This is a genomic window from Rhodococcus sp. FH8, assembly GCF_019266085.1.
Classification (GTDB): Bacteria; Actinomycetota; Actinomycetes; order Mycobacteriales; family Mycobacteriaceae; genus Rhodococcus_F; species Rhodococcus_F qingshengii.
Window position 1 is genome coordinate 620,544 of record NZ_LPNQ01000065.1, and the last position, 57,671, is coordinate 678,214.

39 protein-coding genes (2 of these 39 cut by a window edge) are annotated in these 57,671 nt (G+C 62.2%); 34 read left to right on the plus strand and 5 right to left on the minus strand.

All coding sequences use genetic code 11. The annotated features are described in order from the left end of the window. The 22 genes from mftC to ATN38_RS17495 all read left to right on the plus strand — a co-directional run. A protein-coding gene (gene mftC / locus ATN38_RS17390; RefSeq protein ID WP_003942089.1) for a mycofactocin radical SAM maturase crosses the window boundary here: on the plus strand, positions 1-908 show its 3' portion. 310 nt of this gene lie to the left of the window's left edge; the window shows 908 of its 1,218 coding nt (coding positions 311-1,218); its start codon lies beyond the left edge, outside the window; it ends in the stop codon at positions 906-908. A 55-nt stretch (positions 909-963) separates the two neighbouring features. Continuing rightward, positions 964-2,142 carry a pre-mycofactocin synthase MftD gene (gene mftD, locus ATN38_RS17395; protein WP_003942047.1) on the plus strand — a complete coding sequence of 393 codons (1,179 nt, stop codon included), beginning with the start codon at positions 964-966 and terminating at the stop codon, positions 2,140-2,142. A gap of 26 nt (positions 2,143-2,168) precedes the next feature. Then, positions 2,169-4,100 carry a mycofactocin system FadH/OYE family oxidoreductase 1 gene (locus ATN38_RS17400; protein ID WP_073512119.1) on the plus strand — a complete coding sequence of 644 codons (1,932 nt, stop codon included), beginning with the start codon at positions 2,169-2,171 and terminating at the stop codon, positions 4,098-4,100. Next, positions 4,097-4,924, plus strand: a complete 828-nt coding sequence (locus ATN38_RS17405; RefSeq protein WP_003941966.1) for a mycofactocin-coupled SDR family oxidoreductase — start codon at positions 4,097-4,099, stop codon at positions 4,922-4,924. The genes ATN38_RS17400 and ATN38_RS17405 overlap by 4 nt, the downstream gene beginning before the upstream one ends. Then, a complete protein-coding gene (locus tag ATN38_RS17410) occupies positions 4,924-6,873 on the plus strand; it encodes a mycofactocin system FadH/OYE family oxidoreductase 2 (protein ID WP_073512118.1) in 1,950 nt (649 codons plus the stop codon). Before ATN38_RS17405 ends, ATN38_RS17410 begins: the two co-directional genes overlap by 1 nt. Before the next feature lie 41 nt (positions 6,874-6,914). Further along, positions 6,915-8,153, plus strand: a complete 1,239-nt coding sequence (locus ATN38_RS17415; protein WP_218748282.1) for an HNH endonuclease signature motif containing protein — start codon at positions 6,915-6,917, stop codon at positions 8,151-8,153. Between the two features lie 100 nt (positions 8,154-8,253). Then, positions 8,254-8,946 (plus strand): mycofactocin biosynthesis peptidyl-dipeptidase MftE, encoded by a 693-nt coding sequence (mftE, locus tag ATN38_RS17420; RefSeq protein WP_054186896.1) that lies wholly within the window; start codon positions 8,254-8,256, stop codon positions 8,944-8,946. Between the two features lie 97 nt (positions 8,947-9,043). Beyond that, positions 9,044-10,441 carry a mycofactocin biosynthesis glycosyltransferase MftF gene (gene mftF, locus ATN38_RS17425; RefSeq protein ID WP_007730153.1) on the plus strand — a complete coding sequence of 466 codons (1,398 nt, stop codon included), beginning with the start codon at positions 9,044-9,046 and terminating at the stop codon, positions 10,439-10,441. Beyond that, entirely contained in the window at positions 10,438-11,919 is a 1,482-nt protein-coding gene (mftG, locus tag ATN38_RS17430) for a mycofactocin system GMC family oxidoreductase MftG (protein ID WP_007730154.1), read from the plus strand. Before mftF ends, mftG begins: the two co-directional genes overlap by 4 nt. A gap of 105 nt (positions 11,920-12,024) precedes the next feature. Continuing rightward, the gene (locus tag ATN38_RS17435) at positions 12,025-13,338 is read left to right on the plus strand and encodes a helix-turn-helix domain-containing protein (RefSeq protein ID WP_007730155.1); all 1,314 of its coding nucleotides are present in this window, start codon (positions 12,025-12,027) and stop codon (positions 13,336-13,338) included. A 143-nt stretch (positions 13,339-13,481) separates the two neighbouring features. After that, positions 13,482-15,005, plus strand: coding sequence for an aldehyde dehydrogenase (adh, locus tag ATN38_RS17440; protein ID WP_007730158.1), 1,524 nt, complete (start codon positions 13,482-13,484; stop codon positions 15,003-15,005). 91 nt (positions 15,006-15,096) lie between these two features. Next, positions 15,097-15,657, plus strand: a complete 561-nt coding sequence (locus ATN38_RS17445; protein WP_003942021.1) for a DUF779 domain-containing protein — start codon at positions 15,097-15,099, stop codon at positions 15,655-15,657. A 165-nt stretch (positions 15,658-15,822) separates the two neighbouring features. Beyond that, positions 15,823-17,295, plus strand: coding sequence for an ethanolamine permease (gene eat / locus ATN38_RS17450; protein WP_085998902.1), 1,473 nt, complete (start codon positions 15,823-15,825; stop codon positions 17,293-17,295). An 8-nt stretch (positions 17,296-17,303) separates the two neighbouring features. Next, complete coding sequence (locus ATN38_RS17455) at positions 17,304-18,716, plus strand: ethanolamine ammonia-lyase subunit EutB (RefSeq protein ID WP_039973142.1); 1,413 nt, start codon at positions 17,304-17,306, stop codon at positions 18,714-18,716. Then, the gene (eutC, locus tag ATN38_RS17460; protein ID WP_007730164.1) at positions 18,713-19,486 is read left to right on the plus strand and encodes an ethanolamine ammonia-lyase subunit EutC; all 774 of its coding nucleotides are present in this window, start codon (positions 18,713-18,715) and stop codon (positions 19,484-19,486) included. The genes ATN38_RS17455 and eutC overlap by 4 nt, the downstream gene beginning before the upstream one ends. A gap of 214 nt (positions 19,487-19,700) precedes the next feature. Beyond that, positions 19,701-20,864: an HAD family phosphatase gene (locus ATN38_RS17465; protein WP_256931890.1), complete on the plus strand. Its 1,164-nt coding sequence runs from the start codon at positions 19,701-19,703 to the stop codon at positions 20,862-20,864. 142 nt (positions 20,865-21,006) lie between these two features. Then, the gene (locus ATN38_RS17470) at positions 21,007-21,546 is read left to right on the plus strand and encodes a hypothetical protein (protein ID WP_073512114.1); all 540 of its coding nucleotides are present in this window, start codon (positions 21,007-21,009) and stop codon (positions 21,544-21,546) included. A gap of 331 nt (positions 21,547-21,877) precedes the next feature. After that, entirely contained in the window at positions 21,878-23,155 is a 1,278-nt protein-coding gene (locus ATN38_RS17475) for an MFS transporter (protein ID WP_085998903.1), read from the plus strand. 207 nt (positions 23,156-23,362) lie between these two features. After that, complete coding sequence (locus ATN38_RS17480) at positions 23,363-25,000, plus strand: AMP-binding protein (RefSeq protein ID WP_073512113.1); 1,638 nt, start codon at positions 23,363-23,365, stop codon at positions 24,998-25,000. A gap of 4 nt (positions 25,001-25,004) precedes the next feature. Next, positions 25,005-26,672: a sigma-54-dependent Fis family transcriptional regulator gene (locus ATN38_RS17485; protein WP_058038111.1), complete on the plus strand. Its 1,668-nt coding sequence runs from the start codon at positions 25,005-25,007 to the stop codon at positions 26,670-26,672. Between the two features lie 108 nt (positions 26,673-26,780). After that, a complete protein-coding gene (locus tag ATN38_RS17490) occupies positions 26,781-28,280 on the plus strand; it encodes an aldehyde dehydrogenase family protein (RefSeq protein ID WP_218748284.1) in 1,500 nt (499 codons plus the stop codon). 47 nt (positions 28,281-28,327) lie between these two features. Next, on the plus strand, positions 28,328-29,440 hold the full coding sequence (locus tag ATN38_RS17495) for an NDMA-dependent alcohol dehydrogenase (RefSeq protein ID WP_003942086.1): 1,113 nt from the start codon (positions 28,328-28,330) through the stop codon (positions 29,438-29,440). 55 nt (positions 29,441-29,495) lie between these two features. On the opposite strand, the gene ATN38_RS17500 is transcribed toward ATN38_RS17495, so the two are convergent. Then, on the minus strand, positions 29,496-30,944 hold the full coding sequence (locus ATN38_RS17500) for a hypothetical protein (protein WP_218748286.1): 1,449 nt from the start codon (positions 30,942-30,944) through the stop codon (positions 29,496-29,498). A gap of 224 nt (positions 30,945-31,168) precedes the next feature. Here ATN38_RS17500 and ATN38_RS17505 point away from each other — a divergent pair, with 224 nt between their 5' ends. The 3 genes from ATN38_RS17505 (at position 31,169) to ATN38_RS17515 (ending at position 36,399) form a co-directional block, all read left to right on the plus strand. Next, entirely contained in the window at positions 31,169-33,415 is a 2,247-nt protein-coding gene (locus ATN38_RS17505) for an MMPL family transporter (protein WP_218748302.1), read from the plus strand. A 183-nt stretch (positions 33,416-33,598) separates the two neighbouring features. Beyond that, entirely contained in the window at positions 33,599-35,038 is a 1,440-nt protein-coding gene (locus ATN38_RS17510; protein ID WP_065455889.1) for a hypothetical protein, read from the plus strand. Further along, on the plus strand, positions 35,035-36,399 hold the full coding sequence (locus tag ATN38_RS17515) for a PQQ-binding-like beta-propeller repeat protein (protein ID WP_065455888.1): 1,365 nt from the start codon (positions 35,035-35,037) through the stop codon (positions 36,397-36,399). The genes ATN38_RS17510 and ATN38_RS17515 overlap by 4 nt, the downstream gene beginning before the upstream one ends. A gap of 45 nt (positions 36,400-36,444) precedes the next feature. Here the strand turns inward: ATN38_RS17515 and ATN38_RS17520 are convergent, their stop codons facing one another. Together ATN38_RS17520 and dctA are read right to left on the minus strand one after the other, a co-directional pair. Beyond that, on the minus strand, positions 36,445-37,317 hold the full coding sequence (locus tag ATN38_RS17520) for a glycosyltransferase family 2 protein (protein ID WP_037129871.1): 873 nt from the start codon (positions 37,315-37,317) through the stop codon (positions 36,445-36,447). 532 nt (positions 37,318-37,849) lie between these two features. Continuing rightward, positions 37,850-39,247 (minus strand): C4-dicarboxylate transporter DctA, encoded by a 1,398-nt coding sequence (gene dctA / locus ATN38_RS17525; protein WP_073512110.1) that lies wholly within the window; start codon positions 39,245-39,247, stop codon positions 37,850-37,852. Positions 39,248-39,435: 188 nt separating this feature from the next. On the opposite strand from dctA, the gene ATN38_RS17530 reads away from it, so the two are divergent. Beyond that, complete coding sequence (locus ATN38_RS17530) at positions 39,436-39,696, plus strand: GlsB/YeaQ/YmgE family stress response membrane protein (protein ID WP_003942027.1); 261 nt, start codon at positions 39,436-39,438, stop codon at positions 39,694-39,696. A gap of 157 nt (positions 39,697-39,853) precedes the next feature. On the opposite strand, the gene ATN38_RS17535 is transcribed toward ATN38_RS17530, so the two are convergent. After that, complete coding sequence (locus tag ATN38_RS17535; RefSeq protein WP_024487832.1) at positions 39,854-40,600, minus strand: GTP pyrophosphokinase family protein; 747 nt, start codon at positions 40,598-40,600, stop codon at positions 39,854-39,856. A 48-nt stretch (positions 40,601-40,648) separates the two neighbouring features. Next, a complete protein-coding gene (locus ATN38_RS17540) occupies positions 40,649-41,248 on the minus strand; it encodes a TetR/AcrR family transcriptional regulator (RefSeq protein WP_003941968.1) in 600 nt (199 codons plus the stop codon). A 98-nt stretch (positions 41,249-41,346) separates the two neighbouring features. Here ATN38_RS17540 and ATN38_RS17545 point away from each other — a divergent pair, with 98 nt between their 5' ends. The 8 genes from ATN38_RS17545 to ATN38_RS17580 all read left to right on the plus strand — a co-directional run. After that, the gene (locus ATN38_RS17545; protein WP_042453308.1) at positions 41,347-42,936 is read left to right on the plus strand and encodes a carboxyl transferase domain-containing protein; all 1,590 of its coding nucleotides are present in this window, start codon (positions 41,347-41,349) and stop codon (positions 42,934-42,936) included. A gap of 5 nt (positions 42,937-42,941) precedes the next feature. Further along, positions 42,942-44,981 (plus strand): acetyl/propionyl/methylcrotonyl-CoA carboxylase subunit alpha, encoded by a 2,040-nt coding sequence (locus ATN38_RS17550; RefSeq protein ID WP_042453639.1) that lies wholly within the window; start codon positions 42,942-42,944, stop codon positions 44,979-44,981. Continuing rightward, positions 44,981-46,144, plus strand: a complete 1,164-nt coding sequence (locus tag ATN38_RS17555; RefSeq protein ID WP_007730190.1) for an acyl-CoA dehydrogenase family protein — start codon at positions 44,981-44,983, stop codon at positions 46,142-46,144. Before ATN38_RS17550 ends, ATN38_RS17555 begins: the two co-directional genes overlap by 1 nt. After that, the gene (locus tag ATN38_RS17560) at positions 46,141-46,629 is read left to right on the plus strand and encodes a MaoC family dehydratase (RefSeq protein WP_003942078.1); all 489 of its coding nucleotides are present in this window, start codon (positions 46,141-46,143) and stop codon (positions 46,627-46,629) included. The genes ATN38_RS17555 and ATN38_RS17560 overlap by 4 nt, the downstream gene beginning before the upstream one ends. After that, positions 46,626-47,453, plus strand: coding sequence for a CoA ester lyase (locus tag ATN38_RS17565; RefSeq protein WP_003942031.1), 828 nt, complete (start codon positions 46,626-46,628; stop codon positions 47,451-47,453). The genes ATN38_RS17560 and ATN38_RS17565 overlap by 4 nt, the downstream gene beginning before the upstream one ends. A 3-nt stretch (positions 47,454-47,456) precedes the next feature. After that, on the plus strand, positions 47,457-48,212 hold the full coding sequence (locus ATN38_RS17570; protein ID WP_007730192.1) for a CoA transferase subunit A: 756 nt from the start codon (positions 47,457-47,459) through the stop codon (positions 48,210-48,212). A 41-nt stretch (positions 48,213-48,253) separates the two neighbouring features. Then, a complete protein-coding gene (locus ATN38_RS17575) occupies positions 48,254-48,859 on the plus strand; it encodes a 3-oxoacid CoA-transferase subunit B (RefSeq protein WP_178377296.1) in 606 nt (201 codons plus the stop codon). Between the two features lie 457 nt (positions 48,860-49,316). After that, on the plus strand, positions 49,317-57,671 hold part of the coding region annotated (locus ATN38_RS17580) for a non-ribosomal peptide synthetase (protein WP_308256256.1) (this coding region is incomplete at its 3' end). Its footprint extends 2,779 nt past the window's final position; 8,355 of 11,134 annotated nt are visible.

A 57,671-nucleotide genomic window follows, 5' to 3' on the forward strand; every position in this document is an offset into this window, starting at 1 on the left:
GTGTGAAGTTCTCCACCAACGGCGTGAAGATCGACAAGAAGGTCGCGGCGCGCCTCGCAGCCAGTGACTACGTCGACGTGCAGATTTCCATCGACGGTGCCACCGCTGAGGTCAATGACGCTGTGCGCGGGCCTGGTTCGTTCGCGATGGCCGAGCGCGCTCTCGCGAACCTGAAGGAAGCCGGCTTCAAGGACGCCAAGATTTCGGTGGTCGTCACGCGGCACAACGTCAGTCAGCTCGACGAGTTCAAGGCTCTCGCGGACAAGTACGACGCGACCCTGCGCATCACTCGACTGCGTCCTTCGGGCCGCGGCGCCGACGTGTGGGACGACCTGCACCCGCGTCCGGAGCAGCAGCGTGAGCTCTACAACTGGCTGGTCGCCAATGGCGAAGGCGTCCTGACGGGCGACTCGTTCTTCCACCTCTCCGCCTTCGGCGATGCACTGCCCGGTCTCAATCTCTGTGGCGCGGGCCGCGTCGTGTGCCTGATCGACCCGGTTGGTGACGTGTACGCATGCCCCTTCGCGATTCACGAGCAGTTCCTCGCCGGAAACATCGTGAAAGACGGTGGATTCCAGGAAGTCTGGCAGCACTCGGACCTGTTCGAGGAGCTGCGATCGCCCCAAACCGGTGGCGCCTGCAGCAAGTGCAACCACTACGACTCCTGCCGCGGCGGCTGCATGGCGGCCAAGTTCTTCACCGGACTGCCGATGGACGGACCTGACCCCGAGTGCGTCATCGGCAACGGTGAAATGGCACTGGCGTCGGCGGGCGAGGTCCCGAAGTCCAGTGTCGACCACTCCCGTTCCGGTCAACGTAAGACCCCACGCGCATCGGTGCCACTGACACTGATGATGCGTCCGCCCGCCAAGATTTGTGACGAAAACCCGCTTGCGGGAATGCAGTAACTACTGCGCGATACCGACAGTGCGGCGAAAGCTGCACCCCAGAGAGGTCAGTTCAATGGCTAAGAATGCTTTCTTCGAGACGGTGGCAGAAGCACAGCGCCGTGCGAAGAAGAGGTTGCCCAAGTCCGTGTACGCGGCGTTGGTAGCGGGATCCGAGAAAGGGCTGACGGTCGACGACAACGTCGCGGCATTCAGCGAATTGGGTTTCGCTCCCCACGCTGCCGGGCTGTCGGACAAGCGCGAGATGTCCACCACCATTATGGGCCAGGACATTTCGTTGCCCGTCATGATTTCACCGACCGGTGTGCAGGCAGTGCACCCCGACGGTGAAGTAGCGGTAGCCCGTGCGGCTGCAGCACGGGGAACAGCCATCGGACTGAGTTCTTTTGCCAGCAAGTCCATCGAAGAAGTTGCCGCGGCCAACCCGCAGGTCTTCTTCCAGATGTATTGGGTCGGTAGCCGCGACGTGCTCCTGCAGCGTATGGAGCGCGCTCGCGCTGCCGGTGCCAAGGGCCTGATCATCACCACCGACTGGTCCTTCTCGTACGGTCGCGACTGGGGCAGCCCGTCCATCCCCGAAAAGATGGACCTCAAGGCGATGTTCCAGTTCGCACCCGAGGGAATCATGCGCCCGAAGTGGTTGCTCGAGTTCGCCAAGACCGGCAAGATCCCGGACCTGACCACCCCCAACCTCGCGGCTCCCGGCCAGCCTGCACCGACGTTCTTCGGCGCATACGGCGAGTGGATGCAGACTCCGCTTCCGACGTGGGAAGACATCGCCTGGCTTCGTGAGCAGTGGGGTGGACCGTTCATGCTCAAGGGCATCATGCGCATCGACGACGCCAAGCGAGCTGTCGACGCCGGTGTCTCCGCTATCTCGGTCTCCAACCACGGTGGTAACAACCTCGACGGCACCCCGGCGCCGATCCGTGTGCTCCCGGGCATTGCCGAGGCCGTGGGCGATCAGGTGGAAGTTGTTCTCGACGGCGGCATTCGACGCGGCGGCGACGTCGTCAAGGCGCTCGCACTCGGAGCCAAGGCCGTCATGCTCGGGCGCGCCTACCTGTGGGGCCTCTCGGCCAACGGCCAGGCCGGTGTCGAGAACGTGCTCGACCTCATGCGGATGGGCATCGACTCGGGGCTGATGGGCCTCGGCCACTCGTCCATCACCGAACTGAGCCCGGCGGACCTGGTGATACCGGAAGGGTTCACACGCACATTGGGTGCCAGCTGAGATTACGGCTCCGATAGAGCTGTGAGTTGACACTCGACGAACACACGACCCTGGCCGGACGCCTCGTCCGGTCCAGGGTTGTTTTCGGTCCGCACGAGACCAACCTTGCTGTGGGACGCTCGCTTTCCGATCGGCACCGTGCGTACTACCAGCGCCGCGCCGAGGGCGGAACCGGGATCGTCGTCACCGAAGTGGCCTCGGTATCGGAGAACGACTGGCCGTACGAGCGGGCGCCGTTGGCGTCGCAATGTGGCCCGGGGTGGCAGTCGATCGCGGCTGCATGTGCTCCGTACGGAACGCTGGTTCTGGCCGGGCTCGGTCATACCGGCATGCAGGGATCGAGCGCATACTCCCAGTCGGTGCTGTGGGGACCGTCAAGAGTGGCCGACCCGGCGACGCGTGAGTTGCCGATGGCAATGGGGCAGCCGGAAATCGACCAGCTGATAGTCGGCTTCCGTGAGGCGTCGGCGCTGGCCGTCGCTTCGGGAATGGACGGAGTGGAACTCGATGCCGGTCCTCGAAGCATTCTGCGACAATTCCTTTCGGGTCTGACCAACACTCGGCAAGACCGATACGGTAGCGATCGCGTTGCTCTTGTTCGCGAGGTCATCTCGGCAGTGCGCGAGGAAGTCGGGTCGGATCACGTTGTCTCCCTGCGGTTGTCCTGTGACGAGGAAGCTCCATGGGCGGGCCTGACGCCCGATCTTGCCATCGGTATCGCGCGTGAAGTGTCTCCGTTCCTCGATCTCCTTGTCGTCGTTCGTGGCGGACTCTATTCGTCTGAGGGGTACCGCCCCGATTTTCACTGCCCGCCGAACTTCAACCTCGATCTGTGCCGTGAGATCAAGGCCGCTCTGTCGATTCCTGTTGTCGTGCAGGGGAGCGTCGTGGACATCGCCGACGCTCACGCGGCGCTGGAAGTAGGTGAGTTCGTCGAGATGACCCGGGCCCAGATCGCAGACCCGGACCTGGTTGTGAAAGCCGCGCGCGGCGATCGTCCCCGGCCGTGTGTGCTCTGCAATCAGACGTGCCTCGTGCGTGATCCTCGCAATCCTGTCGTGACATGCGTCGGGAATCCGAGCGCGGGTTTCGAGACGGTGGACCCCGATGAGCGAGAGCAGATTTCGACACCGGGAGCCGTGCTGGTCGTGGGGGGTGGCCCCGCTGGGATGGAAGCCGCACGGATCTCGGCGGTGGCGGGGCACTCGGTCACACTCGTCGAGAGTTCATCGCAGTTCGGCGGCATGATCCGAACTTTTGCGCGAGGTGACGGCCGTAGCCGGTTCGCACTCCTCGCGCAGTGGTTGGAGGACGAATGCCGTCGTAGCGGCGTGACGATGCGGACCGGGGCGGCGCTCGACGCCCAAGACCTGGGTGACGCACGCAGCCGGGGCGAGTTTGTTGTCGTTGCCACCGGTAGTGCTGCGAGGCCGCCGACGTATCCGGTCGACGATTCGGTTCGATGGTTGGATGCGTCGGAAGCCTTCGAGAAGTTGAGCACCGTGGGGCCGGGTCCGGTCGCGCTGATCGATCCCCTCGGTGGACCGATCGCGGTGGCGCTCGCAGAAGCACTCGCGGCCCATGGCATCTCCGTCTCGATTGTGACTCCCGACAGCATCGTCGGTTCGAGGCTCGGTGCGAGTGGGGATCTGGTCGGCGCCAACACGCGCATCCAGCAGGCCGGGGTCACCAGGGTGCTCGCGTCACGTGTCACCGAAATCGCTCGAGGGGCCGTCTGCGTCGAACACGTCCATACCGGCGAGCGGTCACAGCTCGAGTGCGAAGTGGTGATCGACTGCTCGCCTCGTCTGCCGAACGAAACGCTGAAGGAAGAGGCCGACATTCAGGTGGGCGACTCGGTTGCCCCGAGAACTGTTCTCGAATCCATCCGCGAAGGGCGCTTTGCAGGGTTTACTACTAGAACGAGTTTCAATTCTGCAGAGAGGGCTATCTCATGACACAGGGTTCAGTTCGTTCGCTCGAAGGTCGCGTTGCTTTCATCACCGGCGCAGCGCGCGGTCAAGGACGTGCGCACGCGGTCAAGATGGCGCGCGAGGGAGCAGCGATCATCGCGGTCGACGTATGCGCGTCGGTGGCGTCGGACAATTCCTACGACGCAGCAACTTCCGAGGACTTTGCCGAGACGATACGTCTGGTGGAAGCGGAGGGCGGGAAGATCCTCGCCCGCGAGGTCGATGTCCGTGACGGCGCAGCGCTCACCGCGGTGGTCAAGGACGGCGTCGAACAGTTCGGACGACTCGACATCGTGGTCGCCAACGCCGGGGTCTGCAACTGGAATCGATTCTGGGAAATGTCGGACGAGCAGTGGGAAACTCTGATCGACATCAACCTGACCGGAGTCTGGAAAACCCTCAAGGCCTCGGTGCCGGCGATCATCGAGGGTGGGCGCGGTGGATCGATCATCGTGGTCAGTTCGGTGGCCGGACTCAAGGCGCTGCCCGGACAGGCGCACTACGCGAGCGCCAAGTTCGGTCTCGTCGGTCTGACGCAGGCCGCAGCAAAGGAACTGGGGGAGTACAAGATCAGGGTCAATTCGATCCATCCTTACGGAGTGAATACGCCGATGGGGGTCGACCAGGGAGCTCTCGAGGTATTTGCAAAGTTTCCGCAGTACCTTCCCAACTTCACTCCGATCCTCTCGGACATCGCTTTCGCCGAACCTGACGAGATCGCCGATACCGTCCTGTGGCTCGCCGGTGACGGTTCCCGCACCGTCACGGCAAGTCATATCGCGCTCGATCAAGGAAACTCCAAGGTCTGATGACGCCGTACCCGCGCCTCTTCGCGCCACTGCGCCTGGGCAACCTGACACTCCGCAATCGGGTGGTGTTCTCCGCACACCTGACCAATTACGCGGAGAACGGGTTGCCGACGGAGCAGCACGCGAGCTATTACGAGGCGCGGGCACGCGGCGGTGCGGGTCTGATCATCACCGAGGAACACTCGACGCATCCTTGGGATCGACCGTACGAGAAGATGATTGCGGGCTATCGGCCCGAAGCGATCGAGGGATACCGGCGGATCACCGACGCCGTTCATGCACATGGTTCGTCGATTCTCGCGCAGATCAACCACAATGGGGGCCAGGGCGCTGGAACCTATTCGCGATCGCCGCTGTTGGCGCCGAGCGCCGTCGCCGATCCGTTGTTCCGCGAGGTGCCCAAAGCTGTCGACGACGCGGACATCGCCGAGATTCTCGCAGGGTTCGCCCTTGTTGCCCGCAATTGCGTCGCCGGTGGCTTCGACGGGGTGGAATTGCAGGCGTCGCAGTCGTCCATAGTGCGCGCGTTTCTCGCCCCCTCGACCAACGTGCGCACCGATCGCTACGGCGGGGGCGTGGCACATCGTGCACGGTTCCTTCTCGAAGTGCTCGGGGTACTGCGTAAGGCCATCGGCCCGGATCGTGTCCTCGGTGTGCGCCTGAGTGGATACGAAGGAACGCGGGGTGGCATCGAACTGTCCGACGCAGTAGCCACCGCTCAACTCATCGAAGCTGACGGTTACGTCGACTACATCAACACCACCGTCGGAATGGCCACGGAAACACTGCATCTGGTCGAAGCATCGATGGCTGTACCCACCGGCTACGCCAACTTCGTCCCGTCTGCGATCAGGGAGGTCGTCGATCTTCCAGTCGTCGGAGTCGGCCGTTTCAAGACGCCGGAGCAAGCCGAAGCTGCACTCGAGGACGGTGTATGCGATCTGGTGGGCGTAGTTCGCGGGCAGATCGCCGATCCGGATTTTGTGAACAAGGCGCGTGCTGGTCAATCGGTACAGGTGCGAACCTGCCTGTCCTGCAACCAGGAATGCGTCGGGCGGATGGGTCTGGGACGTTGGTTGGGGTGCACCGCAAATCCGCGCGCTGGTCGGGAATCGGTACCGCTGCCGATGCCGCGGCGACGGGGCCGCACGGTGGTGGTGGTCGGTGGCGGCCCCGCCGGCCTGCAAGCTGCGGCTACAGCGGCCCAGCGAGGTCATGCGGTGACGCTGTTCGAGCGTGAACGAAGACTTGGGGGACAGATTCTTACCGCCTCGGTGGTACCGGCTCGCCGTGAGCTCGCCGACCTCGTCCGGAATCTCGAATCTGAGTGTCGCCGAAGTGGTGTGACGATCGAGTTGGATGCTGGAGCTGATCTCGCGATCGTGGAGGAGCGCGCGCCCGAGGTGGTCGTGATTGCAACCGGAGCGCGGCCTTTACGCCCAGCGTGGGCGGGTAGATCAGAGCGTGTGGTGGGTGTTCGAGACGTTCTCGACGGCAAGATTCTGCCGAGTGGAACGGTGCTCGTCTACGACGAACTGGGATTCCATCAAGGTACGTCGGTGGCGGAGTTCCTCGCTGATCGAGGCTGTGCCGTCACGATCGCGACCAACGGTATGGTGGTCGCGCAGGACCTGAGCATCACCCTGGATTTCGAGGGGTGGAACCGCCGAGCGTTCGAGAAGTCGATCGGTCAACGGACAGATCTGATGGTGACTTCGGTGAGCGCTGGGGCCTCGCCGCTCGTGAGCTTGGTTCACCTTCCGACGGGTGTGACCGAGGAAGTTGCAGTCGACTGGGTGGTCTTCGCGACACAGCAGGAACCTGTCGACGAGTTGTGGAACACCTTGCAGGGAAGCTGTTTCGAGAAATTTCGCATCGGTGACGCCTTGTCTCCGAGGCGTTCGCACGCGGCCGTCATCGAGGGGCATCGGGCCGCGTTGGCGATATAGTCGTCCGTTTTGTCCCTGGTTCTCGAAAGTATGTTTTGAGCATGGACAGTCGGGAAGCGTGGCAACTGGATGGCGTGGGCCTCAAGGGGGAGGTTCTGGATCTGGTGCGTGTCCGGCACGAGTTGCAGTCGCGGATGGTGTTGTTGATCGTGGAGATGTTTTCCCGTGAGGTTCTCGGCGGGAAGGGTTTTCGGGCGATCGCGCAGTGGTTGCATGGTTCGACGAATCTGGAGATCGGTGAGTGCAGTCTGCTGGTCGGGTTGGCGCGGTTGTTGATGCTCGAACCCGTTGTGGGCGATGCGTTTCATCGTGGTGACGTGGATGCGTTGAAGGCGCGGCAGGTGGCGTCGTTTTGTCAGCATCCGCCGAAGAACATGACCCTGGCGGATGTGGACAAGGCTCGCGGGATTCTGTTGGGTTTGGCGTCGAAGAACATTGCTGATTGTGATGCGGTGCGGGCGGCGATTCGGCGGATCGAGAAGCAGTACGGCAAGCGTGAGGACGGCGTTCCGGTGGGTGAGGATTCGGAGCGCAACGAGTTCTACGCGTCGAAAGGTTTGTACGGGCGTGTGTCGGTGAAGGGTGATCTGGATGCTGTGAACGGGGCCCGTCTGATCACGTTGTTGTCGAGCCTGTCTGCGCCGACACCGGAAAAAGACGGCGTCAAGGACACACGCACGCCTGCATTACGGCGCGCGGACGGGTTCTGCGAACTACTGCGCCGGTACGAGCGGGCGGGGTTGGGTCCGATCGAAGGCGGGGTGAAACCACACATCACCGTTACCGCCAGTGCAAAAGACGTGACCGACCTGAAAGCGTTGAAGGATTTGTTGCCGTCGACAGAAGAGCTCGGGTTTGCGTGGACGGATTGGGTGGGCCCGATCAGTATCGACACTGCCCGGATGCTGGCATGCGACTGCACCGTGACGCGGATCCTCCTGGACGAGAATGGTGTTCCGCTCGACTGCGGCAAGGAAGCGAGAACGGCGACGGTTCTGCAAAGGCGGGCGTTGGCGGTTCGTGATGGTGGGTGCGCGTTCCCGGGGTGCGGGACACCGTCGGGGTGGTGCGATGCTCATCATATTGTTCACTGGAACGATGGTGGCCCAACAGATCTCGACAATCTGATTCTGTTGTGCGGTCATCATCACCGGACGCTGCACCACATGGAGTGGCGGGTGGAGATCGGTCCGGATCGGAAGACGGTGTTCTATCCGCCGATGTCGGTTGATCCGTATCAACAGCCGATCGGCGGGAACAGCCCACCGACAGCGGCGTGAACCGCGACAACTGACGAATACGCCGGGCACAACAAAATGCCCCGGTGTATCCGCATGCAGTGTTGCGGTGGGAGGGGCCCACACCAAATACGATCGGGGGATGAGTTCTCCGCGTGACCTTGCTGCCATCCCGAGTCCTGCGCTCGAGGGCACTGCGCTCACCGTCGTGGTCCCGGTCGGTTCTTTCGAACAACACGGACCGCACCTGCCTCTCGATACCGACACTCGGATTGCGAGAGCAGTCGCACAGGCTCTGCCCGACGTCGTCGTGGCCCCGGCCATCGAATACGGGGCGAGCGGCGAACACGAAGGGTTTGCCGGCACGATTTCGATCGGTGCGGAGGCCATGGAAACCGTCGTCGTCGAATACGGAAGGTCGGCGTTCCGATGGACGAAGAGGGTGCTGTTCGTCAACGGCCACGGCGGAAATGGTCCCGCATTGGCCAAAGCGGTGGCACTTCTGCGGTATGAGGGGCGTGATGCTGCTTGGGCGCCGTGCGCTGTTCCGGGTGCCGACGCGCATGCCGGACACACTGAAACGAGCCTATTGCTGCACCTTTCGCCCGATTTGGTGCACATGAGCCTTGCTGAGACAGGAAATTTGTCTCCTATCGCGGACCTGATGCCAGGAATGCGTTCGGGCGGTATGGTCGCTGTGTCGCAAAACGGCGTTCTCGGCAATCCAGTCGGGGCTACCGCCGAAGACGGCGCATACATCTTCGGTGAGTTGGTAGGACGCGTGACGGATGGACTGGCCCGGTGGGAGCCTGGTCCAGATGGGAGGCTTCGGTGACGACCACGACCGAGTGGGGGCGGACGGTCCACCTGCGACGGCTTTCGAGGCTGCGACGAGTTGCAGCACGACGGGCTACGTCCCTTACGATCATCTGATGCGACCAGCAAGACTCCCCGACGGCTTCGGCATTCGGTTGGACCCCAAGGTGCGCACGTACTCGGGTGGCCGGGTACTCATCGGCGGATCTCCGACGCGGATGCTCAAGCTGGCGCCGACGGCTGCGGCGATGATCGGTGACGGCTTCCTCGAGGTGGTCGATCAGCAGAGCGCTGCGGTTGCGCGACACCTTCTCGATTCAGGTGTCGCGAATCCTCGTCCGATGTCGACGCCGTCCGCTGCCGATGTCACGGTCGTGATTCCGGTCAAGGACAACCAGGCCGGCGTCGAACGCCTATTGCCCGTCCTCAAGGATCTGACCGTCATCGTTGTCGACGACGGTTCGGAAGTGCCGGTGGAGCCCCGTCGCGCCTGCCCGGGCACCGGCACCATCACAGTGGTCCGGCACGAGAGTGCCCGCGGACCCTCGGCAGCGAGAAACTCGGGATTGCGTTCGGCCCAAACACGTTTCGTAGCTTTTCTGGACTCTGACGTCATACCGCGTGCCGGTTGGCTCGAGTTGATGTTGGGCCACTTCAGCGATCCGGGGGTTGCCCTTGTTGCACCCCGCATCGTCGCCCTCGATCCGTACGGGACGGCGCTGGCGCGGTACGAGAACATGCGATCGTCTCTCGACCTCGGACGCAAGGAAGCTGCGGTGAAGTCGGGCAGTCCGGTCGCCTATGTCCCCAGCGCCGCCGTGATCGTCCGGCGCGACGTGGCACTCGAATGCAACGGTTTCGACGAGAGTCTCGAAGTAGCCGAGGACGTCGATTTCTGCTGGCGACTGCAGGCTGCGGGTTGGCGACTGAGGTACGAACCGGTTGCGCATGTCGCCCACGATCATCGAGTTCAGTTCGACAAGTGGTTCGCCAGGAGAGCGTTCTACGGCACGGGTGCGGCGCCGTTGGCTGCAAGACACGAGGGTTCGGTTCCGCCGATGGCGATGTCGTTCTCGACGCTCTTCGCGTGTATCGCCGCTGCAACACTGACCCGTTCCGGTCTTGCCGGCGCACTCGGCGCTTTGCTGTTTACCGTTTACCGGCTGCGAAAGATGTTCACCGGCCTGAGTCAACCCACCCGGATCGCGGCGATCCTCACCGCGCAGGGAGTTGTCGGCGGATTCTGGCAACTCGCCTCGGCAATGTGTCGTCACTACTGGCCCGTGACGCTCCTGGCGGTGATCGCCTCCAGGCGAATTCGGCGGCTGGCCGTCGCTGCAGCAGTCACCGAAGGTTTGGTGGACTGGTATCGCCACCGTGAGCCAGGCGGGCTGGGACCGGTTCGGTACGTCTTCTTCAAACGAGCCGACGACATCGCGTATGGAGCCGGACTCTGGCGTGGCGCATTCGACGCCCGCGACTGGGCGGCGCTGAAACCTCGAATCACCAAGTGACAGAAGCCGACTACGCAGATTTCCTGGTTGTCGGTGGTGGCACGTGTGGTTGCGTGGTCGCAGCCAGGCTCAGTGAAGATCCATCCGCCACGGTGATGCTCCTCGAATCGGGAAGCGGATATCGATCGGCGCTCGAACTCCCGGACGTCCTGGGTGATCCGTACCGACTGCCGGTCGGACCTGCGAGCGAATACACGTGGACCTATCCGGTCGAACTGACGCCGCGTCGGGCGTCCACAATTGCGCGGGGGCGGACACTCGGTGGATCCGGAGCCGTCAACGGTGCGTACTTCACCCGCGCGACCCGTGCTGATTTCGAGAATTGGCCGAGTTCATGGCGATACGACGACGTCTTGCCGTACTTCAAGAAGTCCGAAACGGATCGTGATTTCGAGGGCGAGTTCCACGGGACCGCCGGACCGATCCCGGTCGAGCGTCGAGCGTGGGACCAACTACATCCACTGAGCGGCGAGTTTCATGCGGCAGCGCTCGGAGCAGGCTTTCCCGACGACGTCGACAAGAATGCGCCGGACTCGTTCGGGGTGGGCCGAGTGCCACTGAACGTCTCGGATCATCGTCGGATCAGTACGGCGATCGGGTATCTGATGCCGGCGTTGCACCGGCCGAATCTGCGGGTGGAATCCGGAGTGAACGTCATTCGCATCGCGTTCTCGGGTACCCGTGCGATCGGCGTCGACGTTCTCGACGACGGTAATGTCCGACGCATTCGTGCCGACCATGTGGTCGTGTGTTCGGGCGCGGTGGCGACACCGCACATTCTCCTGAATTCCGGTGTTGGTCCAGCGGAACAACTTGTAGGGCAGGGAGTTTCCGTCGTTCTCGATCGACCGGGCGTCGGACAGAACTTCGTCGACCACCCGGAAGTGCTGCTGCCGTACCATTTTTCGAAGCCCCGCACGATTCGATCGCAGACTCCGGTGCTGGAGACAGCCCTCAACCTCGCTGAGATCGAAATCCGTCCGTACACCGCATCTTTCACAGACCTGGTTCCCGGTGTGCCTCGCATGGACCACGGCGTCGGAGTGGTCCTGATGGCGCCGCACAGCCGGGGAAGCATCGAACTGGTATCGGGGGATCCCGCTGGGGCGCCGCGTATTCGGTACAACTATGTCGCGTCGGCGCACGATCGAGCTGCCATTCGGGAAGGGATGCGGATCGCCGAGAATCTTCTCGAGTCGATCGCCGAGACGGGGTTGATCGATCGCCCCGTCGTGGAGTACACCGATGAGTGGGTCGAATCCCGCTTGGGAACGTCGCTGCATATGTCCGGTAGTTGCGTGATGGGTGCCGAGGCGGACCCGTTCGCAGTCGTCGACGGTCGGTGCCGTGTGATCGGCGCGCAAGGACTCAGTATTGTTGACACGTCAATCCTGCCGACGATCCCGACCCGCGGCCCGCATGCGACCGCGGTGATGGTCGCGGAACGAGCAAGCGCCATTCTGCTCGGTGACGAGTGACCGCGAGGGGTAGCAGGCTGGGTCGGCAGTCATACCGAATGGTCGTTCTCGCCTATGGGCTGTGATCGGCGTTACAGTGGTCCACGGAGCGGAGGAACGCAAAATATGGCACGTGAACAGGCTGTGCCCGGCAACCCGTGGGTGGCGGTCAGGCCAGGCGATGACGTCGCGTTACTCGCGCGGCGACTTTCGTCTGCCCATCAGTCGTTCATCGATGCTCGCGGCGTGCCCGGCCAGGGGCTGACCGACGACTCCCATGTCCGCTCGGTCGTACTCGAGTCCTGGATGCGGAGCCGCAACAAGGGGGTAAATCCCGATGTGGTCGGCAACCCTGAGATGCTCGAAGGGTTGGAGCTCGAAAAGTATCGCTCCGCGCATCCCATGTCACTGATCCGTCCGGTGATTCGGAAACTCCTGGTGGAAGATGCTGCCGAGACCGGACTACTGATCGCGATCAGTGACGCACACGGTCGATTGCTCTGGGTGGAGGGTGACAACTCGGCCAAGGACAAGGCGTTGTCCATGAACTTCGTTGAAGGCGCCGACTGGAGCGAAGATCGTGTCGGCACCAATGCGCCGGGAACGGCGCTTGCTCTCGATCACTCCGTACAGATTTTCGGATCCGAGCATTTCAACCGAACCGTGCACGACTGGAGTTGTTCGGCCGCACCCGTCCACGATCCCACCACTGGGCAAATCCTTGGTGCCATCGACATCACCGGTGGTCCCAGGGTTGCGGTTCCCGAAGTGCTGTCACTGATCCGTGCAACTGTCGCGGCCGCCGAATCGGAATTGCGATTCCATCTCTTGAACTCGCCCATCCCGCTCAGTGCCACGGCTCCGCGCCTCGAAACATTCGGTGCCGGCCGGCCGACGCTGGTTCGCGGCGGTGACCGCATCCCGATTTCGCAGCGTCACGCCGAGATTCTCCTTCTGCTTTCCGAACACCCGGAGGGCCTCAGCTCCGACCACCTTGCGGTCCTGCTCGACGAGGGCGAACTCGACGCAGTGACCATTCGCGCGGAAATGTCGCGGCTTCGTAAGGTTTTCGGCGCCGACCGGCTGGCTTCGCGCCCCTATCGGATCATCACGGAGTTCACGACAGATGTCGGCGATGTGCGGGCAGCGTTGGACCGAGGCGACGCAGCGACGGCGATGAAACTGTATTCGGGCCCGGTGCTGGCGGGCTCTGCCTCCCCGGGAATCGAAGAGGTGCGGGAAGAACTACGCACCAGGGTCCAGGCAGCTCTGCTGCGTGGAGGTGACGCCAACCTTCTGGCCCGGTGGACCACGTCGGTGCACGGCCGCGAAGACTCCGTCGTGTGGGAGGCCTACCTGTCCACGTTGGATCCTCAATCTCCGCTGTATTCGCAGGTCCAGGCTAGAATTGATCTCCTCGACCGCCAATTGGGCATCTGAGAATCATCTGCGTTTCTCGCACGCAACGTACTTGCAACGTTGCAACTCCTAGTGTTGTGAATCACACCCCACCGGGGGGTGGGATTGCAGTCACCGATTTGGTGGGTGCGCCCAGGAAGATCACGTTTACATAGGAGCTTGCAATGACCGTGTACGCCCGCCCAGGTACCGCCGACGCGATCATGTCCTTCCAGTCTCGATACGACAACTGGATCGGCAACGAATGGGTTGCTCCGGTCAAGGGTCAGTACTTCGAGAACCCGACACCGGTGACCGGACAGAATTTCTGTGATGTGGCTCGTTCCACCGCAGAAGACATCGAACTCGCTCTCGACGCAGCGCACGCAGCAGCTCCGGCCTGGGGCAAGACCTCGGTCGCCGAGCGCGCGATCATCTTGAACAAGATCGCTGATCGTATGGAGGAGAACCTCGAATCCATCGCACTCGCCGAGTCGTGGGACAACGGCAAGCCGATCCGCGAGACCCTCAACGCCGACATTCCGCTCGCCATCGATCACTTCCGATACTTCGCGGGAGCTATTCGCGCACAGGAAGGTTCGCTCTCGGAGATCAACTCCGACACCGTGGCGTACCACTTCCACGAGCCGCTCGGCGTAGTCGGCCAGATCATTCCGTGGAACTTCCCGATCCTCATGGCCGTGTGGAAGCTTGCCCCCGCCCTCGCTGCCGGCAATGCCATCGTGCTCAAGCCTGCCGAGCAGACGCCAGTCTCGATCCTGCACCTCATCGGCATCATCGGTGACCTGCTGCCTGCCGGTGTTCTCAACATCGTCAACGGCTTCGGCGTCGAGGCCGGAAAGCCGCTCGCGTCCAGCCCGCGTATCAAGAAGATCGCGTTCACCGGTGAGACCACCACCGGTCGCCTGATCATGCAGTACGCGTCGCAGAACCTTATCCCCGTCACCCTCGAACTCGGTGGCAAGAGCCCCAACATCTTCTTCTCCGACGTTCTCGCCTCAAACGACGACTACCAGGACAAGGCACTCGAGGGCTTCACGATGTTCGCCCTCAACCAGGGCGAGGTCTGCACCTGCCCGTCACGTTCGCTGATCCAGGAAGACATCTTCGACGAGTTCCTCGCGATGGCAGCCATCCGCACCAAGGCTGTGCGCCAAGGGGATCCGCTCGACACCGACACCATGATCGGTGCCCAGGCCAGCAACGATCAGCTCGAGAAGATCCTCTCGTACATCGAGATCGGCAAGGCCGAAGGCGCCAAGGTCATCACCGGTGGTGAGCGAGCCGAACTCGGCGGAGACCTGTCCGGCGGCTACTACGTCCAGCCGACGGTGTTCACCGGCAACAACAAGATGCGCATCTTCCAGGAAGAGATCTTCGGACCCGTCGTCTCGGTCACCTCGTTCAAGGACTACGACGAGGCCATCGAAATCGCCAACGACACGCTCTACGGTTTGGGCGCCGGTGTCTGGTCCCGCGACGGCGGAGTTGCTTACCGCGCAGGCCGCGACATCCAAGCCGGTCGCGTCTGGACCAACACGTACCACCAGTACCCGGCACACGCCGCTTTCGGTGGATACAAGCAGTCCGGCATCGGCCGCGAGAACCACCTGATGATGCTCTCGCACTACCAGCAGACCAAGAACCTCCTGGTCAGCTACGCCCAGAAGGCTCAGGGCTTCTTCTGATCTACCCACCGGCACCCGTGAGCCCCTCGCTGCGGGTGCCGGTGAGCAAGACTGCAACACGCGAAACCTGCACAAACACACGGAGGTTGGAATGAGCGCCACGGACACACCCGATACCGGCGCCGTTCCACCCCGGTTGGTGACCACCGCTGGGGCGGCTGACCTCCTGCGCCGCCTCAGCGGGACTCACGGCGAACTGATGATGCATCAATCCGGCGGATGCTGCGACGGCTCGGCCCCGATGTGTTATCCCTCAGGCGAATTCATCGTCGGGGACCGTGACGTACTACTCGGAATCGTCGATCTCCGACTTGCTGTCGGAGAGACTCCCGAAGACCTTCCCACCGGAACCGACGCTGTACAGGTCTGGATTTCCGGATCACAGTTCGAAGCCTGGAAGCACACCCAGTTGGTACTGGACGTCGTGCCCGGCCGCGGCAGTGGATTCAGCCTGGAGTCTCCTGAAGGATTCAGATTCCTCAGTCGAGCAAGGGCATTCACACCGGACGAAAACGAAGCACTCGGCGCGTCGAGCATTCTCGTGGGCGCTGATTGGGAAGCGGGCGTGCGTCCTTTGCCCCCGACGGTTCCCCAGGTGGTCGCCGAGGCCGTCGACGCCTGCCCGGTGCCGGGCGCGGCCGCCCGATCCTGAGAACGGCAGCCTGAAGAAGATCTGAACAGACTCGGGGCCGCTCACATGACAGCCAGTTAACAGCACGGTCATCTCCAGGCGACCTTCTCCGTACATCGCCCACATACCGTTCATTTCACGCGACGCATCCACCGTGCGTCGTCTCATTCTTGACCGATTCAGAGGATGGACATGTCTCTTTCCGACCACGCAACCGGCAAAAACGCCGGTGCCGCGGGTGCACACCACGACGGCGCAGACTTCCATGCGGAAGACAATTCGTATCTGGAGAAACGAACACTCCGAAAGGGAACAGCAGGGTGGGTGCTGCTTGCGGGGTTGGGTGTCAGCTATGTGATTTCCGGTGACTACGCCGGCTGGAACAACGGTCTGGCCGAAGGTGGTTTCGGTGGCCTTCTCATCGCGGCGGTTGTCATCGCGGGTATGTACCTGGCGATGGTGCTCGGTATGGCCGAGATGTCGTCGGCACTTCCTGCCGCTGGTGGTGGATACACGTTTGCCAGACGGGCCATGGGGCCCTGGGGCGGATTTGCCACCGGCACAGCAATTCTCATCGAGTACTCGATAGCACCCGCAGCGATCGCGACCTTCATCGGTGCGTACGTCGAGTCCCTGAACCTGTTCGGGATCACCGACGGCTGGTGGGTGTACCTCGCGGTGTACGCGATCTTCATCGGCATTCACCTCACCGGCGCCGGTGAGGCACTCAAGGCGATGTTCATCATCACCGCCATTGCACTCGTCGGCCTGGTCGTGTTCGCGGTTTCGGCTGTCGGCCTTTTCGATTCGTCCAACCTCACCGATATCGCCGTCGAAACCAGCGCAGTCGGATCGTCGTCGTTCCTGCCATTCGGTCTGCTCGGAATCTGGGCCGCCGTGCCCTTCGCGATCTGGTTCTTCCTTGCGGTCGAAGGTGTACCGCTGGCCGCCGAGGAAGCACGTGAGCCGGAGAAGAACGTCCCCCGCGGCATCATCATCAGCATGTTGATCCTGATCGTCACAGGCGCAACGGTTCTCTTCCTCGCCACCGGTGCGCTCGGCGCAGACGCCCTGTCCACCTCCGGAAATCCGCTCGTCGAGGCTCTGGGGGACAGCGGAGCGGCAAAGGCCGTCAACTACATCGGACTTGCCGGTCTGGTCGCGAGCTTCTTCTCGATCATGTACGCCTACTCACGCCAGACGTTTGCGCTCTCCCGCGCCGGCTATCTGCCGAAGAACCTGTCGGTGACCAACAAGCGCAAGGCCCCCACTCTCGCGCTCGTCGTACCCGGAATCATCGGCTTCGCGCTCTCACTCACCGGTGAAGGTGCAATGTTGCTCAACATGGCGGTGTTCGGCGCGGCAGTAAGCTACGTCCTGATGATGGTGAGTCACATCGTTCTTCGTAAGCGTGAGCCGAACATGCCGCGCCCGTACCGCACGCCCGGCGGTATCGCCACCACCTCGTTTGCGCTCGTGATCGCGGCAGTGTCGGTGGTGGCCACCTTCCTGGTCGATCCCGTTGCGGCATTGCTGACGTTGGTCGCCTTCGGAGTTCTGATGGCGTACTTCGGTCTCTACAGTCGTCACCACCTTGTTGCCAACTCGCCGGACGAGGAGTTTGCTGTACTTGCACAGGCGGAAGAAGAATTGGGATGAGTCGCGGGATGGCCAAGTATCACCAGCAGGTATCCGGAACCAACTACTCGTTCGACGGTCTCGTCGATCTGATGGCAAAAGCGACACCACTGCGGTCGGGTGACGAACTAGCCGGTTGCGCGGCAAGCTCCGACGCCGAACGTGCTGCTGCTCAATGGGTTCTGGCTGATCTTCCGTTGACGGTGTTCCTCGAAGATCTGGTGGTTCCGTACGAGGACGACGAGGTAACCAGGCTCATCATCGACAGCCACGATCGCCTGGCCTTTGCGCCGGTGGCCCACCTGACTGTTGGCGGACTACGAGACTGGTTGCTCGAGACCGCGTCGGCGCCGGAAGCTTCCGCACGGTTGTCCGCCGTAAGTCCCGGGCTCACCCCCGAGATGGTTGCGGCGGTCAGCAAGATCATGCGCAATCAGGACCTGATCGCCGTCGCGAAGGCCATCACCGTGACCGCGGGGTTCCGTACGACCATCGGACTGCCCGGCCGGCTGAGCACCCGACTCCAACCAAACCACCCGACAGACGATCCACGCGGCATCGCGGCGGCCACATTGGACGGTCTCCTGATGGGATGTGGCGACGCCGTCATCGGTATCAACCCGGCGACGGACTCACCCCAGGCCACCTCGGATCTGCTCCACCTGCTCGACGACATCCGTCAGCGATTCGAGATCCCGACTCAGTCGTGCGTGCTCTCGCACGTGACCACCACGATCGGACTGATCGAATCGGGGGTGCCGGTCGATCTCGTCTTCCAGTCGATTGCCGGTACCGAAGGCGCCAATTCCGGTTTCGGAGTGAACATTCCGCTCCTGCGTGAGGGCAACGAGGCCGGGCGCTCCTTGAACCGCGGAACGGTCGGCAACAACGTCATGTACCTGGAGACGGGGCAGGGGTCCGCCCTCAGCTCAGGTGCCCACTACGGCACCGGCGGAGCCCCGGTCGATCAGCAGACACTCGAGACCAGGGCATACGCAGTGGCACGTGATCTCGAACCGCTGCTGGTCAACACCGTGGTCGGCTTCATCGGTCCCGAGTATCTCTACGACGGCAAGCAGATCATTCGCGCGGGCTTGGAGGATCATTTCTGCGGAAAACTCCTCGGGCTGCCGATGGGAGTGGACGTTTGCTACACCAACCACGCCGAAGCCGATCAAGACGACATGGACAACCTGCTCACCTTGCTGGGCGTCGCCGGCGCGGCGTTCGTGATCGCGGTGCCCGGCGCCGACGACGTGATGCTCGGCTATCAAAGTCTGGCGTTCCACGACGCGCTGTATGTGCGTAAGGTTCTCGGTTTGCAGCCCGCCCCGGAGTTCGAGACCTGGCTCCACAACTTGGGGATGACCGACGCAAACGGTCGGGTTCTTCCGATCGATGCCGAAATGTCGCCGTTGCGGGCTTTGACGGTGAACTCATGACCGAAGATCAGGCACCGATCCTCGATTTCTGGGGTCCACTGCGCAAGACCACACAATCGCGTATCGGGCTGGGGCGTGCCGGAGATTCGTTGCCCACCAAGCGGGTTCTCGAATTCAAGGCAGCTCACGCCGCAGCCCGCGACGCGGTCCACGAGCCACTCGACTCCGAGACGCTTGCCAGTCGGGTCGAAGGGGTGGGCATCGGGGCGCCGGTGGTGGTCGCGAGCAGCGTCTCCACCCGCAGTGAGTATCTCCGGAGACCTGACCTGGGGCGCCAACCGGCTGACCTGGGTGCGATCTCGAGTTCCGACAAGGAAATCGGGTTCATCCTCGCCGACGGACTCTCGCCGCGAGCACTGATGGACCACGGCGAGCAATTACTGTCTGCGTTGGTCACGGTGTTGGGGGAGCGGTACTCGATCGCGCCGCCCGTGATCGCCACGAATGCCCGTGTGGCACTGGGTGATCACATCGCTGCCGCGATGGGAGTGCAGACGGCGATCGTCCTGATCGGCGAACGTCCAGGGCTCTCCGTTGCGGACAGTGTCGGGATCTATCTGACTCACCTTCCGCGCGTCGGTCGTACCGACGCGGATCGAAACTGCATTTCCAATGTCCACCCACCCGAGGGCCTCGGATACGAGCAGGCTGCTCGTGTCGTCCTGGGATTGGTGACGGGAGCGCGCCAGTTGGGCCGCTCCGGCGTCGACCTCAAGGACACCTCTCGCGCCGACGCCGTTGCGTCGGGAGAAGTGCTGACGCTCGATTAATTGACAACTGCACGGCATACCCGGGTCGATCGACCCGGGTATGCCGTCGTACCCGAATCACGACGAAAACGAGGGAATCGATGTTCCGTTCGCTGCATTCCCGCGCCCTGTGCGCGTTGGCGGTAGGTAGTGTCCTGTTGAGTGCAACTGCATGTAGTTCGGCCGAGAGCGCGCGAAAGAAGATGTGGCGCAGAGTGGTTCATCCTGCGCGTTGTTGGATCCCAGTCTTGCGTGGTACGGCGACAACCGTGTGACGTTGGATGCCATGATGACGGAGTTCGGAACGTGTGGAGCTGCAGGTGATGTCGATGACGGAGCTCCGTTGGCGCTCTTCGACTGGGACAACACAGTTGTCAAGAACGACATCGGAAGCGCCACCGCATTCTGGATGATCAAGAACAACAAGGTGTTACAGCCTGCCGGAGTGGACTGGGCCACCACCAGTCGCTTCATGACGCCAGCCGGCGCTGCCGCACTTTCCGCCGCGTGCGGCTCCGAGACCGCGCCGGGGCAACCGTTGGCAACCAGCACCGACTCGGACTGCGCGGACGAGATCGTTGCGGTACTCGAAGAGAAGACTCGCGACGGGCAGGCCGCATTCGACGGTTACGATCACCGCCGGACAAAAGCCGCATACGCGTGGGCCGTGCAGTTGATGGCAGGGCACACCGAGGACGAGATCACCGAGTACGCCCGCGCAGCGCGTGCCGAGAATCTCGCTGCTGCAGAAGGATCCGATCAGACCGTCGGTACGACGGAAGTCGACGGCTCGGTGCGGTACTACGCGCAAGTCGAAGATTTGGTGAAAACCCTCGGCGCTCATGGATTCGACGTGCGGATCATCTCCGCGTCGGCCGAACCGGTCGTTCGTGTCTGGTCGGAGCAGCTGGGATTGGATGCCGATCACGTGATGGGAGTTCGGCCCATCGTCGAGGGCGGGGTTCTCACCGGGCGCCTGCGTGGGTGTGGTGGCGTTGCGGACGGCGACGACTCTGTCATTCCGTACATCGACGGCAAGCGGTGCCAGGTCAACGAGGTTGTCTACGGGGTTCAAGGGCCTACGGCGTTCGAGCAGTTGGCCGCCGATCGACGTCAGGTATTTGCTGCCGGTGATTCTGTCACCGACGTGACGTTCCTCGGAGATGCGACCGGTGCGCGCCTGGTGATCAACCGCAACAATCCCGAACTGATGTGCAATGCCTACGACAACAGTGATGGGAAATGGCTGGTCAACCCCATGTTCATCGAACCGAAGGCACAGGCGGATGCTCCCTATCGCTGCTCGACCGATGCTTACACCGACGCGGCCGGGGAGAAAGGCGCCGTGACTCGTGCGGACGGCAGCGTGATCCCCGATCAGGTCGATTCCGTCGCGTGACGGTCGACTTGTCGCGGTGACTTCACAACGATCGATCGGGGTGTGATCTGATTCTGTCGAGCCCTTTGTCGGGCTGCGGAAACCCACGGGTGTCCGCTGTGATGCTGGAGCCGCAGAGGCGGCACGTGAGTAGGAGAAATCGATGGCCTTCGCTGGCAATGTGGACGAGTTGGCACTGCTCCAGGCAGTACGTCTCAAGGAGCGGGTCGGAGCGGTCGTCCTGGCCGAGCACCTGGGCGTCAGCTCGGCTTCCGGTCAAGCTGCGTACGACGCACTTGTCGCGCAGGGCAAAGCGGTCGAAGCGGAAAACGCCATCAGCCTGACCGAGAAAGGTTTGGCAGAACTCGAAGATCAGTTGGACGCCGAGCGCGTCTCGATCGACGAGGACTCCATCGGTGAGGTGTACGAGGCGTTCCTTCCCTTGGACGAGGAGTTCGCCGCGCTCATCGACGACGCAGATGCGGATTCCCTTGCAGAGTTGGATCGCCGGGCTGCAAACCTGTTCGACGATCTGTCGGCATTCGTTCCGCGGTTGTCTCGTTACCAGGATCTCTTCTCGGATGCTCTCGTGAAAGTGCAAGCGGGGGAGTCCAAGTGGATTTCCGAACCGATCATCGACTCCTACGCCACGGTGTGGGGCGAGATCCGTCAGGAACTGTTCGGGGCTGCCGGTAAGGCTTGATCCGTAGCGTTGCACCGTGACGCAGTTTCTCGAGGGCCGTCCGATTCGTGTGAACGAATCGGACGGCCTGCGGCATGTCGAGGGTCGTGAAACTCGTTACCATTGCATACAAGTCGTGACCGAGATCACTCGTACCCCCTTTCGGGGGTAGTGCGGGGGTGAGCCACATCACTACCTTTCCTTCTATCGACGGTGATGCCCACAGGGCGACACCACGGGACCACGGAGGAATCGAGTGACCACAGTCTCTCCCACAGGCGGCACCAGTGCCGCCGGCGCCGGGGGTGCGAGTGCCGCAGGTGCGACGCAGCCCCCGCAGAACACCACCAGTGTGCGGCGCGTCGCAATCGCGAGTTGTATCGGCACGACTATCGAGTTCTACGACTTCTTCATCTACGGAACCGCTGCGGCACTTGTCTTTCCGACGGTGTTCTTCCCCGCGCTCGGTGCCACTGCGGGAACTGTCGCATCGTTTGCGACTTTCGCAGTCGCATTCATCGCCCGGCCCGTCGGCGCAATGTTGTTCGGACACTTCGGTGATCGCATCGGTCGCAAGAAGACGCTGATCTCGACGCTCCTGCTCATGGGTATCTCGACGCTCCTGATCGGCTTGCTGCCGGGTGCTGCAACCATCGGTGTCGCGGCCCCGATCATCTTGGTGCTCTTGCGATTCGGCCAAGGTTTCGCGGTCGGTGGTGAGTGGGCAGGCGCAACCTTGCTCACGGCGGAATACGCTCCACCGGGCAAACGTGGTCTGTATGCGATGTTCCCGCAGCTTGGCCCTGCAATCGCCTTCGTTCTCTCGAGCAGCACCTTCCTCATCACCGGCGCAGTTCTCGGCGACACCAACCAGGCTTTCCTCGATTACGGCTGGCGTATCCCGTTCCTGTTCTCCATCGTGTTGGTCGGCATCGGCCTCTACATGCGACTCGCTATCGAGGAGACTCCCGTCTTCAAGGCGGAGCAGGCAGAGCGCGTCGCGGAGCAGAAGAACGAAGCACCACGCACCCTTCCGTTCCTGGATGCTTGGCGGTTCCAGACCAAGGAGATCCTGCTCTCGGCAGGCGCCCTGGCTTGCCTGTTCGCGTTCTTCTACATGGGCACGGCTTTCCTGACGAGCTACGGAACAAAGACCCTCGGCTTCTCCCGTCCGTTCGTCCTGTCGGTCGGTATCGCTTCCGCGGTTGTCTTCGGTGCGGCGATCGTCGTTTCCGCTCTGTACTCGGACCGCATCGGGCGCCGCAAGGTCATCATGATCTCGTGTGGTCTGGCCGTCGTCTGGGCGCTGGTGCTGTTCCCGCTCCTCGACACGGGATCGCCGATCGCGTTCATCATCGGAATGTTCGGCACGCTCATGATCTTCGGAATCGCCTACGGCCCCTGCGGTGCGCTGCTTCCGGAAATGTTCCAGACCCGCTACCGCTACACCGGTGCCGGCCTCGGCTACAACCTCGCCGGAGTGCTCGGTGGGGCAGTGCCGCCGCTGATCGCCGCACCGCTGGCCTCGGCCTACGGGAGTATGGCCATCGGAGTCATGTTGGCGATCCTGGGTGTGTTGAGCCTGATCTGCACCTGGGCGCTCGTCGAGACCAAGGACCACGCGCTGTAACCACTGTGCGCCTTTATTAACCGCCGGCGGTTAATAAAGGCGCACAGCAGGCGGGTGGGGTGTCCGGACTCTGAACAGTTACGGCCACCCCGCACCGGGAAGTATGTCGTGCATCACACCGAATCGAGTAAATTCGTAGATGAGAGGGTCCGCTGCGGCGGCCCCTCTCATAGGTGCCTGAACAGGTAACCGGAGAGGACAGAACACATGAGTACGCCGCTGCCCAGCTATACGTCCGGAGTATGGGACGGTCCGATGCTGGGCGACACCATCGGAGACAACCTCGATCGCACGGTTGCCGCACACGGCGACCGCGATGCGTTGATCGACCACGCCAGCGGTCGACGATGGACGTACCGGGAGTTCGCCGAGCAGGTGAACGGGCTCGCTGCCGGACTACTTTCCCGTGGTGTGGGGAAGGGCGATCGGGTAGGAATCTGGGCTCCCAACTGTCCGGAATGGACGTTCACGCAATACGCGACGGCAAAGGTCGGCGCGATCCTGGTCAACATCAATCCGGCGTACCGCTCGCACGAGTTGCAGTACGTGCTCGAGCAGGCCGGGATCTCGACGCTGGTGTCTGCGGCCAGCTTCAAGACCTCGGACTACGCGTCGATGATCGAGACGGTGCGGCCGCAGTGCCCGGATCTGACGTCGGTGCTCCTGCTCGGTTCACCCGAGTGGGACGCGGTGCTTGCAGACGGCTTGGCGGCGCAGGCAAGCGATCCGGCTCCGCTCGCCGCAGCCCAGGCCGCGTTGTCGGCTGACGACGCGATCAACATCCAATACACCTCGGGTACTACCGGTTTCCCGAAGGGCGCGACGCTCAGTCACCACAACATCCTCAACAACGGCTATTTCGTCGGCGAGTTGTGCCACTACAGCGAGGTCGATCGGGTGTGCATCCCGGTGCCGTTCTACCACTGTTTCGGCATGGTTATGGGCAACCTTGCGTGCACCAGTCACGGTGCTGCCATGGTCATTCCGGGTCCGGCTTTCGATCCGCGTGCTTCGCTCGAAGCCGTTCAGGCCGAAAAGTGCACGTCCCTCTACGGCGTTCCGACGATGTTCATCGCGGAGTTGGCGTTGCCGGACTTCGACAGCTTCGATCTGTCGTCCCTTCGCACCGGCATCATGGCGGGCTCGCCCTGCCCGGTCGAGGTGATGAAGCAGGTCATCGATCGCATGGGCATGTCGGAGGTGTCCATCTGCTACGGCATGACGGAGACCTCGCCGGTGTCGTTGCAGACCCGCTCGGACGATTCGATCGAGCAGCGCACCGAAACGGTCGGACGGGTAGGGCCGCATCTCGAGATCAAGATCGTCGATCCGGCAACCGGATTGACGGTGCCCCGTGGCGAGCCGGGTGAACTGTGCACGCGTGGTTACTCGGTCATGCTCGGATACTGGGAGAACCCGGAGAAGACCGCCGAGGCGATCGACGCTGCCCGGTGGATGCACACCGGAGACATCGGAGTCATGGACGAGGCCGGATACGTCGCCATCACGGGACGCATCAAGGACATGGTCATCCGCGGTGGCGAGAACGTCTATCCACGTGAGATCGAGGAGTTCCTCTACACCCACCCCGACATTCTCGATGCGCAGGTCATCGGTGTACCCGACGCAAAGTACGGCGAGGAATTGATGGTGTGGGTCCAGATGCGCGAAGGTGCAGACGATCTCGACGCCGATTCGGTCCGCGCGTTCTGCTCCGGCAAGCTCGCGCACTACAAGATTCCGCGGTACGTCCATGTCGTCGACGAGTTCCCGATGACAGTCACGGGCAAGGTCCGCAAGATCGCGATGCGAGAACAGGCGATCGAATTGATCGGTCAGGCCTGAGAGTATGTCCGCGAACCCAGGGGAGCGTGAGCCGGTACGCCCCGAGATCGCGCTCTCCTGGAAGCGTTCTCGACTCAGTGGCCTCGACCCGTCGTCGGCCATCGCCGTGGACACCGAGGAGCAGGACGGTGAGTCTCGTCTGCTCCGGGCCGCCGCACCCGTGCTCGACGAAGTTTCGCAACAGATCGCGGGCACCGGTTTCTGCGTGCTGCTTGCTGATCGCGAATGCCGCGTGGTCGCTTCGGTGTACTCCGACAGTCGCGTCGAGCGAACGATCGAGCGGTTGGGTGTCGTCAACGGTTCACGCTTCGGTGAAGAGCACGCCGGCACCAACGCGCTCGGTACGCCCCTCGAGGTCGGACGAAGCGTGGTGATCCACGGTGACGAGCATTTCCTCGACAGCCTCAAGGGTTTGAGCTGCTACGGACAGCCGATCCTGCATCCCGTCACACGTCGTGTCGAAGGCATTCTCGACATGACCGGCGTTGTCTCGCAGGCCAACCCACTGTTCGCGCCCTTCCTTGCGCGTGCTGCAGCGGACATCGAGAAACGGCTGCTCGAAGGCTCGAAAGCATCGGAGCAGCGGCTGGTCGACGCATTCCAGCGAGTTTCACATCAGCGCCACATTGCCGTCGCGGCCATCGGCGACGACATCCTGCTGAGCAACCGAACCGCTTTGGATCTGCTCGACACCGCAGACCATGTATCGCTCCGTTCCTTGATTGCCGACCTGAATCCGGACCAATCACGATTGGTGACAGTCGAATTGGCGTCCGGCGCGCTGGCGCGAGTTCAAGCCGACCGGATTTCCGGGGCTGACGGTGGTGCGCTCTTCCTGGTCGAACCACTCCAACGGGAACGGGCACCGATCCGCAGAACGCACGAGCGGGCACCGTCTCCCGGCGAACGACTGCGGCGCGACCTGATGCGGGCGCGGGCAACCTCTGCCGCCGTGGCGATCTCGGGTGAAGCGGGATCCGGCCGAACCTCGGCAGCATCGGACGTAGTCGGCAGTGTCGATGCGAGTTGGCTCGATGCCACGCGAATCGCGTTCGACGGCCGTGAGCAGTGGGTCACCGATCTTGTGCGAGCATCCCGTAAGCGTTCGGGCGTGGTCGTGATCGAACAGGTACAACTCCTTCCTGACTCGGTGTTGCCGCTGGTCGCAGACCTGATCGACGCCAGCGCCGAGGGGCCGAAAATCGTACTGACCAGCGGAGCGGCAGTTGATCTTCCGCCGACCATCGCCGCGCTGCTCTCACGATGCGCCTCCCGGGTTGTCATCACCCCACTGCGCGAGCGACAGGCTGAGATCGCCGAGTTGGCACAAGTCATGTTGGAGGGGATCTCACCAGAACTGAGATTGACCGCCAGCGCTGCCGAAGCACTCGCGGCGGCCAACTGGCCGGGCAACCTGGCCGAATTGCGCGTCGTGTTGAATCGCGCCTCGGATGAACGCTCGAGCAATCGCATCGACGTCGCTGATCTGCCCGAGGACTATCGCACCACGACCAAGGTGTCGCGGTTGGCAGGGCGGGAGAAAGCCGAGCGCCAGGCGATCATCGGAGCGTTGAAAGACTGCGGCGGCAACAAGGTTCACGCGTCGGCGCAACTCGGAATCAGCCGAAGCACTCTCTACACACGGATGCGGGCGCTCGACATCACTGTGTAGTTTGCTGTCCGACTTCAGTTGTACAAAGTTCGGACAGTTAGCACCCCCGGAAGCGCGGAAGTATGGCGTGCATCACATTCGCACCTCACTACTTCAGGGGAGTTTCCGATGACGGCAGTAGCCGAACACACCATCAGTTCCGCGGTACAGGGTTTCCTGAACGGACCGAAGAAGCTCTACATCGGCGGCGAATTCGTCGACGCCGCTTCGGGTCAGACCTTCGCGACGTACAACCCGGCTGACGGACAGAAGCACGCAGACGTGGCACACGGTCAGGCCGAAGACATCGACCGCGCGGTACGTGCCGCTCGAACGGCTTTCGAGGACGGCCCCTGGTCACGTATGAAGGCAAACGAGCGCGAGCGGATGATCTGGCGCGTCGGCGACATTCTCAGTGCTCGTGCCGAGGAATTCGGTCAGCTCGAAGCTCTCGACAACGGCAAGTCCGTTGCCATCGCCACCGCCGTCGACGTGGCTTGGGCCGCAGACGTTTTCCGCTACTACGCGGGTTGGGCCACCAAGATCGAAGGCAGCACTGTCAACGTGTCGATGCCCTTCTCTCCGGGCGGCGAGTTCCACGCCTACACCCTGCGTGAGGCGATCGGCGTCTGTGGACTGATCGTGCCGTGGAACTTCCCGCTGCTGATGTCGTCGTGGAAGCTCGCCCCCGCGCTCGCCGCCGGCAACACGGTGATCCTCAAGCCCGCTGAGCAGACCCCGCTCACCGCACTGCTTCTCGCGGAGGTCTTCGAAGAAGCCGGCTTCCCGCCCGGAGTCGTCAACATCGTTCCCGGCTTCGGCGATGCAGGTGCTGCTCTGTCCGGCCACGACGACGTGGACAAGGTCGCGTTCACCGGTTCCACCGAGGTGGGTAAGAAGATCGTCGACGCCGCCAAGGGCAATCTGAAGAAGGTTACGCTCGAGCTCGGTGGCAAGAGCCCCAATATCGTGTTCGCCGACGCCGATTTCGATTCCGCAGTGGAGGGTTCGCTCAACGCGTGGCTGTTCAACCACGGACAGTGCTGCGTTGCGGGTACTCGTCTGTACGTCGAGGACACCATCTTCGAGAAGTTCACCGAGGCCGTCGCGCACGCAGCGAGTCAGGTCAAGATCGGACCCGGCCTCGATCCCACCACCCAGCTCGGACCGCTGGTCTCGCAGGAGCAGTTCGACAAGGTGACCGGCTACCTGCGTGAGGGAATCGCCGACGGCGCACGTGCACTGACGGGCGGCAACCGCTGGGGCGATCAGGGCTACTTCGTCGAGCCGACCGTCTTCGTTGACGTCAAGCCCGAATTCTCCATCGTTCAGGAGGAGATCTTCGGACCCGTCGTGGCGGCGCTGCCGTTCAATGCGGACGACGGACCGATCACTGCCGCAAACGATTCCATCTACGGCTTGGCCGCCGGCATCTGGACCCGGGACATTTCCAAGGCTCACCGCACGGCGAAGCGCTTGAAGGCCGGTTCGGTGTGGATCAACCAGTACAACGGCTTCGACACTGCAATGCCCTTCGGTGGATACAAGCAGTCCGGCTGGGGCCGCGAGCTCGGCGCTTCGGCTATCGATCTCTACACCCAGACCAAGGCCGTCAACATCGCTCTCTGACCGACCCCATCGCTCATTCTCTCGTCCGACAATCAAGGAGATCACCAGTGAAGACCAAAGCTGCTGTACTGCTCGAGCCCGGAAAGCCTTTCGAGATCATGGAACTCGACCTCGACGGCCCGGGTGTGGGTGAGGTACTGATCAAGTACACCGCTGCCGGACTGTGCCATTCGGATCTGCACCTGACCGACGGTGATCTCCCGCCGCGTTACCCGATCGTCGGCGGACACGAAGGCTCGGGCATCATCGAAGAGGTCGGCCCAGGCGTCACGAAGGTCAAGCCGGGCGACCATGTCGTGTGTAGCTTCATCCCCAACTGCGGCACCTGTCGCTACTGCTCGACCGGTCGCCAGAACCTCTGCGACATGGGTGCCACCATCCTCGAAGGCTCGATGCCCGACGGTTCCTTCCGTTTCCACGGCAACGGAATGGATTTCGGCGGAATGTGCATGTTGGGAACGTTCTCCGAGCGCGCCACCATTTCTCAGCACTCGGTAGTCAAGATCGACGACTGGCTTCCCTTGGAGACGGCAGTGGTCGTCGGCTGCGGTGTGCCGTCGGGTTGGGGAACGGCCGTCAACGCAGGCAACCTCCGCGCCGGTGACACCGCGGTGATCTACGGCATCGGTGGCCTCGGCATCAATGCCGTTCAAGGTGCGGTTTCGGCCGGCTGCAAGTACGTCGTTGTGGTCGATCCGGTTGCTCTCAAGCGTGAGACCGCACTGAAGTTCGGTGCCACGCATGCCTTTGCAGACGCCGAGAGCGCCGCTGCCAAGGTCAACGAGCTGACGTGGGGACAGGGTGCCGACGCTGCGCTCATCCTTGTCGGCACCGTCGACGAGGACGTGGTCAGTGCAGCGACGGCAGTGATTGGCAAGGGTGGCACCGTGGTGATCACGGGACTCGCCGACCCCGCCAAGCTGACCGTTCACGTGTCGGGTACCGACCTGACGCTGAATCAGAAGACGATCAAGGGCACGCTGTTCGGGTCCATGAATCCGCAGTACGACATCGTGCGACTGCTGCGTCTCTACGATGCCGGTCAGCTCAAGCTCGACGAACTGATCACCAACACCTACAGCCTCGAAGACGTCAACAAGGGCTACCAGGATCTACGTGACGGCAAGAACATCCGTGGCGTGATCATTCACGACAAGTAACCCCAAGTGCTGTGCGCCTTTATTAACCGCCCGCGGTTAATAAAGGCGCACAGCACTATTTCTTGGCTTTCGACAAAATCTGCATCAACTGAAGTAGCGCCGAGAACTTCGCGAACACCGAGCGCGAGACCACCGGACCGAAAGCCGCGGTGTCGGTTGCGTCGAAGGCGTCGAGCAGATCCCGAAAGCTTTCGATCTGCTTGATCATCGCGTCCAGGTCGACGTGCGTGACGGCGTCGGCTTCGCGCAGAGCGAGCAGGTACTGCGGCGCCGTCACCAAGGCGACCGCCGGGATCTTCCGCTCGAACAGTGGTTCGCCCTCACCGAAATGAATGACCGGTCCTGGCGCCACGATTCGGCGATCGCCCGCTCCAATGTCGCGCCACAGCGGTGCAACGATGTCGTGCACTTCCCGACTCGTCGCGTAGAGCAGTTCCGGTTCCGGAGTGGTCTCCAAGGCATAGCCGCCGGTCGAGTTGTCCTCGGTATCACCCAGTGCGCCGAGGTGCTCGATGGCGATCCCCGCTACGGCGCGCGCCTGACCGGCTTCGCCCTTCCACATCTCGGGGTGCGCTTCGAGCCAGGTGGACGTTGCCTGTCCGTGCTTGGACACCGCTGGAATACGAAGGTGGCCAGTCGTCAGGACAAAAACGTACGACCGTCGATGCGGCTGCGCCACGGCGTGCCGCGCCAACGCCAACATTCCCAGATGGCCGTTCTCCTCGACACCGTTGGTTCCGTCGCTGTGAGTGATGAGCAGAATCGTCTCTTCGGGTGAGGTTCCGGGGGACACCGCCCACACCGTGTCGGTCCGGGTGTCCGGATGCAGAGTCGCATCCAGTACCAGAGTCGCCAGCTGACCGGAGCGAGCTGCAGCGACAACCTTCGCGCCCTCGTCGCCGGCCACCCAGACGGCGGGGATGTCGTGATATGGCTGCGTGAACGGAAGATATTGTCCCAGTGCGTTGTCCGGAGCGATGTCACGCCACACCGCGATCACGCCGAGCACTCCGGCTTTGCGGGCCTTGTCGAGTTTCGGGCCAAGAAGAGTCGCGGAGAGAACCGGATTTCGAAGAGTCTCGTCGGTGGCGATCGGACCCCACTCGCTGACCAGTAGTTTGCGGGGAAGATCGATGTGCGGGACCTCGATCACTGCGATCGCGCCCTTGGCCAAGGACCACTTGGGGCGTCGCGCGCTGACGTGGACCAGGGGAGCGGAGATTCCCTGAGGGCCGGTCAATCCCGAGTAGGGGAATGCGGACGAAACCTTGATCGGCCCCGTGGGCAATTCGATGCGAAGTCCGTCAGACGTTGCCGGTAGATCCCAGCGTTCGAAAGTGTGTGAATCACGCCGGACTTCGAGGCCCAGTTCGGTCAGTTCGTTTGCGACTTCCTCCACCACCGCGTGGTGCGAAGGTGATCCCGTCAATCTTGGCCCCCGCGCGTCGAGTCGCTGTTGGCCTGCAAGGAGGAGATCGCGATCGACGGCCTGGCCGTGATTCATGGGATTGCCTTTCGTACTACGCGACGTCTGCTCTGGTGAGGCGCCTGCCCGTGTCGTGTCCACGGTACCGAGCGGTCTGAAAAGGAGACGGAGAGCGCGCCGGATATGCCGTTTTCGCAGATATACCAGGTGCCAACGAGCCGGTCGGTCCGTACCGTATGACCTTGGCACCGAAAGACTCCGTGTTCTTCGGACAGACCAGTCCACGGCGAGAGAGGCCCACGTTGGCTACGTATCTTTACAGGTTGGGGAAGTTCGCTTTCCGCCACAAGTATCTTGTGGTGGCCGCGTGGATTATCGTGATCGCGGTGGTGGGGGGCGCTATCAGCGCCACAAATCCGACGTTCTCCAAAGAATTCAACCTTCCGGGCACCGATTCACAGCGCGCGACCGAGTTGATGAACGAGAACTTTGCAGCTGCAGCGGAGCAGCAAACTCAGGCGTCGACCAGTATTCTCATCGCGGCAGACGACGGGCTTGCCGCGCACAGCGATCAGATCGATCAGTTGATCGCGCAGGCGAAGACGTTGCCGGACATCGTCGATCCCGAGAAGATCGTCAATCCGGTCACTCTCGCGGAGGCCAATCCAGCGGTGGCGTCGGCCGTTCTCGGCGACAACGGCAAGGTCGGGCTGATCCAGCTCAATCAGTCGATTCGCATCGAGGATCAGACACAGGCCAACAAGACGGCGTTCCTCGACTTGATGGCAAAATTCCGCACCGGTGGCCTGCAAGTCGAAGGCACCGGTTCGATGATGCAGGTACAGGCCGCAGGTGGTCTGTCGGAGATGCTCGGCTTCGCGGTGGCGTTCATCGTGATGATCGTGGCGTTCGGCGCGCTCATTGCGGCCTTTATTCCGCTGTTCACCGCAATTCTGGGAATTGCGCTGGCCACTTTGACGGTCACACTCGGTTCGGGCTTCTTCGACATCAACGAAGGCGTCACGGGAATCGTCACGATGATCGGCATCGCAGTATCGATCGACTACGCGTTGTTCATCGTTTCGCGTTACCGCAGTGAGCTCAATTTGGGCGGAACGAGGGAAGCCGCTGCCGGGCGCGCAGTGGGTACTGCCGGTTCGTCCGTCGTCTTCGCCGGCCTGACGGTTGTGGTCGCGCTGGCAGCCCTGGCGGTGGTCGGGGTTCCGATGATCACCCAGATGGGAATCTCTGCAGCGGTTGCCGTCATCATCGCCGTCCTCGGCGCAATCACGTTGATCCCGGCTGTCCTGGGTATCTTCGGCAGATTCGCGTTCTCGCCTCGTATCCCCGGGCTTCGCCACGGTGACGAGCCCGAGACGATGGAATCCAACGGACATCGCTGGGCCAAGATAGTCACCAAGTACCCGTGGCCGATCGCGGGTGCTGCGCTGGTGCTTCTGGTGATCGCGGCTATTCCGATGACGAAGCTCGAACTCGGACTCTCGTTCACTCAGGACGAAGAGCGGCCGGCACTTGCCCTGCTGCAACGTGGGTTCGGTGAAGGCGTCAATGGCGAATTGTTCGTCGTGCTCGACGCGCCTGACGGCACCGATATCACCGCGATTGCCGAAGGCACTGTCGCGCACATCAAGGGCCTCGACAACGTCGCAACTCCGGATCAGTTGATGTGGGTCGGAAACGGACCCGACGCGGCAAACCCGATGGCGGGCGCCAACTCTGCGCTCATCGCGGTCACCCCGCAGATGTCACCGAGCGGCCCCGAAACTCACGAGCTGATGAATCAGATCCGGGATTACGGATCGACGGTGAAATCGGAAGGCGCAGAACTCGGTGTAGCGGGGCAAACCGCGATCGTAGCCGACATGTCGTCGAAGCTCAGTTCCGCGCTCATCCCGTATCTCATCGTGGTTGTGGGGCTGGCGTTCATCATCATGATGGTCGTCTTCCGCTCGATCCTGGTGCCGCTGACCGCAACTCTCGGATTCCTGTTTTCCGTCTGTGCGACCTTCGGCGCCACGGTGGCCATCTTCCAGGAGGGCGACTTCGGGCTGATCAAGCACACACAACCCATCATCTCGTTCCTGCCGATCTTCATGATCGGTGTGGTCTTCGGGTTGGCGATGGACTATCAAGTGTTCCTCGTGACGCGAATGCGCGAGGAATACGTGCACGGATTGTCGGCCAAGGACGCCATCATCTCCGGCTACACCCATGGTGCTCGCGTGGTCGCGTCGGCGGCCATCATCATGATCTCCGTGTTCGGCGCATTCATGCTGTCCTCGGAGACGACAAGCAAGATGATGGGCTTCGGCCTCGCGGCTGCAGTCTTCTTCGACGCCTTCATCATCCGCATGATCGTGATCCCTGCGGTCATGTCGATTCTCGGTGATTCGGCATGGAAGTTGCCGGCGTGGCTCGACAAGATCCTGCCGAACGTCGACATCGAGGGTGAAGCGATTCGACGGATTCCGATCGAGCAGGATCCGGATTCCGATCCAGACCCGAATCAGGTGCCTGTGAGGGTGTAAGCACTCAGGCAGTCAGAACGGGGTGCCGGTTGCACAGCAACTGGCACCCCGTTCTTCTGTGTTCATACGGAGCCCGCGCGATAGGAAACCATCCGGTTGGTAACAGAAATTGCTGTGATCGCGACAGGAATTCCAGAGGCGACGCGCATCGGGGGCGAGCCGTGACGGTGACTGCGAGGGTACGTGTCGAAGGAGCAAACCGATTTGAAGCGGGCCGAGAAGTGGACCTTCGCGCTGACGGTCGTCTCCCTGATCGCCGGTGGGACAGTGGTTGCCGGGCTGGTGGATCGGTGGAGCAGTTCGCCGTCCGATGACATCTCGGTAGCTGCGACTTCGTCGATCAGCATTACGTCCACACCGGAGGAGATTTCGCCGGAGGACGTGCCTGAATTCTCGTACGTCACGCCGAGCGCGGTGTACCCGACCGCGATTCCGGGTTGTGAGAGTGTCGAAGCGCCGGAGGAGGATTCGTTCTTCTCCTATATTCTCGACGGATCTGATACGTACGACGATCCACGCTTTCCGTGGTTCTCGAGTGTCAAGGCCGCCGCGATGTCGGAAGCGGTCAAGCAGGCGCTCCCGAAAGATGTCGAGCTGAAGTTCGCCAGCCCGGGTAATTCGCTGCAGTTCGGGCCGATCTCTGCACCTTCGAACACAGATGGGCTGCCCGAGGGTTTCTCGCTCGAGGAGTTGGCGTCCACCACTGCGTCGGGGACGCTGATTCGGGACGGGAAGATCGGCGCGCTCAGCCTGATGCTGCACTCGAGTTCTGATCCGATCCCATCGTGTGTTGCGGGGTCGCTCGTCGAACGTCGGGTGCTGGCTGACCAGTCGGTAGTGGATCTGCAGGATACGTGGAGCGAAACCAATGGTGTACGCACCCTTGGTCGGTCGGCGATGTTGTACGGAGTCGACGGGACCCGTATTCAGGCGTATGTCAACGACACTAACAACGACGGAGGTCGGGACGCAGAGAGTTCCGGCGCGGTGCCACTGACGCTCGACGACCTTGTAACCCTTGTCGAAATGCCACAGCTGCGAATCACTACTCCCGTTCCCCCGGGTACGGCACCGCTTTCGCCCGGGTGCCACGGGATCCCCCGAGACTCTGGCGACGTGGCCGAACTCGATCGCGCGACGATCGAACGTCTCAACGCCGTACTCGAAGTCAGATGGCGCGCTGTACCTCCGGGTTTTCCGATTCTCGATGCCGGACCGGGCACTCTGACGGTCTCGGAGAATGACAGGTCCACCGCATGTCAGAGATTTCTCACTCGGACGGGAGACAGCGAATCGACGCTCAACATGACAATTACCGGCGGACAACCACTCCCCAAGGAGCCCAACAAATACGACCCCTCCTACTACGGGCACCCCTTGGAGTTCGTGACGCGACCGGATGGATCCGTGATCGAGCGAGACGAACGGGATTACTCGACCGTACCCATGACAAATGACGGCTCGAAAGCAGAATCGACGCAGGAAACGAGCAGGTCGGTGGTCGTCAGCCGCCCGAATGGGACCCAAGTCTCGGTTTCGTCGTCGGCTGCGATCCCGAACGTGCCGATGACGTTCGAGCAGTTGGAGTTTCTCGCGACGACCGAAGGCTTGGAGATTCGATGACCACCAGATTCTCCCCGAAATCGCGACTTCGGATCGCGGCCGCCGCAGCCGTAGTCACCGTCACTGCCGCCATCGCCACGGTGGTCACGTCGACGAGTTCCGAACCGACAGCGATCTCGTCGCAGCTATGGAGCGTCGAGGCCTCCGAGATTCTCGGGCGCGAGTTCGCGATCTTCCGGAGCCCGCTTGTTGGAACCGAATTCAACATGGACATGGGCGGATTCATCGACGCCGGATCACTCGTGGTCACGATGATCGGTATGCCGGACCGCCAGGCATACTCGTTGGACGACGCGGAATTGGTCGCACTCGATGCCGACAACGGCACTGTCCGTTGGCGCACGTCGGCGGTCGACGTCGGTGGTTGCTCCGAGACTCTGCTCGGCAGTTCGGTGCTGTGTTTCTCCGGGCCGTACGTATCCGGTGGTTCGTACTCACTTTTCGACATCGAGACAGGAGAGCGTCGAGACATCAAGACGCCGTGGGCACCGATCATCGCGGTTGTCTCGGGTGACACGGTCCTCGCGCTCGAGGGCGATATCGAGAGCAACGACGTTCGCGTGCACAGCGGAACCGTCGACGATCCGGAAGCGAACTGGTCCAAAGCGTTCGACGTCGGTGGATCGTGGGAAGCCGGATACGTCGATCCGGTGATGTCGGTGCACGGCGATCTGGGTGTGATCACTCTCGACGAGTCTCTGGGATTCGATCTGAAGACGGGCGAACAGCGCTGGGTGCACGGTTACTCCACCTGCTCGACCGCGCACACATCGTCGGACGGCGTGACATTGGTGTCGGATGGCGGTTGCGAAGGCAATGGCCGTCCGACAAGTGAGTACGCGCTCGATCAGAACGGGCGCGAGTTCGCCAGGACAGACGAACTGCCCTCGGAGTCCTCGTACTACGGCGGGCGATACAGCCGAGATGATCCCGCAGGAGGATCGACTCCGATCATTCTGGGACACAGCGGTTTCGACCGGACTTCGGGTGAGAAGTTGTGGTCCAACAGTGAAGTCTTCGACACCGCACAGTCGTTGGCGGTGATCGGCAACGTGGTTGCCGTGACCCGTTCTGGTTCCGAGCCCGAGGTCCAGTTCGTGGACCTGCTCACCGGTGAGGTCCTGTGGCGATCGAACGCCGAGCGCGCCGGGGAGGTTGTCTGGCACGGCGATGTCGTTATCGACGAGGGAAACGTCTACGGAACAGATGTCAGGACCGGCCAACGTAGTTGGGAGGTCCAAGTCGTCCAGGACGGGGACGACGAGTTCACGCCTTGGATGATGCCGCGCGAGCTGTGGGCGGGGGAGAAGGTGCTGTTGCGTTCCAGTGAAGACCGCATCACGGCGTTGAAACTGTCGTGAAATTCGGTGGCTGCGAACCTTCGGTGATTAGCGAAATTCGATGGGTTACTGGTGAACTGGCATGATTCGACCTTTCGACATGCCGAACAAGCGCCTGAACTCCAGGCGCTCCTGCTCGAAGTTGTAGATGCGGTAGACGGGCCACACGAGCGCGTGGAGCATCGAGTCGCCCCAGATGGTCAGTTTGAGGCGCCAATTCATGATGTTGTGAAGGTGCAGAACCGATTCGGATGCTTGGTTGTACTTCAGGTACTCCAACGGAGGGGTTTCACCGCGTCGACCGGACGTTTCTGCTCGCATGTCGGCGATCTGACCGATCGTCATCCCTTCCTCCCGAAGGCACAGTGAAAGGTCGATATCTTCGTGGATGTCCGGCCGGTCACTGACTTGCTCGCGGACCGACAACCATGCGCTTTTTCTGATCGCCATGTTCGCTCCGGCGACAGCGAGTACTTGACGTTCGCAATCGAACTTCCCCTGCTTCACCTGCCTGTCCAGTGCGTAGCGGTGGATTCGAGCAAACGGCGATTCGAAGAGGTAGGTGAGTCCGGCAACTGCTGAATGAGCGGTGCTGCGTTGGAAGAAACCCTTGACCGCATCTGCCCATCCCGGTTGTACCCGTGTGTCCGCGTCGATACGACCGATGATGTTGCCGGTCGAGGCGTCGAAGCCCGCGTTCCGGGCGTGTACGACGCCTTGGCGGGCCTCGAAGACATATCTGACTTTGTCGTACTTCTCGGCGAACTCCTGGATGATCGATGCAGTACCATCCGTCGAGTTGTTGTCGACAATCAGAATCTCATCGATTTCCGACTCGGTCAGTAGACGCTCGATGCAGCCGGAAACCGCGTTCTCTTCGTTGAATACCGGAACAACCACCGAAAGTCGATTAGTGGACAAGTGTTCAATATCCTGCATGGATGCGGTCACTGTATTCCTTTGCTGGGCAATTGGGTCCAGTCCTTCGCAAAGGTTACGATAGCAATAGGTGACCATTCGGACAATTTGAACCGAGGGCCATATGATCAATCCCGCAACAGCTTATTGCGGGAAACTATCAGCATAAGTGCAGCTGGCACGGCATAAATGTATGCAGAATAAGGCTTTCGGAACTGATTGATTTTTACCCACTCGAGTCTATTCGTCGGTCGAACACCGGACTTTAGTCCTTCTAATTCCGGCAAATATAATGCTGCCCGTTCGCTGAATTGCGAATCGCCACTGCGGCAACCGTCGGGCAATATCTAGATGTCGCAAGTTGCTTTTCAGTGAAGTGGAGTCGGTGCAGCGCAAGTGCCATATTTGTAGATTCAACGGACCCTTGACGGCAAGGTTGCCGCCATCTGCAAATATTTGCTTTTGTAGCTGTCGGTCTGGATTTTCCAGTGAAGTCTGCCCCCGCGACTTTTCAGCACCGATTTCCGATGTGCAAACAGCAGCCGGCACCTACCTATCGGGTCAGGATGCCTTCGGTTTCGGGTGCCGGAACGGTTTTCCCCGTGATCGGATCGACTTCCTCGAGCGGTGGAACGTCTTCTCCGTCGAGCACTCGGCGCATGCGCTCCTTGTCGAGCTGCCCCTCCCAATTGGCGACCACGAAGGTTGCGACACAGTTCCCGAGCAGGTTCACCGACACCCGCATCGAATCCATGATTCGATCGGCGCCCAGTAGGAGAGCGACTGCGGCGACGGGAATTGCGCCGTGACCGATTGCGGCCACGGTGGCCGACAGCGCCAGGAATGACGATCCCGGCACGCCGGCCATTCCCTTCGACGTGAGCATCAGAACCAGGACGGCAGTGATCTGTTCACCGAGTGTCAGGTCCACACCGAGTGCCTGCGCCAGAAACAGCATGCAGATCGACAGGTACAGCGTCGCGCCGTCGAGATTGAACGAGTAGCCGGTAGGCACCACCAATCCTGTTGTAGTGCGCGAGCATCCGGCGTTGGTGAGCTTGACCATGATTCGGGGCAGAACTACTTCGGTCGACGCCGTTCCCAAAGCGAGGAAGAGTTCGTCCTTGATGTACTTGACGAACTTCCACAGGTTCACGCCCGCGAGGTACCTGACTATCGCGGCCAGGATGAGGATGAACAGGACGGCGGCGAGATAGCATGCGGCGATCAGCTTTCCGTAACTTCCGAGCGAAGCGATCCCGTACTGACCGACGATGTACGCCATCGCGCCCAAAGCGCCCAACGGCGCCAGTCTCATGATCCAGCCGATAATCGTGAAGAACAGATGGCTCAGACGATCGACGAGTTCGAACACGATCGGTGGTCCACTCTCGCCCGCCTTGGCCAATGCGAGCCCGAACAGTACGGCGAAGAAGAGGACTTGGAGGAGTGCGTTCTCGGCGAAGGCCGAAACTATCGACACCGGAATGATATTGAGCAGGAATTCGACGGTGTGGGGAAGTTCGCCACTTCCGGTCTTGGCGGCCACGGCGTCCGCACCGTTCGCCAGCGTCTCCGGATCGATGTCGAATCCCGCACCCGGCTTCATCAGATTTCCGATGAGCAGCCCGAACAACAGGGCGAAGGTGGTCACGACCTCGAAGTAGATGAGTGCTTTGACGCCGATACGCCCCACGGCCTTCAGATCCCCGACGTGGGCGATCCCGATCACAACGGTGCAGAAGATGATCGGCGCGATCAGCATTTTGATCAGCTTGATGAACCCGTCGGCGAGGGGCTTGAGGTTCGCGCCGAATTCCGGCCACAACCAGCCGATGAGAATACCGATGACGATAGCGGCGATCAATTGCACGAACAGTGATCGGTACCAGGGCGGCTTGTTGGCGAGTCGCGCGAGCTCGCTGTTCGGCAGTTTTACGGAAGTTGGCATGGATGGGAACGGTAGGTCTGCTTGATTGCGAAAAAATAACTCGCGAATGTCGTGGATGTAACGCGTCGAGGTTGCATCTCGGACAACAATTCGGTCAACAAGCGACAGTTGTGTGTGACTGTGGTTATTGTTTCCCTGAGCGGTGATCTTCCGTCCGCGTGCATGCACGACGTGTGAGAGGGGCTGTCATGGGGCAAATTATCGGAACCATCATTTTCGGCGCAGTCATCGGAATCCTGGCTCGTCTCGTACTGCCAGGTAAGCAGCAGTACGGCATGATCGTGACCGTCGTGCTGGGTATCGCCGGAGCGCTTATCGGGTACTGGGTCTGGGGAGCGATCTCGGACAAGGGCGACACGGGTGGAATCGACTGGATCCGCTGGATCATCAGCATCGCCGCGGCGGCCGTGCTCTCGATCGGCTACAGCGCCGTCACGGGCAAGAAATAGCAAGCCGACCCAATTGGAGAAGTGCGCCCTCCCGAAGTTCGGGAGGGCGCACTTCTTTTTGTTTGCCCTAGTTGTCCGACCCCAGTTGTGAGTGAACGGCACTTTCGTCGCCTCAGATGCGCCGAAAGGCGCGTTCGCTCAGGGCAGGGGACCGAATTCAGAGCGCCCGTCGCTGAAGATGCAGCGCCTCGAGGAACTGCGCCGGCAGATCCTGCTCGAGGATTTCGTCGTCAGGATGCGGTAGCGCTTTGATTTTGGCGAACTCGTCGTTGAGTCGTTCCATCTTGACGTCGAGGCGGTGTGCCGCGGCTGCAGCCTCGGTGAGTTCGTCGAGGAGTTCGACGGGAACCTCGCGGTTGTACTTGTAGTAGATCTTGTGCTCGAGGCTCGCCCAGAAATCCATCGCGATCGTGCGGATCTGAAGTTCGATCGGTACGTGCCTGACGCGGTCACTCATGAAAACCGGGACCTCGACGATCAAGTGCAAGCTCTTGTAGCCGTTGGGTTTCGGATCGGCGATGTAGTCCTCGCGCTCGATCACCCGAAGGTCCGTCTGGCTGGTGAGCATCTCGGCGATTCGGTACGTGTCGGAAATGAAGCTGCAGGTGATACGTACTCCAGCGATGTCGAAGATGTTCTTCGAGATGTCGTCGATCGTCAGCGGGACGTTCAGGCGTTGAGCCTTTCGCAGGATGCTGTCCGGTGACTTGACCCGTGACGTGACGTGTTCGATGGGGCTGTACTGATTGATGTGAGTGAACTCGTCCTTGAGGATGTTCACCTTGGTCATCAGTTCGGAGATTCCGAATTGGTACAACATCATGAAGCGGGAGAACTCGGTCCGCAGTTCGGCGAAATCGGCCCTGCTGACCCCACTGCTGTCTTCCACGTTCGGCACCCTCATCTGTTAGCTGGTGTAACCAGTCTGCCACCGATTGTGCCGTGTCCGGTTTCAGTGGGTGCGCAGTGCGGCGAGCGTCATATCCCGCAGGACGCGACGCGCGCGTGCCGGCGAAGCGGGGTTGGCGCTGTGAGGGGTCGAGTTGATCAGACCGAAGGTGGCATGCGCTTTGATTCGTGCGTCCGCCTGATCGAGTTGGGGATCGAGTTGCTCGAGCACCCCGACCCAGACCTCGACGTACTTGCGCTGCGTCTGGCGTACCTGTCGACGCGCGTCGGCCGGCAAGCTTTCGAGGTCGCGGTCCTGGATGCGGATCAGGTCCGGCTCGCCCAGTGCGAAGTCGAGGTGGAACTCCACCAGTGCGTCGAGAGCAGCGCTCGGTGAGTCCGCTGCCTCCGCTGCCGCAGAACCTCCTTCGTGCAGGCGCGTGCTGATGCCGACGAGAAGTTCCACGAGGACGGCGTCCTTGTTCGGAAAGTGCCGGTACACGGCCGGGCCGCTGATGCCGACGGCCGCGCCGAGGTCTTCGAGTCGCACACTCACGAATCCGCGTTCGGCGATCAACCGTGCGGCGGCGTCCAAGAGCTGACGTCGACGGTCGGCCTTCATCTGATCGCGTCGCGTCGGAGCTGCTACCTGCTCAGAGGTCATTCTCTCGATCTTTCTTCGCTTGTGTTCTGGACAACTCAGTTAATCATAGTTAATCTAGTTTCAGTTATCGAGCATTAACTCATGGCGAAGGCGGCGGGATGACTCCCAGTGGAATCACGCAAGGATCGGGCTACCGGTCCGATCACACCGTTCTGGTGGACGAACTGAAGAAGAAACTGGCGCAAGCAGCGCTGGGTGGCAACGAGCGCTCTCGCGAGCGCCACGTGAGCAGAGGGAAGTTGCTGCCGCGAGATCGCGTCGACTCGCTGCTCGACCAGGGCAGCCCGTTCCTCGAGCTGTCCCCACTGGCGGCCAACGGCCTGTACGACGACGAGTGCCCGGGCGCCGGCGTCATCACCGGTATCGGCCGTGTGTCGGGTCGCGAGTGCGTCATCGTTGCCAACGACGCGACGGTCAAGGGCGGCACCTACTACCCGATGACGGTGAAGAAGCACCTGCGCGCGCAGGAAGTTGCGCTGCAGAACAACCTTCCCTGCATCTACCTCGTCGACTCCGGCGGCGCCTTCCTGCCGCGCCAGGACGAGGTCTTCCCGGACCGTGAGCACTTCGGCCGGATCTTCTACAACCAGGCGACCATGAGCGCCAAGGGGATTCCCCAGATCGCCGCAGTTCTCGGTTCATGCACCGCGGGAGGCGCCTACGTGCCCGCGATGAGCGACGAAGCAGTGATCGTCCGCAACCAGGGCACCATCTTCCTCGGCGGACCGCCGCTCGTGAAGGCTGCCACCGGTGAGATCGTGACGGCCGAAGAGCTCGGCGGCGGCGACCTGCACTCCAAGGTTTCCGGCGTCACCGATCACTTGGCCGAGGATGACCGCGACGCACTTCGGATCGTGCGCAACATCATTGCCACGCTCGGCCCCCGCTCCGAGCGCCCGTGGGACGTCATCTCCACGGTTCCGCCCGTCGCCGATCAGAGCGAGCTGTACGACGTCGTTCCGACTGATCCCCGTACTCCGTACGACGTGCACGAGGTCATCACCAAGCTCGTTGACGGTGGCGCGTTCCAGGAGTTCAAGGCTGAATACGGCAAGACGCTCGTCACCGGTTTCGCCCACATCGAGGGCCACCCGGTCGGCATCATCGCCAACAACGGCGTGCTCTTCGGCGAATCCGCCATGAAGGGAGCACATTTCATCGAACTGTGCGACAAGCGCAGTGTGCCGCTGCTGTTCCTGCAGAACATCGCAGGCTTCATGGTGGGACGCGACTACGAGGCCGGCGGCATCGCCAAGCACGGCGCCAAGATGGTCACGGCAGTCGCGTGTGCACGGGTCCCCAAGCTGACAGTCGTCATCGGCGGCTCGTACGGCGCCGGCAACTACTCCATGTGTGGACGCGCGTATTCACCTCGCTTCCTGTGGATGTGGCCGAACGCGCGCATCTCGGTCATGGGCGGCGAGCAGGCCGCGTCGGTGCTCTCGACGGTTCGTAGTGACCAGCTCGACAGCGCGGGTAATCCGTGGTCGGCCGAGGACGAAGAATCCTTCAAGGCGCCGATCCGCGAGCAGTACGAGGCTCAGGGCAATCCGTACTACTCCACTGCGCGGCTGTGGGATGACGGTGTCATCGATCCCGCAGATACCAGAACTGTTCTCGGCCTGGCCCTTTCGGTGTGCGCGAACGCGCCGATCGAGCCGGTCTCCTACGGCGTCTTCCGGATGTGAGCGAAATGACTGAGTTGCGCACTATCGATACTGTTCTCGTGGCCAACCGCGGTGAGATCGCGGTTCGCGTGATCCGCACGTTGCGTGAGTTGGGAATTCGCAGCGTCGCCGTCTACAGCGACGCCGACGCGAATGCTCGCCACGTCCGCGAGGCCGACACTGCCGTCAACATCGGACCGGCCGCGGCGCGTGAAAGCTACCTCGTCATCGACAAGGTCATCGACGCTGCCAAGTCCACCGGTGCTCAGGGTATTCACCCCGGTTACGGCTTCCTGTCGGAGAACTCGGCGTTCTCGGCTGCCTGTGCGGCTGCCGGAATCGCCTTCCTCGGCCCCTCCGAGCACGCCATCGAGGTGATGGGTGACAAGATCACCGCGAAGAACGCCGTTGCCGCGTTCGACGTACCGGTGGTCCCGGGTATCGCTCGCCCCAATCTGACCGACGAAGAACTGATCGCAGCGGCCGAGGACATCGGCTACCCGGTGTTGGTCAAGCCTTCGGCCGGCGGAGGCGGCAAGGGAATGCGTCTGGTCGAGGATCCGGCCAATCTGGCCGAGGCTCTTCGCAGTGCCCGCCGTGAGGCCGCGTCGTCGTTCGGCGACGACACCCTGTTCCTCGAGCGATTCGTCCTGCGGCCCCGGCACATCGAGGTCCAGGTTCTCGCCGACCAGCACGGCAACGTCGTTCACCTCGGTGAGCGCGAATGCAGCCTGCAGCGGCGTCATCAGAAGGTCATCGAAGAGGCTCCCTCGCCGCTGCTCGATCAGGTGACCCGTGACCGGATCGGCGCGGCAGCGTGCAACACCGCTCGAAGCGTCGATTACACCGGCGCCGGCACCGTGGAGTTCATCGTCTCCGCCGACAAGCCGGACGAGTTCTTCTTCATGGAGATGAACACCCGCCTCCAGGTCGAGCATCCCGTCACCGAAATGGTGACCGGACTGGATCTGGTCGAATGGCAGGTCCGTGTGGCAGCAGGGGAGAAGTTGGCCTTCTCCCAGAGTGACATCACGCTGACCGGGCACGCCATCGAAGCTCGTGTGTACGCGGAGGATCCGGGCCGTGGATTCCTGCCGACCGGCGGCAGCGTCGTCGATCTGGTCGAGCCGTCAGGTTCCGGCGTGCGCGTCGATTCCGGACTGCTCGCGGGCACCGTCGTCGGCAGTGACTACGACCCGATGCTCAGCAAGGTCATCGCCCACGCTCCCGACCGCGCGGGCGCACTGCGCAAGCTCGATCGCGCACTCGGTGACACCGCAGTGCTCGGAGTCGTGACCAACATCGAATTCGCACGGTTCCTCCTCGCTGATCCGGATGTGATCGCGGGCAACCTCGACACCGGTCTGCTCGATCGTCGCGTCGAAGACTTTGTCGCAGCCGACGCCTCCGACGAGGTGCTCATTGCTGCCGCGGCGTATCGCTGGCTCTCGCGGTGGACAACTTCGGAATCCGTTGATCCCTGGGACGTCCCGAGTGGGTGGCGCGTCGGAACTCCCGCTCCGACCAGCATCAGGCTCTCCGCCGGCACCCGAACGGCGCACGTTGCGATCGTCGGCGTTCCCGCGGATGCAAAGGTCGAGGTCGAAGGTTCACAGCCTCGCGCATTCAGCGCGACCCTGACGGGATCCGAACTGGCGGTGGTGATCGACGGACGTCGACGCACGTTTGTCGTCGCCCAGACCGATGGCGGTCTGTGGCTGGCAGGCGGCGGAACCTGGCACGTGCGCGAGGTAGCCGAAGTCAGCGTTCGCGGTGAGGACAAGCATGCCGGTGACGCCGAAATCGCCAGCCCCATGCCCGGTGCCGTCATCGCAGTCAACGTCGAGAACGGCGCGGCAGTGAGCGCGGGACAACCACTCGTCGTGGTCGAGGCCATGAAGATGGAGCACTCCTTGACGTCCCCGATCGACGGGATCGTGGAAGTGCTTGTCCGTCAGGGCGATCAGGTGATGGTGGATCAGGTTCTGGCCCGCGTGGTACCTGTCGCGGACGAAGAGACTGCAGAAGTAAAGACCGAGAACACGACGCAGAAGGAAGACGCCTGATGTCCGATTACCTTGCCACCGGAGCGCTTCCGGACGAATACCAGCAGCTCGCCAAGACGGTTGCGGATTTCGCGAAGACCGTAGTGGCACCGGTTGCTGCCGAGCACGACGCCAACCACACCTTCCCGTACGAGGTAGTGGCCGGGATGGCCGACATGGGACTGTTCGGCCTGCCGTTTCCCGAGGAGTACGGCGGAATGGGCGGCGACTACTTCGCACTCTGCCTGGCGCTCGAAGAGCTGGGCAAGGTCGACCAGAGCGTCGCGATCACTCTCGAAGCTGGTGTGTCCCTTGGTGCCATGCCGATCTACCGTTTCGGTAACGAGGCACAGAAGCAGGAGTGGCTTCCGCAGCTCACCAGCGGCAAGTCGTTGGCTGCCTTCGGCCTGACCGAACCCGGTGCGGGTAGCGACGCCGGCGGAACCAAGACCACCGCGAAGTTCGACAGCGGTGAGTGGATCATCAACGGCAACAAGCAGTTCATCACCAACTCGGGCACCGACATCACCAAGCTCGTGACGGTCACCGCGGTCACGGGTGTCAAGGACGGCGGCAAGAAGGAGATCTCGACGATCCTCGTGCCGACCACGACGCCCGGCTTCACGGCCGAACCGGCGTACAACAAAGTCGGTTGGAACGCATCCGACACCCATCCGCTCACGTTCGCGGATGTTCGTGTCCCCGAAGAGAATCTGCTCGGTGAGCGCGGCCGCGGCTACGCGAACTTCCTGCGCATCCTCGACGAAGGCCGCATCGCTATTTCCGCGTTGAGCGTCGGTGCCGCCCAGGGCTGCGTCGACGAGTCGATCAAGTACGCCAAGGAACGCGAGGCGTTCGGTCGGCCCATCGGACACAACCAGGCCATCGCGTTCAAGATCGCGCGTATGGAGGCTCGTGCCCACGTCGCACGTACCGCGTACTACGACGCGGCCGCACTCATGTTGTCGGGCAAGCCGTTCAAGAAGCAGGCGTCTATCGCCAAGCTGATTTCCTCCGAAGCTGCCATGGACAACGCCCGTGACGCCACGCAGATCCACGGCGGATACGGCTTCATGAACGAGTACGCCGTCGCGCGCCACTACCGTGACAGCAAGATCCTCGAAATCGGTGAGGGAACGACCGAGGTGCAGTTGATGCTCATCGCTCGTGAGGCAGGGCTGTGACGAACCCCAAGAAGATCACTCAGCGCGGGCTCTGGTTCGAGGAGTTCGAGGTCGGCGCGATCTACGAGCATCGCCCAGGCCGGACGGTGACCGAGGCTGACAACGTCCTGTTCACGACTTTGACCATGAACACGCAGGCGTTGCATCTCGATGCCGCGTACAGCGAGGACACTCAATTCGGTGTGCGGCTGGTCAATTCGATGTTCACCCTGTCGACCATCGTCGGCCTGTCCGTCGCGCAGTTGACGCAGGGCACCATCGTGGCGAACCTCGGTTTCTCCGAGATCAGCTTCCCGAAGCCGCTCTTTCACGGCGACACCTTGTATGCCGAGACGCTCATCGCGGACAAGCGCGAGTCGAAGAGCCGTCCAGGTGAAGGCATCGTGACGCTCGTGCACACCGGGCGTAACCAGCACGGTGACGTCGTCGCACTGGCCACGCGCAAGACACTGGTGCAACTGCGTCCGGCAGAGGTGTCCTCATGACGTGGACACCGCCGGGGCCGGCGTGGTTGTTCTGCCCGGCGGATCGTCCCGAGCGCTATGCGAAGGCCGCGGCTGTTGCCGACGTCGTGATCCTCGATCTCGAAGACGGTGTGGCTCCGGCCGACAAGGAAGCCGCACGTGCAGCCCTGATCGACACGCCTCTCGATCCGGAGCGGACGGTCGTGCGCGTCAATCCGGTCGGTACACCTGATCACGAACTCGATCTGATCGCGCTGGACGGCACACACTATTCGCGTCTCATGCTGTCCAAGTGCGAATCGGCCGAGGACGTCCTCTCGCTCGCACCGGCGGACGTGGTTGCACTCGTCGAGTCCCCGCGAGGAGCCCTCGCCGTGGCCGACATCGCGCTTGCTGCGAACGCCATCGGTGTCATGTGGGGAGCCGAGGATCTTGTGGCCGGTCTCGGCGGTAATTCGAGCAGGCACCCGAACGGCTCGTACCGCGACGTTGCCAAGCACGTCCGATCGACGTCTCTCCTGGCCGCGAAGAGCTACGGCCGGTTGGCTGTCGATTCCGTGTACCTCGACATCAAGGACCTCGTCGGCCTGGGCGTCGAGTCCGCTGATGCCGTCGCAGTCGGCTTCGACGTGAAGGTTGCGATCCATCCGAGTCAGGTCGAGGTCATCCGCGGGGCCTTCGCACCTTCGGAAAAAGAGATCGACTGGGCCACACGAGTGCTTGCCGCGGTGTCTACTGAACGTGGTGTGTTCGCGTTCGAGGGCAAGATGGTCGACGCTCCCGTTCTCCGTCACGCCGAGAAGCTTCTTCACCGAGCCGGAATCTTTCAGCAGAAGGAGAACTAACGGATGAGCAAAGTCGTGAATACGGCAGCTGAGGCAGTTGCCGACATCGCGAGCGGATCCAGGCTCGCAGTGGGCGGCTTCGGGCTGTGCGGTATTCCCGACGCACTGATCGCGGCGATCGCCGACGGCGACGCCACCGATCTCGAGGTGTTCTCCAACAACTGCGGTGTCGACGACTACGGTCTCGGCATTCTGCTCGGCGCGCACCGGATCGCCAGGGTGACGGCGTCGTACGTGGGGGAGAACAAGGAGTTCGCGCGCCAGTATCTCGCCGGTGAGCTCGAAGTGGAGTTGACGCCGCAGGGGACGCTGGCCGAGCGGCTGCGAGCTGGCGGTACCGGCATCCCGGCGTTCTACACTCCGGCCGGCGTCGGCACCCCGATCGCCGAGGGCGGCTTGCCGTGGCGATACAACCCGGACGGTTCGATCGCCGTGGCGTCGCCACCGAAGGCGACGGCAGTGTTCGGTGGCCGCACGTATGTATTGGAAGAGGCGATCACCGCTGACTTCGCGCTCGTGCACGCGGACTACGGCGACACCGAAGGAAATCTCGTCTTCAACAAGACGGCGATGAACTTCAACCCGCTTGCTGCCATGGCCGGCCGGATCACCATCGCGCAGGTGGAGAACCTCGTCGAGCCGGGCGACATCGACCCCGCACACGTGCACCTACCTGGTGTGTTCGTCGCGCGGGTCGTGCACACAGGCCCACAGGAGAAGCGGATCGAGAAGCGGACCGTCTCAGGAGGTACCAAGTGAGCAGCGCAGAGGAAACTCGTATCGGTTGGACCCGCCACGAGATGGCCGCTCGCGCTGCTGCCGAGATGCGGCCGGGTGAGTACGTCAACCTCGGCATCGGCCTGCCGACGCTGATCCCCAGTTACCTGCCCGAGGGTGTCAAAGTGGTCCTGCACAGCGAGAACGGCATCCTCGGTACCGGACCGTATCCGACCGATGATCAGGTCGATGCCGACCTCATCAATGCCGGTAAAGAAACCGTCACCGTCAATCCTGGTGCCGCGTTCTTCGACTCGGCCCTCTCGTTCGGGATGATCCGCGGTGGTCACATCGACACCGCGGTGCTCGGCGGGATGCAGGTATCGAAGACCGGTGACCTTGCCAACTGGATGGTGCCGGGCAAGATGGTCAAGGGCATGGGTGGGGCGATGGACCTGGTCCATGGAGCCCGCCGCGTCATCGTCGTGATGGAGCACACCGACCGCGACGGCAATCCCAAGATCGTCGAGGCCTGCACGCTGCCGCTTACCGGTCAGAGCGTCGTCAACCGGATCATCACCGACCTGGCAGTGCTGGACGTCACCGCGGACGGGCTGCAGCTTGTGGAGCTGGCTCCAGGGGTCAGCAGCGAGCACCTGAAGAGTGTGACTGGTGTGGGCTTTTCCTGAAGCTTCGTACCGTAAATCGAAGAACGCGCCGACCGCTGGTCGGCGCGTTCTTTCGTCGGTCTGTCGGCGAGTACCGATAGTCTCGATCAGCGACTGTCGAATCTTGTTCGAGCTCAGACACCCAGTACCTGGCGGCCCTGTAAATTGTCCGAGGTGACTGATGTGGGTTGGGGTGTAGATCGTCGGTTGCAATTGATTGTCCCAGGGGGAGAGGTGTCGCGCGCCGCGTCTGAACGGTGCGTTTCGGCAATGCGATCGGGGGGTAGATGAGCTGGGCGATTTGTAACGAATTGCAACTAAACCATCGATACACCGGGGTATGGATTTCTCTTGTCACCTATGTATCGGAGACAATGGGTGGTTCTGGCTCATCGAGGTTGGATGAGGTCGGTAGCTGCTGCGAATCGGACGTTCGGCTCGCACGGGTGCGCAATGGTGTGGAAGAGAGGCTGTGGGCGTGAATTCGCTGGGTAACGGAGAACTGGGGAGCGGCAAGCCGGAGGTCGGCAGCTCGCCGGAAGACGTTCAGCGATCCGACGCATTCCCGCTTTCCGCGGCCCAGCTCGGTATGTGGTTCGCGCAACACCTCGATCCCGCCGTTCCGGTCAACATCGCTCAGTACGTCGAACTCCGTGGTGCTCTGGAACTTGACGCCCTTCGGCAGGCCTGCGCAGACGCCGGTCGCGAAATCGGGTCGGCCTTCGTCCGGATCTTCGAGATCGACGCCCAGCCTTACCAGATCATCGACCCCACACTCGATGATTCGGTCGGTTACGTCGACCTTCGTAGTGAAGACGACTCGCACGATGCTGCCATGCGGTGGATGCGAGCAGATCGCAGCCGGCCGATCGACATGCTCACGGACCGCTTGATCTCTGCCACGATCCTGCGGCTCGGCGAGAATCGCTACTACTGGTACACGCGGGTCCACCACACAATTCTCGACGGATTCGGTGCGTCGACGTTCGTCACTCGTGTGGCGGAGCTGTACTCGGCGCGCGTGGAGGGCCGGGATCCGGAGCCGAGTGAGGCCTCCGATCTCCGGAACGTCTACGAGGTGGACAACAAGTACCGCCAGTCGAGTCGTTTCGAAACCGATCGCAAGTACTGGGCAGACAAGATCGAGAAGCTCGACGAGATCTCGAGCCTCGCGGGTCGAAGTGCCGCGCCGGCTCCAGTCAGTCGGATCGACAGTGCAGCGCTGTCCAACCACGTCGAGGCTCTGCTCGGGCGGTTCCTCGAGCGCATCGAGAAGACCACTGTTGCCGGCACTGTCGTCGCGGCGTTTGCGGCGTACCTCGCTCAGATGACCGGGCGAGAGGACGTGTCGCTGAGTCTGCCCGTTTCCGGTCGAACAACAGCCGTGCTGCGTCGATCCGGAGGCATGGTCTCCAACGTCGTGCCGCTGCGACTGACCGTCACTGCGGACACCACCGTCCAGGAGCTTCTGGACGACGTCAGAAACGAAATGTCCGGCGCACTGCGCCACCAGCGATACCGACACGAGGACATGGTTCGCGGCGGTGACGGGCCGGGCCGGGGCGGATTCTTCGGCCCGTGGATCAACATCATGATGTTTTCCACCGAGTTGGCGTTCGGGCCCCTCGTCGGCGAACTTCACATCTTGTCCACGGGTTTGATCGAAGACCTCGGTGTCAACCTGTATCAGAGCGTCGGCGATACCCGCACGCACATCGACTTCGAGTCGAACCCCAATCTGTACGGGCCCGCTGACGCCCAGCGGAATCACTCGCGGTTCGTGGAGTTCCTCGAGAAGTTCGTCTCGGCCGAAACGAGCCGCAGGGTCTGGGATCTCCCTGTCGCTACCGACGAGGAGCGGAACAAGGTCGCTTTGTGGAACCGCACGGGCTTCCACGTTGCCTCGCAGACCATCACCGAAGCATTCGAGCGTCAGGTCGAGAGTACTCCCGATGCCACCGCTGTCGTTTTCGAAGGCACCAGCCTCACGTACGCCGAATTCGACGCCCGCGCAAACGGTTTGGCCCGACAGCTCATCGCCATGGGTGTCGGACCCGAATCGCTTGTGGGGCTCTCGATCCGCAGGTCTCTGGACTTGATGGTCGGTTTGTACGCGATCGCCAAGGCCGGCGGGGCCTGGGTACCGGTGGATCCCGACCACCCAGCCGACCGCACCGCCTACATTCTCGAGTCGGCGCAGCCCACGTGTGTTGTGACCACTGCGCGGGACGACGTGGATCTGCCCTCGGGCACACGGGTCATCGAGATCGACACACTGGACTATGGGCAGCTCGACAGCAGACCGATCGTCAACGCGGATCGCCTGTCTCCCTTGCATTTCTCGAACACTGCGTACGTGATCTACACCTCGGGTTCGACCGGTCGACCCAAGGGTGTCGCGGTCACTCACGCGGCGATCAACAATCAGCTTCAGTGGATGAACGCCGAGTACGGGCTTTCGGCGTCGGACATCTACCTGCAGAAGACCGCTACGACATTCGACGTGTCGCTGTGGGGATTTTTCATGCCGTTGCAGGTCGGCGCCACGCTCGTCGTCGCGACTCCGGACGGTCATCGAGACCCGATCTACGTGGCGAACAAGATCGCGGAGCTCGGCGTCACGATCACCGACTTCGTGCCATCCATGCTCACGCTGTTCACTGCGAATGCACCTGCCGGATCTTGTGATTCGTTGCGCCACGTGTTTGTCATCGGCGAGGCGCTCCCGCCCGAGACGTCTTCCGCCTTCCGCGAACTCTGTGGAGCCGGACTGCACAACCTGTACGGTCCGACCGAAGCCGCGGTATCGGTCACGTACTACGAGGCCGTGGCCACGGATACTACTTCCGTGCCGATCGGTATGCCGCAGTGGAACACTCAGGCGCACGTACTGGACGGACAACTTCGCCCGACCCCCATCGGGCAGCCGGGTGAGCTCTATCTCGCCGGCGTTCAACTCGCGCGCGGATACGTTGGTCGACCGGACCTGAGCTCGGATCGGTTCGTAGCCAATCCGTACGGCACGGCCGGTGAGCGTATGTACCGGACCGGCGACCTCGTTCGTCGCCGTGAGGACGGAAATCTCGACTACATCGGGCGTACAGACTTCCAGGTGAAGTTCCGCGGGCAGCGCATCGAACTCGGCGAGATCGAGACCGTCCTTCTGGCGCACCCCGACGTTTCGCAGGCTGTCGTTTTGGTGACCGTCACCCCGACCGGTGATCAATTGGTCGGCTACGTAGTGCCGGGTCCAGGCCGAAACATCGATGCTGCGGTGCTCAGTGAGTTCGCCGGCCGAAGCCTCCCGTCGTACATGGTTCCGGCCGCGTTGATGGTGCTCGATGCGTTGCCGCTCAACACGAGTGGCAAATTGGATCGTGCCGGGTTGCCCGAGCCGGTGTTCGCGAGTGCGAAGCAGTACCGCGAGCCCCGCACCGAAATCGAACGCATCGTGGCGGACGTGTTTGCCGACGTTCTCGGTGTCGAGCGCGTCGGTATCGATGACGACTTCTTCGAGCTCGGTGGAAACTCTCTGGTTGCAACACAATTGGTGACGCGAGTGGGTTCGGCATTGGGAGTGCAACTCGGCGTTCGAGAGCTCTTCGAATCCACCACGGTCGCCACCCTGGCGGCCCGCGCCGAGTCGGTGGCGGGCAACGCCAGGCAGCTCACCCCGCTGATCGCCAAGCCTCGTCCCGAGGTCGTCCCGCTCTCGCTTGCGCAGCAGCGCATGTGGTTCATCAACCGTCTCGATCCGTCGACGCCCGCCTACAATCTTCCGTTCACAGTCCGGCTCACCGGTTCGGTGGACCCGTCCGCCCTGCATACCGCGGTGATGGATCTTCTCGAGCGACACGAGTCCTTGCGGACGATCTACCCTGATGTCGACGGAACCGCGCAACAGCTGGTTCTGCCGGTCGACCGGGCCGCGGTGGAGTTGAATCCGGTCAAGATTCGGAATTCGCATCTCGACGCGGCGCTGTTCGACGTGGCGTCTCGCGGCTTCGACGTGACGCTCGAAATCCCGGTACGGGTTGCCCTCTTCGAGGTGTCTCCGACGGACTACGTCCTGGTGATGGTTCTCCATCACATCGCTGCAGACGGACTGTCGTTCCGTCCGCTCGCACGTGACCTTCTCGTCGCCTACTCGGCGCGAAGTGAGAAGTCTGCGCCGGCGTGGACGCCGCTGCCGATTCAGTACGCCGACTACGCCCTGTGGCAGCGCGAAGCACTGGGATCCGACGAAGACCCGCGCTCGGAGTCGTCTCGCCAGATCAACTTCTGGCGCCGGGCACTTGCCGATCTGCCGGATCAGTTGGATCTGCCGACCGACCGACCTCGTCCTGCCATCGCGTCCAATCACGGTGCCAAGCACCATTTTCAGATCAGCGAACGCACGACGCGCAAGTTGAACGAGTTGGCGCGCTCGAGGAGCGTCTCGCTGTTCATGGTGTTGCAGGCGGCATATGCAACGCTGTTGAGCCGGCTCAGTGGTACCTCCGACATCGCGATCGGTGCCCCGATCGGCGGGCGAGGCGATCAAGCGCTCAACGACGTGATCGGCATGTTCGTGAACACCCTGGTGCTTCGCACCGAGGTCGATCCGAACGAACGATTCGAAGAGTTGCTCGCTCGGGTAAGGGAATCGGGCTTGTCTGCCTACGGGCATGCCGATGTGCCGTTCGAGCGGTTGGTCGAAGTCCTGAGTCCGGCGCGTTCGCAGGCTCGTCACCCGCTGTTCCAGGTTGCGCTCACTGCGGAGATCAGTGGACGACGCGAACTGGAATTCTCAGGTGTCAAAGCAGTTGCAGCTGAATTGGAAGTCCCGGTCGCCAAATTCGATCTCGAGCTCATGGTGTCCGAGAATCCTGAAGGCAGCGAAGACTCGGACGTCTTGAGCGCCACCTTCACCTATGCCACGGACCTGTTCGATCCGGCCACGGTGAACACTTTCGCTACTCGGTTCGTGCGCATCCTCGATGCCGTGGCTACCCGTCCTGAAACGATCGTCGGCGATATCGACCTGCTCTCACGCTCCGAGCGCACCGATCTGACGGTCGTAGCCGCGGATGACACGATGCCCCGGCAGAGTCTCGTCGACATCTTCCTGTCCGGCACGGCTGAGGCGGATTCGGTTGCTGTGCGCTTCGAGGGTCGATCGATCACCTATCGAGAGCTCGATGAGCAGTCGTCGAAGCTCGCTCGGGTTCTGATCGGACGTGGCGCCGGCCCCGAGACCATTGTTGCTCTCGCCTTTCCTCGCTCGTACGAGATGGTCTGTGCAGTATGGGCGGTGGCGAAGTCAGGGGCGGCATACGTCCCAGTCGACCCGAGTTATCCGGAAGATCGTGTCCGGCACATGCTGGCCGATTCTTCGGCCGCGATCGGACTCACGTCGGGACAGTTCGTAGATCAGCTTCCTGCGGTCACAGAATGGTTGGTCCTTGACGGCCAGGCGCTGAACGGAGAACTGTCGGCGCAATCTTCAGCGCCGGTCACGGACGAGGACCGAATCGCTCCGATTCACAGTTCTCACGTTGCATATGTCATTTACACATCCGGTTCCACGGGAAAACCGAAGGGTGTCAGCGTCACTCACGGTGGACTCCGTGGCGTCAGAGACGCAGCACAGCGTCGCTACGGGGTAGAACAGTCCTCGCGCTTCCTCCATATCTGTTCACCGAGCTTCGACCCGTCGGTACTCGAATGGATGGTCGCCTTCTCCGCGGGTGCAACTTTGGTGATCGTTCCGTCGACAATTATCGGTGGACACGAGTTGTCGGATCTTCTTCATTCCGAGAAGGTCACACACGCGATCATCACTCCCGCAGTACTCGGGACCATGGAGCCGGCAGAGCTGCCTGAATTGCGAGTCGTCTCCGTCGGCGGTGACGTGACCACTCCCGAGTTGCTGGCGAAATGGGCCCCAGGGCGCGCCTACTTCAATGGGTATGGTCCGACCGAGACCACTATCATCTCGTCGTTCGGCGATCTCGCGATCGGCCGATCGATCGACATCGGGCGTCCCGTCGAGGGCATGTCGGCACTGGTACTCGACGAGCGTCTGCATCCTGTTCCAGTCGGTACCAGGGGAGAGCTCTACTTTGCGGGCGCTGCATTGGCTCGCGGCTACCATGAGCGGCGAGGCCTTTCTGCGGAACGGTTTGTCGCCAACCCGTATTCGCCGGATGGCGAGCGAATGTACCGGACCGGCGATGTCGTGCGCTGGACCGGCGGAGACGCGCGCGGTGACGCGGGGGTTCTCGAATACGTCGGCCGCAGTGACTTCCAGGTCAAGGTTCGCGGATTCCGTATCGAACTCGGTGAGATCGACGCAGTTCTGTCCTCGCACGAGTCTGTGCGCTTCGCGGTGACGGTCGGAAGCGAAGGCGCGGCGGGTGTCACAACCCTCGTTTCCTACGTCGAACTGGCTGACGGGTCGAGTTTCGATCGGGACGTGCTCGCCTCGTTCGTGGCGGAGGCTCTGCCGAGCTACATGGTTCCGTCCGTCATCATGGAACTCGCTGAGGTTCCGTTGACCCCGGTGGGCAAATTGGATCGCCGGGCTTTGCCGGAGCCTGTTTTCGAGGTCCGCGAGTTTCGTGCACCCACCACGCCGGTGGAAGAGATTGTCGCGCAGGTGATTGCGGATGTTCTCGGAGTGGAACGAGTCGGCCTCGACGACGACTTCTTTGAACTCGGTGGCAACTCCCTGGTGGCCACTCAGGTCACCTCCCGATTGGGGCGGGCGCTCGACACTACGGTGCCGGTGCGAACGCTATTCGACGTTTCCACCGTCGAGGCGCTCGCCGCACACATCGAGTCGCACGTAGGTAGCGGCGGGCAGAAGGCGCTCGTCGCACAGGTGCGTCCCGCGGAAATTCCGTTGTCGCTGGCGCAGCAGCGCATGTGGTTCCTGAACCGCTTCGACACCGACTCAGCTGCTTACAACATCACTTTTGCTCTGCACCTGACTGGTCATCTCGATACTGCCGCGATGGAAATGGCGCTGGAGGACGTACTGGCCCGGCACGAGGTGCTCCGAACGGTATATCCGGACGGGGCTTCCGGACCGAAGCAGTCGATTCTGTCGCTCTCGGAGGCGTTCGGCGGGCTGACCGTGGAGTCGGTTTCGGATCAGGACGAGCTCGAAAGTCGAGTCGCTGCAATCGGATCCTCAGCGATCGACGTCACCGTCGACGTGCCGATCCGTGTCCGCCTGTTGACGGTCAGCGACACCGAGCACACCCTTGCGATCGTGGTTCATCACATCGCCGCTGACGGTTGGTCGATGGCGCCCCTGGCTCGCGATGTCATGATTGCCTACTCGGCACGCAAGGACGGGATCGCGCCGGCGTGGCAGCCGTTGACTGTGCAGTACGCCGACTATTCGTTGTGGCAGCGTGAGGTTCTGGGCTCGGAAGACGACTCGGAATCACTGATCTCGCAGCAGATCTCGTACTGGACCGAGACTCTGGCAGACCTACCGGACGTGATCGAGCTTCCGTCGGACCGGTCTCGGCCTGATGTGGCGTCGATGCGCGGCGAGCGATTCGCGTTCGAGATCTCCGGGGATGTGCACCGTCGATTGGACGCGCTGGCACGGGAGAACAACGCGACGCTCTTCATGGCGTTGCACTCGGCGCTTGCCGTTCTGATGGCCCGACTGAGCGGGACCTCGGACATCGCCGTGGGCACTCCCGTTGCCGGTCGCGGGGACGAGGCGCTCGACGATCTCGTCGGCATGTTCGTCAACACGCTTGTTCTGCGCACCGAGGTCGACCAGGCCCAGGCATTCACAGATCTGCTGGCTGCGGCGAGTGATTCCGCGCTCGGAGCGTTCGCTCACTCGGACGTGCCCTTCGAGCGGTTGGTGGACGTCTTGGCTCCCGCCCGGTCGCAGGCCAGACATCCGCTCTTCCAGGTTGTGCTGTCCTTGCAGAATCTCGCGCAAACGGCATTGGAACTGCCGGGACTGGCGATCAAGGCCGCCGAAATCGACACGACCACTGCCAAGTTCGACCTCGAACTCGCAGTGACAGAGTCGATCGGCGAAGACGGGATCCAGCAAGGGCTCTCGGCCGAATTCACGTTTGCTGCAGATCTGTTCGACGTTTCGACGGTCGAGGGGTTTGCTCGGCGTCTGGTTCGTATCCTCGAGACTGTCGTGTCGGTTCCTTCGATTGTCGTCGGTGACATCGATATTCTCGATGCGGCCGAGCGGGGTGTGCTGGCCGATGTTCATGGAGGTCAGTCGGTCTCGGGAACCCTGGTCGAGATCCTCACAGCGGCGGTCGCTTTGGATCCGTCGGCGGATGCGATTCGCTTCGACGGTCAGTCGATCAGCTACCGCGAACTCGACGAGCGGTCGTCGCGACTCGCTCGTGTTCTGATTGCGAAGGGCGTCGGGCCGGAGGATCGGGTCGCGATCGCGATTCCGCGTTCGGCCGATTCAGTTCTCGCTCTGTGGGCAGTGGTGAAAACGGGTGCTGCATTCGTGCCCGTCGACCCGACGTATCCGGTTGACCGTATCGCCCACATGATCTCCGATTCCGGTGCGGTGCTGGGTCTTGCGCTCAGTGACGTCGAGGCAGGATTGCCGTCGGCGTTGACGTGGGTTGTTCTCGACGACGAGAGGACAGTGGCGGCGTGCGCGGCAGAATCTTGCGCGCCGGTAAGTGATTCGGATCGACGCAGTGCGATCGACGAGCGGCAGCCTGCTTACGTCATTTACACCTCGGGCACCACGGGTCTGCCCAAGGGCGTTGTGGTCACCAATGCGGGTGTGGCGAACTTCTGCGCCGAGCAGGTCGAGCGCTATGCGCTGACCGCG

Excerpts from the sequence above, each read along its gene's own strand:
- ATN38_RS17405 (WP_003941966.1), top strand. The coding sequence starts at position 4,097 with ATGACACAGGGTTCAGTTCGTTCGCTCGAAGGTCGCGTTGCTTTCATC.
- eutC (WP_007730164.1), top strand. The coding sequence starts at position 18,713 with ATGACCGAAGATCAGGCACCGATCCTCGATTTCTGGGGTCCACTGCGC.
- ATN38_RS17540 (WP_003941968.1), bottom strand. The coding sequence starts at position 41,248 with ATGACCTCTGAGCAGGTAGCAGCTCCGACGCGACGCGATCAGATGAAG.
- mftE (WP_054186896.1), top strand. The coding sequence starts at position 8,254 with ATGAGTTCTCCGCGTGACCTTGCTGCCATCCCGAGTCCTGCGCTCGAG.
- ATN38_RS17565 (WP_003942031.1), top strand. The coding sequence starts at position 46,626 with ATGACGTGGACACCGCCGGGGCCGGCGTGGTTGTTCTGCCCGGCGGAT.
- ATN38_RS17415 (WP_218748282.1), top strand. The coding sequence starts at position 6,915 with ATGGACAGTCGGGAAGCGTGGCAACTGGATGGCGTGGGCCTCAAGGGG.
- ATN38_RS17550 (WP_042453639.1), top strand. The coding sequence starts at position 42,942 with ATGACTGAGTTGCGCACTATCGATACTGTTCTCGTGGCCAACCGCGGT.
- ATN38_RS17545 (WP_042453308.1), top strand. The coding sequence starts at position 41,347 with ATGACTCCCAGTGGAATCACGCAAGGATCGGGCTACCGGTCCGATCAC.
- ATN38_RS17445 (WP_003942021.1), top strand. The coding sequence starts at position 15,097 with ATGAGCGCCACGGACACACCCGATACCGGCGCCGTTCCACCCCGGTTG.
- ATN38_RS17485 (WP_058038111.1), top strand. The coding sequence starts at position 25,005 with ATGTCCGCGAACCCAGGGGAGCGTGAGCCGGTACGCCCCGAGATCGCG.
- mftD (WP_003942047.1), top strand. The coding sequence starts at position 964 with ATGGCTAAGAATGCTTTCTTCGAGACGGTGGCAGAAGCACAGCGCCGT.
- ATN38_RS17515 (WP_065455888.1), top strand. The coding sequence starts at position 35,035 with ATGACCACCAGATTCTCCCCGAAATCGCGACTTCGGATCGCGGCCGCC.
- adh (WP_007730158.1), top strand. The coding sequence starts at position 13,482 with ATGACCGTGTACGCCCGCCCAGGTACCGCCGACGCGATCATGTCCTTC.
- mftF (WP_007730153.1), top strand. The coding sequence starts at position 9,044 with ATGCGACCAGCAAGACTCCCCGACGGCTTCGGCATTCGGTTGGACCCC.
- ATN38_RS17410 (WP_073512118.1), top strand. The coding sequence starts at position 4,924 with ATGACGCCGTACCCGCGCCTCTTCGCGCCACTGCGCCTGGGCAACCTG.
- ATN38_RS17435 (WP_007730155.1), top strand. The coding sequence starts at position 12,025 with ATGGCACGTGAACAGGCTGTGCCCGGCAACCCGTGGGTGGCGGTCAGG.
- ATN38_RS17570 (WP_007730192.1), top strand. The coding sequence starts at position 47,457 with ATGAGCAAAGTCGTGAATACGGCAGCTGAGGCAGTTGCCGACATCGCG.
- ATN38_RS17490 (WP_218748284.1), top strand. The coding sequence starts at position 26,781 with ATGACGGCAGTAGCCGAACACACCATCAGTTCCGCGGTACAGGGTTTC.
- ATN38_RS17480 (WP_073512113.1), top strand. The coding sequence starts at position 23,363 with ATGAGTACGCCGCTGCCCAGCTATACGTCCGGAGTATGGGACGGTCCG.
- ATN38_RS17555 (WP_007730190.1), top strand. The coding sequence starts at position 44,981 with ATGTCCGATTACCTTGCCACCGGAGCGCTTCCGGACGAATACCAGCAG.
- ATN38_RS17575 (WP_178377296.1), top strand. The coding sequence starts at position 48,254 with ATGGCCGCTCGCGCTGCTGCCGAGATGCGGCCGGGTGAGTACGTCAAC.
- dctA (WP_073512110.1), bottom strand. The coding sequence starts at position 39,247 with ATGCCAACTTCCGTAAAACTGCCGAACAGCGAGCTCGCGCGACTCGCC.
- ATN38_RS17470 (WP_073512114.1), top strand. The coding sequence starts at position 21,007 with ATGGCCTTCGCTGGCAATGTGGACGAGTTGGCACTGCTCCAGGCAGTA.
- ATN38_RS17455 (WP_039973142.1), top strand. The coding sequence starts at position 17,304 with ATGGCCAAGTATCACCAGCAGGTATCCGGAACCAACTACTCGTTCGAC.
- ATN38_RS17520 (WP_037129871.1), bottom strand. The coding sequence starts at position 37,317 with ATGCAGGATATTGAACACTTGTCCACTAATCGACTTTCGGTGGTTGTT.
- ATN38_RS17500 (WP_218748286.1), bottom strand. The coding sequence starts at position 30,944 with ATGAATCACGGCCAGGCCGTCGATCGCGATCTCCTCCTTGCAGGCCAA.
- ATN38_RS17530 (WP_003942027.1), top strand. The coding sequence starts at position 39,436 with ATGGGGCAAATTATCGGAACCATCATTTTCGGCGCAGTCATCGGAATC.
- ATN38_RS17535 (WP_024487832.1), bottom strand. The coding sequence starts at position 40,600 with ATGAGGGTGCCGAACGTGGAAGACAGCAGTGGGGTCAGCAGGGCCGAT.
- eat (WP_085998902.1), top strand. The coding sequence starts at position 15,823 with ATGGACATGTCTCTTTCCGACCACGCAACCGGCAAAAACGCCGGTGCC.